Annotated in this window: 40 protein-coding genes and 3 pseudogenes; 22 read left to right on the forward strand and 21 right to left on the reverse strand. The window is 61.5% G+C overall.

What is annotated here, in order from left to right; translation table 11 throughout:
* Together sufB and FVF58_RS44875 are read right to left on the reverse strand one after the other, a co-directional pair.
* On the reverse strand, positions 1-981 hold a 981-nt coding region (gene sufB / locus FVF58_RS44870), incomplete at its 3' end, for a Fe-S cluster assembly protein SufB (protein ID WP_149676019.1).
* Positions 978-1,484: an SUF system Fe-S cluster assembly regulator gene (locus tag FVF58_RS44875; RefSeq protein ID WP_149676020.1), complete on the reverse strand. Its 507-nt coding sequence runs from the start codon at positions 1,482-1,484 to the stop codon at positions 978-980. The genes FVF58_RS44875 and sufB, both read right to left, overlap by 4 nt.
* Positions 1,485-1,901: 417 nt before the next feature.
* Between FVF58_RS44875 and FVF58_RS53730 the strand changes: the two are divergent.
* From FVF58_RS53730 to FVF58_RS44900, 5 genes and pseudogenes are all read left to right on the forward strand, one after another.
* A pseudogene (locus FVF58_RS53730) lies at positions 1,902-2,021 on the forward strand (IS110 family transposase); the annotation flags it as partial.
* A 430-nt stretch (positions 2,022-2,451) separates the two neighbouring features.
* Complete coding sequence (locus FVF58_RS54580; protein ID WP_342802445.1) at positions 2,452-3,081, forward strand: hypothetical protein; 630 nt, start codon at positions 2,452-2,454, stop codon at positions 3,079-3,081.
* Positions 3,082-3,290: 209 nt separating this feature from the next.
* A pseudogene (locus tag FVF58_RS53735) lies at positions 3,291-3,455 on the forward strand (transcriptional regulator); the annotation flags it as partial.
* A 545-nt stretch (positions 3,456-4,000) separates the two neighbouring features.
* Positions 4,001-4,219: a hypothetical protein gene (locus FVF58_RS44895; protein ID WP_188131154.1), complete on the forward strand. Its 219-nt coding sequence runs from the start codon at positions 4,001-4,003 to the stop codon at positions 4,217-4,219.
* Between the two features lie 539 nt (positions 4,220-4,758).
* Positions 4,759-5,229, forward strand: a complete 471-nt coding sequence (locus FVF58_RS44900) for a hypothetical protein (RefSeq protein ID WP_246217506.1) — start codon at positions 4,759-4,761, stop codon at positions 5,227-5,229.
* Positions 5,230-5,536: 307 nt separating this feature from the next.
* Here FVF58_RS44900 and FVF58_RS44905 read toward each other — a convergent pair whose 3' ends face one another.
* Both FVF58_RS44905 and FVF58_RS44910 read right to left on the reverse strand, forming a co-directional pair.
* Positions 5,537-6,274, reverse strand: a complete 738-nt coding sequence (locus tag FVF58_RS44905; protein WP_149676022.1) for a BON domain-containing protein — start codon at positions 6,272-6,274, stop codon at positions 5,537-5,539.
* A gap of 82 nt (positions 6,275-6,356) precedes the next feature.
* Positions 6,357-6,842, reverse strand: a complete 486-nt coding sequence (locus tag FVF58_RS44910) for an aminoacyl-tRNA deacylase (RefSeq protein ID WP_149676023.1) — start codon at positions 6,840-6,842, stop codon at positions 6,357-6,359.
* 199 nt (positions 6,843-7,041) lie between these two features.
* Here FVF58_RS44910 and fusA point away from each other — a divergent pair, with 199 nt between their 5' ends.
* From fusA to FVF58_RS44940, 6 genes are all read left to right on the forward strand, one after another.
* A complete protein-coding gene (fusA, locus tag FVF58_RS44915; protein ID WP_149676024.1) occupies positions 7,042-9,093 on the forward strand; it encodes an elongation factor G in 2,052 nt (683 codons plus the stop codon).
* Between the two features lie 461 nt (positions 9,094-9,554).
* Positions 9,555-10,907: an MFS transporter gene (locus tag FVF58_RS44920; protein WP_149676053.1), complete on the forward strand. Its 1,353-nt coding sequence runs from the start codon at positions 9,555-9,557 to the stop codon at positions 10,905-10,907.
* Positions 10,908-10,941: 34 nt separating this feature from the next.
* On the forward strand, positions 10,942-12,153 hold the full coding sequence (locus FVF58_RS44925) for an acyl-CoA dehydrogenase family protein (RefSeq protein ID WP_149676025.1): 1,212 nt from the start codon (positions 10,942-10,944) through the stop codon (positions 12,151-12,153).
* Positions 12,154-12,186: 33 nt separating this feature from the next.
* Positions 12,187-12,723 (forward strand): 4-hydroxyphenylacetate 3-monooxygenase, reductase component, encoded by a 537-nt coding sequence (gene hpaC / locus FVF58_RS44930; protein WP_149676026.1) that lies wholly within the window; start codon positions 12,187-12,189, stop codon positions 12,721-12,723.
* A gap of 2 nt (positions 12,724-12,725) precedes the next feature.
* Complete coding sequence (locus FVF58_RS44935; protein WP_149676054.1) at positions 12,726-13,433, forward strand: EthD family reductase; 708 nt, start codon at positions 12,726-12,728, stop codon at positions 13,431-13,433.
* A gap of 96 nt (positions 13,434-13,529) precedes the next feature.
* On the forward strand, positions 13,530-14,453 hold the full coding sequence (locus FVF58_RS44940; RefSeq protein WP_149676027.1) for a LysR family transcriptional regulator: 924 nt from the start codon (positions 13,530-13,532) through the stop codon (positions 14,451-14,453).
* Between the two features lie 196 nt (positions 14,454-14,649).
* Here the strand turns inward: FVF58_RS44940 and FVF58_RS44945 are convergent, their stop codons facing one another.
* Positions 14,650-15,597: a LysR family transcriptional regulator gene (locus FVF58_RS44945; RefSeq protein ID WP_149676028.1), complete on the reverse strand. Its 948-nt coding sequence runs from the start codon at positions 15,595-15,597 to the stop codon at positions 14,650-14,652.
* 122 nt (positions 15,598-15,719) lie between these two features.
* Between FVF58_RS44945 and FVF58_RS44950 the strand changes: the two genes are divergently transcribed.
* Complete coding sequence (locus FVF58_RS44950; protein ID WP_149676029.1) at positions 15,720-16,439, forward strand: SDR family oxidoreductase; 720 nt, start codon at positions 15,720-15,722, stop codon at positions 16,437-16,439.
* 320 nt (positions 16,440-16,759) lie between these two features.
* Here FVF58_RS44950 and hmpA read toward each other — a convergent pair whose 3' ends face one another.
* The 3 genes from hmpA to FVF58_RS44965 form a co-directional block, all read right to left on the reverse strand.
* On the reverse strand, positions 16,760-17,968 hold the full coding sequence (hmpA, locus tag FVF58_RS44955) for an NO-inducible flavohemoprotein (RefSeq protein ID WP_149676030.1): 1,209 nt from the start codon (positions 17,966-17,968) through the stop codon (positions 16,760-16,762).
* A gap of 423 nt (positions 17,969-18,391) precedes the next feature.
* A complete protein-coding gene (locus FVF58_RS44960) occupies positions 18,392-19,576 on the reverse strand; it encodes a multidrug effflux MFS transporter (RefSeq protein WP_246217508.1) in 1,185 nt (394 codons plus the stop codon).
* 39 nt (positions 19,577-19,615) lie between these two features.
* Positions 19,616-20,608, reverse strand: a complete 993-nt coding sequence (locus FVF58_RS44965; protein ID WP_149676032.1) for a universal stress protein — start codon at positions 20,606-20,608, stop codon at positions 19,616-19,618.
* 117 nt (positions 20,609-20,725) lie between these two features.
* Between FVF58_RS44965 and FVF58_RS44970 the strand changes: the two genes are divergently transcribed.
* The 3 genes from FVF58_RS44970 to FVF58_RS44980 all read left to right on the forward strand — a co-directional run bounded on the left by FVF58_RS44970 (position 20,726) and on the right by FVF58_RS44980 (position 25,981).
* Entirely contained in the window at positions 20,726-23,422 is a 2,697-nt protein-coding gene (locus FVF58_RS44970; RefSeq protein WP_149676033.1) for a winged helix-turn-helix domain-containing protein, read from the forward strand.
* A 501-nt stretch (positions 23,423-23,923) separates the two neighbouring features.
* On the forward strand, positions 23,924-25,111 hold the full coding sequence (locus tag FVF58_RS44975) for a porin (RefSeq protein WP_149676034.1): 1,188 nt from the start codon (positions 23,924-23,926) through the stop codon (positions 25,109-25,111).
* A gap of 420 nt (positions 25,112-25,531) precedes the next feature.
* Positions 25,532-25,981 carry a MarR family winged helix-turn-helix transcriptional regulator gene (locus FVF58_RS44980; RefSeq protein WP_149676035.1) on the forward strand — a complete coding sequence of 150 codons (450 nt, stop codon included), beginning with the start codon at positions 25,532-25,534 and terminating at the stop codon, positions 25,979-25,981.
* A gap of 288 nt (positions 25,982-26,269) precedes the next feature.
* On the opposite strand, the gene FVF58_RS44985 is transcribed toward FVF58_RS44980, so the two are convergent.
* The 8 genes from FVF58_RS44985 to FVF58_RS45025 form a co-directional block, all read right to left on the reverse strand.
* Positions 26,270-26,647, reverse strand: coding sequence for a BON domain-containing protein (locus FVF58_RS44985; protein WP_149676036.1), 378 nt, complete (start codon positions 26,645-26,647; stop codon positions 26,270-26,272).
* 35 nt (positions 26,648-26,682) lie between these two features.
* Positions 26,683-27,828 (reverse strand): porin, encoded by a 1,146-nt coding sequence (locus tag FVF58_RS44990; protein WP_149676037.1) that lies wholly within the window; start codon positions 27,826-27,828, stop codon positions 26,683-26,685.
* An 89-nt stretch (positions 27,829-27,917) separates the two neighbouring features.
* Positions 27,918-29,546 (reverse strand): 3-(methylthio)propionyl-CoA ligase, encoded by a 1,629-nt coding sequence (locus FVF58_RS44995; RefSeq protein WP_149676038.1) that lies wholly within the window; start codon positions 29,544-29,546, stop codon positions 27,918-27,920.
* Between the two features lie 255 nt (positions 29,547-29,801).
* Entirely contained in the window at positions 29,802-30,518 is a 717-nt protein-coding gene (locus FVF58_RS45005; RefSeq protein ID WP_246217509.1) for a DsbA family oxidoreductase, read from the reverse strand.
* Positions 30,505-31,065, reverse strand: coding sequence for an RBBP9/YdeN family alpha/beta hydrolase (locus tag FVF58_RS45010; RefSeq protein WP_149676039.1), 561 nt, complete (start codon positions 31,063-31,065; stop codon positions 30,505-30,507). The genes FVF58_RS45005 and FVF58_RS45010 overlap by 14 nt, the downstream gene beginning before the upstream one ends.
* An 18-nt stretch (positions 31,066-31,083) precedes the next feature.
* Complete coding sequence (locus tag FVF58_RS45015) at positions 31,084-31,932, reverse strand: TauD/TfdA dioxygenase family protein (protein ID WP_149676040.1); 849 nt, start codon at positions 31,930-31,932, stop codon at positions 31,084-31,086.
* 10 nt (positions 31,933-31,942) lie between these two features.
* Positions 31,943-32,923 carry a quinone oxidoreductase family protein gene (locus tag FVF58_RS45020; protein WP_149676041.1) on the reverse strand — a complete coding sequence of 327 codons (981 nt, stop codon included), beginning with the start codon at positions 32,921-32,923 and terminating at the stop codon, positions 31,943-31,945.
* A gap of 315 nt (positions 32,924-33,238) precedes the next feature.
* Positions 33,239-34,561 (reverse strand): MFS transporter, encoded by a 1,323-nt coding sequence (locus tag FVF58_RS45025; protein ID WP_149676042.1) that lies wholly within the window; start codon positions 34,559-34,561, stop codon positions 33,239-33,241.
* Positions 34,562-34,954: 393 nt separating this feature from the next.
* On the opposite strand from FVF58_RS45025, the gene FVF58_RS45030 reads away from it, so the two are divergent.
* The gene (locus FVF58_RS45030; protein ID WP_149676043.1) at positions 34,955-35,956 is read left to right on the forward strand and encodes an AraC family transcriptional regulator; all 1,002 of its coding nucleotides are present in this window, start codon (positions 34,955-34,957) and stop codon (positions 35,954-35,956) included.
* A gap of 204 nt (positions 35,957-36,160) precedes the next feature.
* Here the strand turns inward: FVF58_RS45030 and FVF58_RS45035 are convergent, their stop codons facing one another.
* A complete protein-coding gene (locus tag FVF58_RS45035) occupies positions 36,161-36,733 on the reverse strand; it encodes an H-NS histone family protein (protein ID WP_149676044.1) in 573 nt (190 codons plus the stop codon).
* A 616-nt stretch (positions 36,734-37,349) separates the two neighbouring features.
* Here FVF58_RS45035 and bktB point away from each other — a divergent pair.
* Together bktB and FVF58_RS45045 are read left to right on the forward strand one after the other, a co-directional pair.
* Positions 37,350-38,537 (forward strand): beta-ketothiolase BktB, encoded by a 1,188-nt coding sequence (bktB, locus tag FVF58_RS45040; RefSeq protein ID WP_149676045.1) that lies wholly within the window; start codon positions 37,350-37,352, stop codon positions 38,535-38,537.
* Between the two features lie 16 nt (positions 38,538-38,553).
* Positions 38,554-39,405 (forward strand): 3-hydroxybutyryl-CoA dehydrogenase, encoded by an 852-nt coding sequence (locus FVF58_RS45045; protein WP_149676056.1) that lies wholly within the window; start codon positions 38,554-38,556, stop codon positions 39,403-39,405.
* Between the two features lie 75 nt (positions 39,406-39,480).
* On the opposite strand, the pseudogene FVF58_RS45050 reads toward FVF58_RS45045, so the two are convergent.
* Both FVF58_RS45050 and FVF58_RS45055 read right to left on the reverse strand, forming a co-directional pair.
* Positions 39,481-39,744, reverse strand: a pseudogene (locus tag FVF58_RS45050) (hypothetical protein); the annotation flags it as partial.
* Positions 39,738-39,902 (reverse strand): biotin carboxylase N-terminal domain-containing protein, encoded by a 165-nt coding sequence (locus FVF58_RS45055; protein ID WP_149676046.1) that lies wholly within the window; start codon positions 39,900-39,902, stop codon positions 39,738-39,740. The gene FVF58_RS45055 and the pseudogene FVF58_RS45050, both read right to left, overlap by 7 nt.
* A gap of 615 nt (positions 39,903-40,517) precedes the next feature.
* Here FVF58_RS45055 and FVF58_RS45060 point away from each other — a divergent pair.
* Positions 40,518-40,718, forward strand: a complete 201-nt coding sequence (locus FVF58_RS45060; protein WP_149676047.1) for a hypothetical protein — start codon at positions 40,518-40,520, stop codon at positions 40,716-40,718.
* Between the two features lie 151 nt (positions 40,719-40,869).
* Here FVF58_RS45060 and FVF58_RS45065 read toward each other — a convergent pair whose 3' ends face one another.
* Positions 40,870-41,928, reverse strand: a complete 1,059-nt coding sequence (locus FVF58_RS45065) for a beta-keto acid cleavage family enzyme (RefSeq protein ID WP_149676048.1) — start codon at positions 41,926-41,928, stop codon at positions 40,870-40,872.
* A gap of 372 nt (positions 41,929-42,300) precedes the next feature.
* Complete coding sequence (locus FVF58_RS45070) at positions 42,301-42,636, reverse strand: carboxymuconolactone decarboxylase family protein (RefSeq protein ID WP_246217510.1); 336 nt, start codon at positions 42,634-42,636, stop codon at positions 42,301-42,303.
* Positions 42,637-42,827: 191 nt separating this feature from the next.
* Here FVF58_RS45070 and FVF58_RS45075 point away from each other — a divergent pair, with 191 nt between their 5' ends.
* The 3 genes from FVF58_RS45075 to FVF58_RS45090 all read left to right on the forward strand — a co-directional run bounded on the left by FVF58_RS45075 (position 42,828) and on the right by FVF58_RS45090 (position 45,644).
* A complete protein-coding gene (locus FVF58_RS45075; RefSeq protein WP_149676049.1) occupies positions 42,828-43,295 on the forward strand; it encodes a hypothetical protein in 468 nt (155 codons plus the stop codon).
* A gap of 11 nt (positions 43,296-43,306) precedes the next feature.
* Positions 43,307-43,558 (forward strand): hypothetical protein, encoded by a 252-nt coding sequence (locus FVF58_RS45080; RefSeq protein ID WP_149676050.1) that lies wholly within the window; start codon positions 43,307-43,309, stop codon positions 43,556-43,558.
* A gap of 1,411 nt (positions 43,559-44,969) precedes the next feature.
* The gene (locus FVF58_RS45090; protein ID WP_149676051.1) at positions 44,970-45,644 is read left to right on the forward strand and encodes a hypothetical protein; all 675 of its coding nucleotides are present in this window, start codon (positions 44,970-44,972) and stop codon (positions 45,642-45,644) included.
* The last annotated feature ends 267 nt before the right edge of the window (positions 45,645-45,911 follow it).

The following is a 45,911-nucleotide window of genomic DNA, read 5'->3' on the forward strand; positions in this document are numbered from 1 at the left end:
GACCGAGTTATCGCCCTGCAGGACCACGCTCGGGTACTTCCACGTGATCGCCGAACCGGTTTCCACCTGGGTCCACGAAATCTTCGAATTCGCCTCGCGGCAATCGCCACGCTTGGTCACGAAATTGTAGATGCCGCCCTTGCCCGACGCATCGCCCGGATACCAGTTCTGCACCGTCGAATAGCGGACCTGTGCCCCTTCCAGCGCGATCAGTTCGACCACCGCGGCATGCAGCTGATTTTCGTCGCGCATCGGTGCAGTGCAACCTTCCAGGTAGCTCACATAGGCACCCTTGTCCGCGATGATCAGTGTGCGCTCGAACTGCCCGGTATTCTGCGCGTTGATGCGGAAGTAGGTAGACAGCTCCATCGGGCAGCGCACGCCCGGCGGGATGTAGCAGAACGAGCCGTCGCTGAACACGGCTGAATTCAGCGCAGCAAAGAAATTGTCGGTATGCGGCACCACCGAGCCGAGATACTTCTGCACCAGTTCGGGATGATGCTGCACGGCATCCGAGAACGAACAGAACACAATGCCGAGTTCCGCGAGCTTTTCGCCGAACGTCGTAGCGACTGAGACGCTGTCGAATACCGCATCCACCGCGACGCCTGCCAGGAGTTCGCGTTCTTCCAGCGGCACACCCAGCTTTTCGTAAGTACGCAGCAGTTCCGGATCGACTTCATCGAGACTCTTCGGACGATTCCTCTGCGCCATCGGTGCGGAATAATAGACGATGCTCTGGTAGTCGATCGGCGGATGCCGGACCGTCGCCCAATGCGGCTCGGCCATCGTGAGCCAGTGCCGATAGGCCGCGAGCCGCCATTCGAGCATGAACGCAGGCTCGTTTTTTTTCGCGGAAATGAGCCGGATCACGTCCTCGCTCAGCCCGCTCGGCAACGTGTCGGCCTCCAGGTCAGTCACGAAACCATGCTGGTATTCGCGACTGATCAGTTCTTCGAAACCGGTTGTAGATGCGCTCATGCGCGGCCTCCGTCAGTCGTTTTGCGCGGCAGTGGCGTCGCGTCCGTGCGGCGGCTGGGAATGCTGCGCGCGCGGATCGCGCTGATATCGACCGCGCGCAAGGTCGGTCCCGCCATGTCCGCCAGCGTGACCTGCTGTAACGCCTCGTAGATCACGCGATTGACCTTCTGCCAGTTGGCGCGCACCGCGCACACCGCCTCCTGGATGCACAGGCCTGGCTGCGTGCTGCATTCGGTGATCCCGATCGGGCCGTCGACCGCGGCGATCACCTCCGCCAGCGTGATCCGCTCGGGCGGCCGCGGCAGCAGGTAACCGCCGTTCGTGCCGCGCAGCGACTCGACGACACCGCCCCGCGTCAGGACTTTCAGCATCTTTGACACGGTGGGCATCGCGACGCCGGTCGCCGCCGCGATGCTGCTCGCGCTATGGACGGCGTCCGGGTCGCGCGCCATCGCGGTCATGATCACCGTGCTGTAGTCGGCGAGTTTGCTCATGCGCAACATCGGAATACCTCCCTTCTCAACAGGACCTATTTAGTCCTGAATAGACCGCAGCGGAATCTGCACGTTTGTAGTGAAGGACACCGTCCTGCGTGGAGATTCCTGGCCACGTCGCCAACCGCTTCCCGTTTCCGGAGAAGCATTTCGATGGACGACGGGTACGTTGATTTCATTCTAGACCTGTATGCAAGACCTCGTCAGTGCATGGGTCTTCGTCACGGACGGCCCCGGAGAGACACGCCCCATCGCCCCCGAATACCCACGCGCCCCCCAGACACCAATTGTTTGACACCTTAAATATCGACCAGATTGAACGCCAGAATCCACGCGCGGAACGGGCATGCGTATCGTCTGTATCGGGGGAGGCCCAGCCCGCCTGTAGTTTGGGCTGTCGACGAACGCGTATCGTGGCTTAACCCCAAGAGCCGAGGTCATCGCCGGGCTGTGGCCGCCGTGGCTCGCAAATTTGCCGTTCTTCTGCACAAGATGTGGGTAGATGGCTCCGATTTCCGATGCGGGTCGATGGACGCGACGGCATGATGCAAACCGCTCACCGGAACTGAACCCTACTGCACGCGTACGAAGCCTGGACGATGGTCTGGAAGCAGCCGCAACTGACCGCCGCGCCCCGGGCGCGCCCTGGAGCGAGGGCTCCCCATCTCTGTCCGACCAATGCGTGCAGCGTGCCGTTGCGCCTACTAGCGGACTGCGGAAAGAAGCGTGACCCGCGCCGGAGACGTTTCCAAAGCCGACCCACCGGAGATCGACCCTTGACATCAACGCCGTAAAGGCAGCGAAAACTCCGCTGGATAACCCTTTAACCAGGCACAACGGCGGCCCAACTGCGTCGCGGGTTTACGCTGACTAGGCGACGTGCCGGGTGCGTCCGAAACTCGTGGCGTCGACCGACATCGAGCACAACCAAATAAGCCCCGATTCTGTCCCCACATAGCAGGAACCGGAGATCTCCATGCAGCGAATGGTCGAATATCGTGGATTCGAAATTCACGTTGAGTTGGTATCCACGTCGAAGGACACGTTCGACGTCTGGTTTCGTATCGAAGGCGCCACCAAACCTCCGGCCGTCGCGGCAATCGGCGAGCGCATAAAAGTTCGCGGCGGGCCGTTCTCTCGTCGCTGGGCTTATCTTGTTGCAGAGATAGTCGGACAAGCTGCTATCGATGTAGTTCTCGGTGCCACTGACGAGAGGCTGATCGCAGAGCCGCCTGATGCTCGCGGCGAACTCGTTGCGCGCCTTGCCTCTACTGCATTCGTAGCGGCCCGCGATTCGTCGAAAAAAACCTCGATGGAGATGGACATGCCGAAAGGCAAAGAAGTATTCGCGTCTCATAAGGGCTTCGTGATTCGTGTCCTTGCGGTTCCCGAATATTCTCCACACCCTCCGGGTGTGCCTTTCGGGTACGTTGGGTACGTCGCTCGTCCCGAGGCAGACATTCGCGTGGCCGGGCAAAGGATGAACTTTTCTCACCCTGTAGCCGAGTATCTGTCGGCCGAAGCGGCAGAACAGGCTGGCTTTGTTGAAGGGCGATCGATCATTGATGGCATCCATCCCGACGGACTTACGACGGACGGCCTTTAGTGAGTGGCTGGCCGGGAGCTTCGTGATAACCATGAGGCGGGTCCACGCCGGATCCCCGACGACGCTGCAAAATCTGGCCATCGCGTTCGACCATTGCAACGAGTCGCCCCCACACAGCGCAATGAAATATCATTTGCCGCGCAAGTTTCGCCAGCGACCAAATTCACCAACCTAAGCGTGACCATCCGGTCATGCAGGGGGCAAGTCCAACGACTGACCCCAAGGGTGACGAGAACGTCGGCCTGCAGGGATATGTCACCGTAACCAGACTATCAACACAAATTGTGAGGGAATATCCCCTCGGCTTTGATACCGGTTGGATCCAGCATTTCAGACAGGATCTCGAAGCTTGCGTCTTCGATAAGCCGGAATGAGATCCCGCATCTCATTGGGCTGCAAGTAAGAGTTGACCGCTCACCCGGTGCGGGTATCAGCCTGGAAGCAGGCATACACATGCCCTGCGCGTGCATCCGGAACAACAAGTCCTTCGGGCGCGTCGCCAATGTCGTCCCTACGGCTTCGCAGGCAGTTGCGAAGCCTCACTACGGTTGACGGCGGGCGATAGGCGGCAGGCGTGCGCCGACCCAAAGCTGCAACTAACGAGACCAATATGGACGTTCAGCCACCAGATCACGAACGCACGATGCGCCAGGTGGCAACAGTTACGTCTCGGGGAACAGGCCCCCCCAACAAAGGATCAGCACCCCGGCGCGATCTCACGGTACGCATGTGTTTTTCGCCCGGAGTCAGCCACTGATCGTCGGTGCGGGCTGGCGGAGCGGCCGGACTCTGCAGTTCGCCCGACGCAGCGATCCTGACTCATACTTGCGTGAAACCGCCGTCCAGGCCGCAGCGATAAAATCGACGATGCAGCAGCGATCGATTTCGCCAGATCAAGGGGGTATTAGTTATGGAGTGGATGGACGCGCGACCCGTGGTGCCGGGCTACTACTGGGTGCGATTTACGGACGACCGGACGCCGAAGCAGACCATCGGGGAAGTCGCAGAAGTACCCGGGAACGGTTTACGGCAGTTAGTCGTGATCCTTTTGGGCGACGATGAAATATTGGAACTGGACGATTCGTTCTTCGACCGCGCACTGTTTGCTGGACCAATGGAACCGCCGTCGATGGAGTGACCGCCGTAGCCGGTTGCCAAGTCTGAAGCGACGCGGGTTATCGCTCTTTGAATGGATCTCTGGATTCAGCCTTGCGCGACGTGCACTAACTTTGCGGCCGGATGGCCGCCACAAACCCGTACGACGAGCTGACGCTTAATGGCGTTGACAACGTGAAGGATGCGCGCATCGGAGAGCACTGCATCTGCGGTGCGCTGCCGTCGTCTGGAAAGCTGGATTTGACGTTGTGACGTACACAATTGGGACAGGCGGTTAGTTGTATTTCAATCTCGTAAAGCTCGCCCGATGGGTGAGCTTTTGCGGGATTGCAAAGTTGCCGCATATGCGACGGGGCTGGCCGTCAAAGTTTCTGTTCAACAAGAATCCAGTTGGGCCGGCGCCTCGTAGAGCGTATATCACTCGCGTCGGCCGCAGTCGACTCCACCATAACTCTAGCGTGGATTTCCGCGAAGGACGCGAGGGAACGAAAACGTGAGCGGCAGGATAGCGCGCTGGAAGTGGCGTTATCTCTGGAAGGCTATGCCCGGACATGCCGGACGATGATGCACAAAGCCGCCTGGGCAGCAGCGGAGCCGACTCGTTCTATAAGCCGCGAAGCCACCCACACTGTTTCCGTCCCGGCTTTCATCTATCCGGACAGTGTTCGCTGGAACGTCTTTAGCCGCAAGGTTATCTCCGAACTGCGTGAATATCCGGCTACGGTGCACGCCGCCCGCGAATATGTAGAGGCGTTCCGGGAGTTCGGTGAGCAGATCGACCTTTGCAGTCAGATTGAGTACGAATGTGCGAAGACAGCGAAGGCCGCTTTAGAGCTGGCTCGGGCCACGCGCCGCCGACACGGCGCTGCGACGTGGAGACCGGGTGTCAAGGATTCGGCGATGGAACGCGAACTGTCCGACTTCATTGCGAGCGCAGAAGAAAAGCGCAAGGTATCGCTTGATCGTCGGAAGGAGAGCATGATCGACCGGCGAGCGGACGCACGACCGTTCGAAACCCCACTGAGCGCCTAGTACCTGGACAAAGGGAGCGGAGTTCGCTCCAGACGTGCAGTCGCCGTCCACGCGTGGAGCAGGCTGAACCGGGAGCAGGTACTCAAGGCGCAGTTCGATTTCGGCTAGTACATCAGAATACGGCCGAAAAATCCCCGTGCCGAGCGCTTTGGCGTCTGTGAAATCTTTGAAGGACATCGCGGATCGTCGCTGCCAAGTTAGACAATGCGACCCAAGTTAGACAAAAGGCCCTGCGGGCAGAACCCGGAGAGCCTTATCAGTCTTGGCCGGGGCGGGAGGACTTGGACCTCCGACCACCTGCGTCAGATCAGGCGCGCACCTGGATACGATTGACGACGCCCCCGACAGCATCCAGACACCACGCGTCCTGTTCCGCCTGCCGTCTTTCGGCTTCGGTTGCAACCCACCCCGCCAGCGTGATCCTGTGGTTTTCGACGGAGATGGTGATCTGCTCGGCGCGCACGCGCGAATCGGTTTCGAGCACCAGGTGCAACACGTCCGAAATTTCTTCGTCGCCGTCCGCTTCGGCGGGCACCAGCTCCAGCAGGTTCACCACGTCGCGGCAGCCGCCGACCCACCAGGCAGTCACGCTCGCCAGGCGCCTGTGAGACAGGCTGATCACTTGCCCCGTCAAGGTCACCACACCGTCCTCGACCGTCACCTCGATGACGCCGCTGCCGACGTTACCCGCCTCGTCCATGGTGCCGCGCAGCACTTCGAACTGGCCCTTGACCCGTGCACAGATCACGCAGTTGCGGAAATCCACCGCCTGCGCCAGCCGTTCGCAGATATGTGTGCGCAATTCGCCGTCAGCGACCGGCGGGTTGGCGGTGACACGTAACTGGTCGACCAGACGCTTGCCATCCCTGTGCATCTGGGTCAACTGGAGAAGGCGCTTCTTGGATGCGACGTCCGGCACCTCGCCTGCCACGATCAAGGCATCGTCGTCGAAACTGATATGAATGGGATGATTGTGCAGCTTCAGGTGTGACTCGCGCTCGAAGGCTGCCATCACCTGCTTCAGGACCGCATCGCTGCGTTGCATGATCTGCCTCGCGCAAAGGTTGGGCGACGCAGCGCGCTTTATGCCGCGCTGCGCAAACCAGGCCGCACCAAACGTGCGCCGGTCACATTGGCAGACCCTGCATGCGACGGGCGAAACGTGCCCGCTCGGCTCGCTCCATCAGATCAAGGAATTGATCCGTGCCCATGTGAATGAGCTCTTGATGATCGCCGGCCTCGAAATAAACGTCTGGCTGCAGCGCGAGGCTCTCGTCAAGATAGGTTTGCATGCCATAGGCCGTACATACCGGCGGAAGCGCTCCCGCGTCGCAATCCTTGAACAACTCGCGCAGATCGGCCTCTTTGGCCAGGAGGAGATGGCGTCCGGTCTTTGCCCAAAGCTCGGACAGTCGCACGGCGTAGGTCGATGGCAGCACAGCCGCCACATAGCCTTGCTCGTCTTCAAAAAGCACTGTCTTGGCGAGGCGATCGCCGGGAATATGCGCCGCCGCCGCGGTTTCGACGCTGGAATGGCTATACGGGTGATGCACGATTTCGTACTGCAAGCCCTTGCTGCGCAGGCAGTCCTGGAGTGTGGCTGACATCGACATGACGCACCTCCGCTAGAAGAAAACAGGAGACTACTTCGCGAGATTCTTTAAGAATAGTTCGCTTTCGCTCGCGTGTGAAAAACATGCGGACGGCGCCGTGACTGTGGCGCCACAACGAATCGGGCGATGACCCCGTATGGCATACCAATCCGTTTTCGCCAATAATGGCCCCCAGACCCACTGCTGGAGGAGGGCAGTCATGCGTTACGGCCCCGGTTCCATACGTACTATCGGCCTGGTCGGACATGCCGGGTGCGGCAAGACGTCTCTCGTCGAAGCACTGCTGCACCAGGGCGGCGCGATACACGCGCCCGGCAGCGTCGAGCGCGGCACCACGGTCTGTGATTTCGACCCGCTCGAGCGCAAATATCATCACTCGCTGAGCTCTGCCGTCGCCCACCTGCACTACCAGGATACGCGCATCTATCTGCTGGATACGCCCGGCTACCCGGACTTTTCGGGGCTGGCGATCAGCGCGTTGCCCGCGGTGGAGACTGCTGCCATCGTCATCAATGCGCAGAGCGGCATCGAAATGACCACCCGGCGCATGATGGCATGGGCGGAAGAACGCAAGCTCTGCAGAATGATCATCGTGAACGGTATCGATGGCGAAAAGGTCGACCTCGAGGGGCTTCTGACGCAAATTCAGGAGAGCTTCGGCATGAAATGCCTGCCCATCAACCTGCCGGCTCAGAACGGCCGCCAGGTGGTGGATTGCTTTTTCGAGCCGGCCGGCGACGCCGATTTCCGGTCCGTTGCGGCTGCGCACGATGCGCTGGTCGATCAGGTAGTCGAGATCGATCCCGCCCTGATGGAGCGTTACCTGGAGCAAGGCCAGGCCATCACCCCGGAGCAGTTGCACGAACCCTTCGAGCGAGCGCTGCGCGAAGGTCATCTGGTGCCGATCTGCTTCACGTCGGCGGCCAACGGCGTCGGCATCGCGGAATTGCTGGACGTGTTCGTCCGGCTCCTGCCCAATCCCATGGAAGGCAACCCGCCGCTGTTCTACCGCGACGCCGGCGGCCGCCAGGAAGTCGTGCGCGCCGAACCGGTTCCCGACAAGCATGTATTGGCCCACGTCTTCAAGATCGTCATGGACCCTTACATCGGCAAGATGGCCGTGTTTCGCATTCATCAGGGCACGATCAGGCGCGATAGCCAACTGTATATCGGAGACGGGCGCCAGCCATTCAGGATCGCCCATCTGATGTTGCTGAAAGGCAAGGAGCACGTGGATGTCCCGCAAGCCGGTCCAGGCGATATCTGCGCCACGGCCAAAGTCGACGAGATCGGCTTCGACGCCGTGCTGCACGACGCGCCCGAGGACGGCAACATCCACCTCACGCCGCTCGACTTTCCCACGCCCATCTATGGTTTGGCGATCGAGCCCGCGCGCCGGGGCAACGAGCAGCGCCTCTGGGAGATGCTACAAAAGTTGAGTGCGGAGGACCCGTGCCTGCGCATCGAACACCCGGTCGGCACCAACGAGACGGTGGTACGCGGTCTGGGCGAGTTGCACCTACGCCTCATGCTGGAACGGCTATCCGAGCAGTACAAGCTCGAGGTCGTGACGCGGCCGCCGAAGATCGCCTATCGGGAAACCATCGGCGCCACGGCCGAGGGCCATCATCGCCACAAGAAGCAAACCGGGGGCGCCGGGCAATTCGGCGAAGTGATGCTGCGCGTGGAGCCACTGCCGCGCGGCACGGGTTTCGAGTTCGTCGACGCCGTGAAGGGCGGCGCGATTCCCGGCCAATTCATGCCCGCGGTGGAAAAGGGCATCCTCCAGGTCATCGACAGCGGGCCGCTTGCAGGCTTTCCGATGCAGGACGTGCGAGTCACCGTCTATGACGGCAAGAGCCATTCGGTCGACTCCAAGGAAGTGGCATTCGTCTCCGCCGGGCGCAAGGCCTTCATCGATGCGGTGCTGAAAGCCCGGCCCATCCTGCTGGAGCCCATCGTGAACATCGAGGTGATGACGCCGGAAGTCGCGATGGGTGACATCATCGGCGACCTGTCCGCCAAGCGCGGGCAGGTTCACGGCACACGCGTGGCCGCCGGCAACGCGGTGATCATTGCGGGGCAGGTGCCACTGTCCGAACTCAACGACTATCAGTTGCGTCTGAACGCCATTGCCGGCGGGCACGGTAACTACAGCATCCAGCTCAGCCACTATGATCCGGTGCCCCCCGCTCAGCAGGAGCGGATGGCGTCGCAGCACAAGAAACAGGGCGACGGCACGGTGACATGAGTGGCATGCCGGTCGCGTCGTCGTCACGCGACCGTTCGATGCCACGTCCACTACTGCGCAATCACGGATAGCCGAGCCGCGGCGCCGGGTTCTTCAGACCTTGTCCCGGATGCCCAATATATCGTCACCCAACTCTGCGCGTGCGCCGCACCGGCCAACGCGAGCCATGTCAATGCGGCCAACGCGGCTGCGGACTTGCGCAACCTGAGTTCGCCTTTATGCGCGGTCAAATCAGTCAAATAGAACCGTTGCGATAAGCAGGTTTTATACGACTTCTCACGCACACCATCGCAGTGCAAATCGTCATGAACGGCATTCATGTCGCGCATTTTTGGCCTGAATTTGACGGTGGATTCTCTCGCCCATATCGTTTGCCCATGTCTTCCGGATTCGCCATGTCGCCCCTGCCGGTCTACCCGATCGGGAAGCGGGATCTTCAACGTCTTGCTCTGCCCAATGCCATGAATCCTCACGCGACAGCCACCTTTGCCTCTTCGTCCCGTGCACGCACCACGAGCACGGTACGCCGTGCCGTGACGACTGCCGTACTCGGCCAGATACTCGAGTGGTACGACTTCTTTCTCTATGGAACGGCCGCCGCGCTCGTGTTCGGCAAGCTGTTCTTTCCCGTCGGCAGCGATCCATTGACGGGGACGATCGCCGCATTCGGCGGCTTCACGGTCGGCTTTATTGCGCGTCCTGTCGGCGGCGTGCTGTGCGGCCATATTGGCGACCGCTATGGGCGCAAGACGGTGATGATGCTCACGCTGTTGACAATGGGCGTTGCGACCGTTTGCATGGGCCTGCTGCCGACGTATCAGCAAATCGGCATTGCGGCCCCGATCGGTCTGGTTCTGTTGCGCATCCTTCAAGGGCTCGCGGCAGGCGGCGAATGGAGCGGCAGCATCCTGATGATTCACGAGAGCGCTCCCGCTTCGAAACGCGGCGCGCTCGCGGCATGGAGCCCTTGCGGCGCCGCATTCGGCTTCGTGCTGTCCACCGCCGCGTTTCTGCTCGCGCAGACGCTGCCGAGCGCGGACTTCCTCAGCTGGGGCTGGCGCGTGCCGTTCCTGTGCAGCGCGGTGCTCGTGGTGCTCGGACTCTGGATGCGCAGCTCCGTCCAGGAAAGCCCGGACTTCGTCGAAGTCAAAGCGACCCAGCGCGATAGCCGCATGCCGATCGTCGAAGTGCTGCGCCGCTGTCCGCGCCAGGTGCTCACCGTCTTCGGCCTGCGCTTCGGTGAAGGCGGTGCGTCATACATCTTCTTCGCGTTCTCGATTGCGTACAGTCAGTTCCTCGGCGTGAAATCAACGTGGATTCTGAGCGGGCTCACGCTGTCGATGCTATTGATGATTCCCGTAACGCTGCTGACGGGACATGTCACCGACAAGATCGGCCGCAAGCCGGTGTATCTCACAGGTGCGATCGCGATGGTGCTGGTGGCTTATCCGTACTTCGCGCTGCTCGGTTCCGGCGTGCCGTGGAAAGTCATCACGGCGCTCATTCTTGCCAACAGCATCACGCTCGGCATTCTGGAAGGCGCGCAGCCCGCCTTTATCAGCGAGTTGCTGCCCGTTCATCTGCGCTTCTCGGGTCTCGGCATTGGACGCGAAATTTCGTCGGTACTCGGCGGCGGCCTCTCGCCGATGATCGCCACCGCTTTGCTCGCCCACTACCGCAGCGCCACGCCTGTCGCCATCTATCTGGTCGCGCTTGCGCTCGTTACGGTCTTCGCTACCTGCATGGCGCCCGAGACCTTCCCCAGAGCCGCGCGTCTGCAGGCAAGACAAGCTGCCGAACCCGTGACCGCCTGACGGGCCGCTCCATTCAATCCAACACATATTCATCATGCAAAGCCTTCAAAGCATTTCGACCTACGCCTGCGAGCCGCACCTCATCGACGAGGACGCGCCGTATCCCGAGTATGCCGGTCCCATTTCGCTCGGTGTACTGATCGAAGAAATCGAGCGCCGCAGAGACGAATTCGATCAACTGTCGCACGTGCCGCGCGACATGATCGCGAAGATGAAACGCGCGGGCATCTATCGCGCCAGCACGCCGCGCCGTTTCGGCGGTGACGCACTTCCGCCGCCGCAGTTTCTGGCAATACTCGAACGCATTGCGATCGCGGATGGATCGACTGCGTGGGTCGCCGCGTTCGGATCGGCGAATACCTACCTCGCGTCGCTGCCCGTCGAAACGCAGCAGCAGATCTACGCGAAGGGCCCGGATCAGGTTTTTGCAGGCGGTCTATATCCGCTGCAACCGGCCGTCAAAGTGCCGGACGGCTACAAGGTGAGCGGCCAGTGGCGCTTCGCGAGCGGCTGCAAGGGTGCGGACTGGATCGGCGTCGGCATCGGCGGCACGCCGGCAGGTTCAGGCGACGCGGGCGCGGGCAAGCCCTTCACCGCCGTGTTTCCCGCAAGCGAAGTGGAGATCGTCGACAACTGGAAAGTCGTCGGCATGCAAGGCACGGGCAGTCACGATCTGCGCCTGCGCGACAAATTCGTGGATGCGCAGTGGACTTTCGTGCGAGGCGGCAATGCGCTGATCGACGAACCGCTGTATCGCTACCCTGCTGTCGCATACCAGGCCCAGGTGCACGCGGCCGTGAACGTCGGTCTCGCGCGCGCCGCGCTCGACCTGCTCACGGACATGTCCGGCGTGACGAAGACCACGACCGGCGCGCCGCGTCTCGCTGACCGCGGCTACTACCGTTCGGGGCTCGCGAAAGCCGAAGCGCAGTGGCGCAGCGCGCGTGCGTTCTTCTACGAATCCGCGCAGGCCGCGTGGGACACCATCATCGCCGGCGATCCCGTCACGCCCAGCCAGGCGAATCTGATGCGGCTCAGCGCAACGCATGCGGCCCAGGTGTGCGCCGAAGTCGTGATGCAGGCATACCAGATGGCGGGCGTCTCAGCGATCTATCGTGAAAGCCGGCTGCAGCGTCTGGTGCGCGATTCGATCGTCGTGACACAGCATGCGTTTCTCGGCGAAGGCACGTATGACGCGTCGGGCGCACTGTTCGTCGGCGTTCCGCCCGTCACGCCGTATCCGTGATGCAACGCGCGAATCGAACACGAGGAACTTGCAATGACGAACGAAGAGATGAAGCGACGCTTCCGCGACGCGATGGCGTGCCTGCCTGCCGCCGTCAATGTCATTACCACCGACGGACCGAGCGGACGCTGCGGACTCACTGCGAGCGCCGTCTGCTCGGTGACGGACTCGCCACCAACGATGCTCGTCTGTATCAACCAGGCCAGTTATGTGCACGACATCCTGCGCGAGAACCGTAACGTATGCATCAACGTGCTCGCCGGCGAGTATCAGGATCTCGCGCGCGACTTCGCCGGCATGACATCGTGTTCGATGGACGAGCGGTTCGCGCGCCATGCGTGGAAACCGGGGCGTTCGGCTGTGCCTGTTCTCTCGCACGCCATTACGAATCTTGAAGGGACGATCGTCGAACTCAAGAGCGTCGGGTCGCACTCGGTCATGTTCGTGCGGATCGACGACATCTCCGTGCGTTCGGATGGCGACGGACTCATCTATTTCGCGCGGCAGTTTCACCGCCTTGCGCGGCCGGTCGCCGCGGGCGCTTCCCCGGCCACTCAATGCGCGAGGTGAAGATGGAACTCTGCTTCTTTCTGATCGGCGAAGGCGGTCACAGCCGCGATGCGTTCGATCGATCCGACATCTCGCGCCTGCAGTCCGCCGCGTGCGACGTAGCGGGACTGTGTCGCTTCGTGCTGCATCTGCCTGCCGTGCAGGACGAGCGCACAAAGGGCGCGCATGCGTCGGCGCCGTTCTGCGTCACGCAATGGTATTTCGACGATCTCGAACTGCTCGAGACAGCGCTGCAACGAGGCGGCGCGATACAGGCGGTCGCCGACAGCATTGCCGAACGCGCGGGCCATTGCACGCTGCGCCAGCAGGCAATGGCCGTGCGCAAATTTTCCACGCCGCATCAGCAGGCGTCCCGCGTTTCCGACGAACGTTGCACGTACCTCGTCAGCTACGAAGGCGAGGCGGACGATTTCAATGCGTGGCTCACGCACTATATGACGCATCATCCGCCGTTGATGATGCAGTTGCCCGGCATCCGCGAACTGGAAATCTATACGCGTATCGACTACCGCTCCGGCCTGGCTCATGCACCCGCGACGGCCATGCAACGCAACAAGGTCGTGTTCGACGATGTCGATGCACTGAATGCCGCGCTCGCGTCGCCCGTGCGCGCGCGAATGAAGCAGGACTTCGATTCGTTTCCGCCATATAGCGGGGCGGCTCCGCATTACCCGATGCGCAGCATTTACGGTAACCTGACGCCCAGGTGAGAGAGCCGAACACGGGCGTGCCCGTTCGGTCCAACAGCGAGGTGCGTCCGACACCGCAGGTTAGCCGGACGCCGACACGGCCGTGATCCGAACGACATGACAAAGACGCTCCCAGGCATAACGGATTTGAACCTTCTGCGCGTGTTCCTGGCGATTTCGGATCTGCGCAGCCTGACGGCGGCGGGCGAGCGCCTCGGGCTCACGCAACCCGCCGTCAGTCACGCGCTGCGCCGCTTGCGTACGCTGTTCGACGATCCGCTCTTCGTTCGTACGCCCGCGGGCATGGTACCGACCGATGCCGCTATCCGGTTGCACACGCCCCTCGCGCAGGCCCTCGGCATCATCAACGTCGCGGTTCAGCAGCTGGCGAAATTCGACCCCGCAACGGCGCATCGCGTCTTCCGCATCTCGATGTCGGATATGTCGGAGTTCTATTTTCTTCCACCGCTGCTCGCAATGATCGACCGCACGGCTCCCGGCATACGGATCGAGGTCGCCAACTTCTCCGTCGATTCCGTGAGCACCGCGATGCGCAGCGGAGAAATCGATCTCGCGCTCGGCTATGTGCCGGGACTGGACCCGGCATGCGTGAGCAAGACCTTATTCGTGGACGAGCATGTGTGCGTGGTGCGCGCGGGGCATCCGCTGCGTAAGCGGAACCCGACCAAAGAGGATCTTGCCGCGTTGCGTTACGTGTACGCGAGCACGAATGCCACGGGGCACCGGATGGTCGAACAATGGCTGGAGGAATTGAATCTGCGTCGCGATATTGTGGTGCGGCTGCCTCATTTCGTGGTTGCGCCGGAGATCGTTCAGAACACCGACCTCGCAGTCATCTTCCCGAAAAGCATTGCGCTGCGGTTCAATAGAAACAAAGCTTTTCGAATCCTGCCATTGCCTTTTTCATTGCCGCCTATAGAAATTCAGGTCCACACACATGCGCAGTTTTCCGCCGATCCCGGCATTGCCTGGTTGCGCGATGCGATCTGCGATATGTTCGCGACTCAGGCGTCGGGATAACGCTTCACGCTCTCGTGGGTTCCGGCAAGCGCGCCCAGCGCCGATTTCAGGTCGAGCTGACTGTCCCGCGCGGGACACCGTCATATTGAAACCTCGTCCGTTGACTCCGACGACGAGTTCAACCAGGCAATCCGAGTTCGTCAGCGGGACATCGACCGGCTAGGCGCCAATGTGCCAGGCGACAGACCCAACGTGGTCAGTGATTGGCGTGCCCGCCTACGGCCGCACCGAACGCGTCCGCGAATTCGGCCATCAACCATGCGAGCCCCGCGTCCTGGTCGTGGGCGGCAGCCCACATCAGGGAAACTTCATAGCCCGGCACGTCGAATGGCAGGGGACTCAATGCCAGATCCAGCGTGTCGCGCCACATACGGCCGATGAAGTCGGGAATCGTTGCAATCGCCGGCATGCGCTGCACGATAAACGGACTGGTGGCGAAATTCGCGCTGGAGAACACGACGTCGCGCTTGAGCCCCTGCATTTCCAGTCGCTCGTCAATAAAGCCTTGCAGGCCCCCACTGAACGAGGTCAGTATGTGCCGGTTGCGCAGGAACTCTTCCATCGACAGACGCTTGCGGCGCGTCTTGATGAGGCGCGGATTGTAGACGCTCACGAAGCGCCATTGGAAAAGCGGCGTACGCCGCTGCCACGCCACGCATTCGCCAAATACGCCGACCGCAAGCTCGATGACGCCTTCGTCGAGCATCGCCGCCGCGCGCGTCGAGTCGGTGGGAAGCGAGATCAGCTTGACGCCAGGCGCTTTGGCGGCCAGACGGCCCATGATTTCCGGCGTCAACACAACTTCGAGAGAGTCACTCAAACCAATGCGAAACACCCTCTGCGCGCTCGCCGGATCGAATACGGAAGGCTGCGTGAGCACCTGATGCAGCGACTGAAGGAACGGTTCGATTTGTCGCGCCAGTTCGAGCGCGCGTGGCGTCGGCATCATGCCATGCGGAGTACGCACGAAGAGTTCGTCGCTGAAAGTCTCGCGCAACCGCTTGAGCGCCCCGCTCACGGCCGGCTGGCCGAGAAAAAGCCGCTGTGCGGCTCGCGTGACACTGCGCTCCTCGAATAGCGCGCGGAAGCTCAAAAGCAGGTTCAGGTCGAAACGCCGAAAATCATTCTCAATGATGTTGCTCATGGCATCAAACGATTTGAGTGATATGAACCGAACGCGCATTCTACCGCCGTGGGTGCGATGCGAAGCGTGACAAACAGCACGTTGGCGAGCGCTCTCTTCCGTTCGTCCACAGGAGCAATGACATGAATTCGCAAAATCAGAAAGTCGTGGTGCTAGGTGGTTCGTCAGGTATCGGGCTGGCGACGGTGGCGCGACTGGCGTCAGCCGGCGCGAACGTCGTGGCGGTCGGCCGCGACGAGGGAAGACTGGAGCGGGCGCTCGCCGGGCTCGACGGGCACGTCGCGGGCGAAGCGCTCGACTGCTCCGACCGCGCCGCGCTCGAGCACTTCTTCGGTCGCCTAGGCGGCATCGACCACCTGGTGCTGACGCTCTCCGGCGGCGAAGGCGGCGGCAAATTCGCCGAGCTCGATCTGGCCGCGCTGCGTCGCGGCTTCGAGGCCAAGTTCTGGCCGCAACTCGAAGCGGCGCAAGCCGCGCTGCCTCACCTGCGCCGTGATGGCAGCCTGACGTTTCTCACTGCGATATCCGCGCGCATCGCCAATCCCGGTACAGCGGGTTTGGGCGCGATCAATGGCGCGCTCGAGAGCATGATCGGCACGCTCGCGCGCGAACTGGCGCCGCTGCGCGTCAACGCCGTCTCGCCCGGTGTGGTCGATACGCCGTGGTGGGACAGGTTCCCCGCTAGCGTGAAGGCGGAGCTGTTCCAGCAGCAGGCTGAAACCTTGCCGGTGCAACGTGTGGGGCAAGCAACGGATGTTGCACACGCGCTCCAGTTTTTGATGGAGAACGCTTTCATGACGGGCGCGGTGATCGAGTGCGACGGGGGGTTGCGGCTGCTGTGATGAAACGTGTTTGACGCCATGTATCTCGCCGACGGCGGGCGTGTGATGACGCTGCGTGCTCGATGAGCAACCCCGTTCATTTGAAGGGTTTGCGCGCGGTAATGCTCTATCGCCGACATTGGTCCGCTCGTCGGCGAGGTCGTGGCGTTCCGGCGCGGTTACGATCGATCATGTCAACCCGGCTGGCCGGAAAGCCGGGTTCGGGCATGAACATGACGACGATGACGAGTGGCCAATGCCGGCGCGCGACATCGCCGTGGCACGCTCAGCCTGGCGCAAACGCCATCTTCATGCACAAGCCGATCGGAAACTGAAGCGCGTCATTCGAGCGCGCCGGAACCGAAGATTTCCGTATGCACACGCTCCGGCGCTACGCCCAGCGCGATAAGCGAATCGCGCTGCGCTTTCATGAACGCAATCGGGCCGCAGATGTAGTAGTCCGCATCCGGCACGAAGGCGTAGCACTCGATGTGCGCCGGTGTCAGTCGCCCTTCGAGATCGTGGTCGACACCTGGGCGGTCGTTCAAACCGACCCGTTCGTACAGCACCGTGCGCGTCACGTTCGCATTCCGATGTGCGACGTCGTTGATCCAGTCACGGAACGCATGCACCGCGCCCTCCCGGCATGCGTGCACGAAGCGCACTTCGCGTTTGCTGCCGTCGGCAATCAGCGCCGAGGCCATCGACACCATCGGCGTAAGGCCAACGCCGCCTGATAGCAACACGACCGGCGTCTCGACGCCGCGCTTCAACGAGAAGTCGCCCATCGGCGCTGTCACCTCGACGATCGCGCCCTCCTCGACGCCGTCATGCATCAGCGTTGAGACCTTGCCAGCCGGGATCACCTCGGGCTTGCCGGCCTCGCGCTTCACCGAAATGCGCAGCCACTTGCCGTGAGGTGCGTCGGACAGGCTGTACTGGCGCGGCTGATCGACGCCGAGATCGCCGACGAAGCGCTTCACCGTCACGTACTGACCCGGCTCGAACGACGGCGCGGCGCCGCCGTCCGCAGGCGTCAGATAGAACGACGTGATTTCGTCGCTCTCACGCACCTTGCGCGTAACCTTGAACGGACGGAAGCCGGTCCAGGCCGCGCCCACGTACAGGTTCGCCTCGACGCCAATCAGGATCTGCGCAAGCTGGCCGTATGCGGCGCGCCATGCTTCCAGCGTGTCTGCATCGACCGCGTCGCCGAGTACCTCGACGATCGACGCGAGCAGGTTCTCGCCGACGATCGGGTAATGCTCGGGGCGAATGTTCAGGCTCGCATGCTTGTGCGCGATCCGCGACACCGCGCCGCCGAGCGCGCCGAGATTGTCGATGTTTGCCGCGTAGGCGTAGACCGCGCGCGCAAGCGTCTCGGGCTGGCTGCCGGTCGTCTGGTGGGTCTGGTTGAACAGGTTCTTCAGTTCGGGGTGGCGCGCGAACATGCGCCTGTAGAAATGCCTCGTGATCGTTGGGCCATGCTCAGCCAGGACGGGGGCGGTGGCCTTCACGCGGGCCATTTGTTCGGCGTTGATCTGCGACATGTTTGTTCTCCGTTAAACATGCCAACACAATACATCTTCAAGATCAGACGTTGACTCTGGCAAATTGTCGCGGCGCGATAAGTCGGGATTCGATGCATTCGAGGCTTGAGGTCGACGCAGCAAAGCCGGTGAGGGGTTTGAAGTTGTGCGGCTAACTCCCGTCGCGCGTCAGTTAGCCGGTGGCATCCGAGAATGGATTCTCCGATTCCGACAAGAGCCATCGCTTTTGAGTACGGAGAGCGCGTTGCGCTGCCTCCGGGCAGTGAAGGTGGCGGCATGCTCATCCGATGCCCGGAAGGCAAAGACGGCGGCCTTGGATTCAGGTATTGCCGGTTCCACTGCCTGAAGCGATAACCCCGCCCAAGTGCGCGCGCCCTGTTTCACGCCGGGATCAACCTGTTCGCGACCGATTTTGGCTCGCGCCTAGTCCGATCCCCCACTGCGCATCGCGATGCAGAAGACCAGCAGTCCGAGGCATTGCAGGATTGCCATGCCGAAGGCCATGTTGAGCGTATTGCCGAGCAGGAGTGGCACCAGCAATGCGGAGGACAGGAAGTTGCCGAATTGCTGGACGGTGACGTAGCAACTGGATGCCAGCCCGCGCCGCTCCGGAAAACAGTCAAGGGCCATCACTTGGAGACTGGGCTGCGTCATCATCATGCCGAGCGCGAAGATGGGCAGCGCCACCAGATCCCATGGCATCGGAGTTGCGTGCATGGCGTTGATGCCGATATTGATCACGCCGGCCACGATCATTACCAGATGGCCGAGGATCACACTGCGCGCTGGACTGCCTCGACCGGCCGCGCGATGTGCGACTGCCGCGCCGGCGATCAGGCCCACCACGATCGGCACAAAAAGGTAGCCGAATGATTGCTCGCCGAGGCCAAGATGCTTCACGACGAAGCTTGGCGCGGCCAGAACATAGAGGTAGATGCCCAGATTGACGGCCGCGTTGGCGAGCGCGAGCGCCAGGAAACGCGGCTTCGTGAACAGGGCGGCATAGGCGCGCGCGAGCGCAACCGGATGCAGCGTATGCCGGCTGGACGGCGGCAGGGTCTCGGGCACGAAGATCCAGGTGATCACCACCAGCGCAACTGAAAGGACCGCAAGGAAGATGAAGATGCTGCGCCATCCGGCCCACAGAAGCAGCCAGCCGCCACAGACGGGCGCAAGCGCGGGCGACAGCGCAAAGATCATCGCTACCAGCGCCATGATTTTCTGTGCGTCCGAGCCATGAAAAACGTCGCGCACCATCGCCCGACCGATAATGACGCCAGCCCCGGCGCTCATGCCTTGTATTGCCCGTCCGGCGTAGAGCAGCGTCATGCTGGGCGCCATCGCGCACATCAGCGACCCGACCGCGAACAGCGCATTACCGGCGAGGATCATCCGGCGGCGGCCGATCGCGTCGGAGATCGCCCCATGCCACGGGATCATCAATGCGAACGGGAGCAGGTAGGCTGATAGCGACTGCTGGACCTGCGTTGGGCTGGCATCCAGCGCCTGCGTCATGACCGTAAATGCGGGCAGGTACGTGGCGATCGCGAACTGTCCAAGCATGGAGAGCCCAGCCACGAGTATGACGATCGTCGGCGTGTTGAACACCTGGTCTGCCGACTCTGCTGTCGGGTTCCTCGTTGACATTTACATTCCTCGCGTAGCGCCGTCACTTGTGTGCAGCGCAATGATGAATCTGGCATGCAGCCGATCCCAGTCGAGCGTCGTCAGATGGCGCCGCGCCGCCGGCAGGACGATCCCTTCTTCCCGTCCGCGGGCGGTCCAGACAAGGTGCGCGTAACTCCTTAGCGCCGACGACAGATCGACCACAGTGGATTCGGTACCCAGCGGGTGGGCCAACTTCAACTCGATCTCGACCAGCAGTTCGCGTTCGCGTTGACCGAGAAGGAGCAGTTCATCGATTTCGGCGCGCAGACTGTCTACGCGACGGCGAAGCGGGCCGCACAGTGAGATTTCCTTGCAGCGTTGCAGCGGATGTACGGTGCGGCGGATATGTGCGACTGCCGCCAGCATGCTCACGCGATGCGCCCTCAGGTTTGGTTCTCCTCGCGCACGCGAACGGCTCAGGGACAGCCACTGTTGCAACAGGTCCGCGAGTCGCCGATATTCGGCCCGTAGCAGGTCCAGAGCGGCGATGCGTGCCGGGCGTCCGGGAGTCAATACCGGAACTTGTGCGAGCGAGAGCAGATTGCTTGCCACAGACCCCCGGATAGCAAGCTCGCCCGGGTCATGAGCCATCACGACGACGTCGCACCCGCTGCTCTTTGCTGCATCCAGTATTCCCCGCGCAGGCTGCTCGGCAAAGAGTGCCGCCGCCCTGCACGGTACCCCCATTGCCTGCGCGGCAGCCTCGGCCCGGGTTAGCGCTTCGCTCGCCCTGTGATCGCAATACGCCTTGACGAGCGGATCATCCGGCACGGGTTGCCCATACCAGAGGCTGACGCGCGCGCCATTTCCTACAGCAAATTCAAGTGCCCGTATGGCCGCATCCGAGCAGTGGTCGCTCGAATCAATGGATACACCGAGATGACGAAACATGAAGATGGGTGATTGCCGGGCAGGCCACCATGGTAGGAAGAAACGCTGGTCAAATCTCCCCCCAACTTCAGGGGGGCGCAACGCGGTTGCCGGTCAAAGTGTCGAAAAATGCGGAACAGGGTCCGTTATACTTCGAACATCCCTTCCAGCGCTGCCCTATGCACGGCAGTCGCGACACAGCCATTCGGTGCCAATCCGATGACAAATCAACAATCTGTCTCGCAGCCCGAAACTACGCTGAAAATCAGCCCGCCCCGCGCGCCGCGGCATATGCTTGCCCGCGCGCGCCTGAGTTCGGATTGCGAGCGCTTCCGCGATCGTGTCGTGACCATCGTGCAGGCGCCGTCGGGGTTCGGCAAGACATCTCTTTTGATCCAGTGGCGCCAGGAATATCTGATGCGCGGGAGCGCGGTCGCATGGCTTACCCTCGACGGACACGACGACCCGCGGCGCCTGCTCACGGGCCTGACGCTCGCGGTCCGTGCGGGGTCCGGGCAGGCAACCTTCGGCAAGCGCCTGCTGGAGGGGGGAGCCTTCCCAGACTCACCACTTGACGGGGTTACAGCATGGCTGGCCGAAGTCGCTCGCGCAGCACTCGATGTCGTGGTGATACTCGACGAGGCGGAGCAGTTGCCTCAGGCAAGTCTGGAAGCGCTCATCTATCTGCTTGAGAACCCCCCGTCCAACCTGCGCATCGTGATTGCCTCGCGCACGGGCTTCGACAGGGTTATCGCGCGCCTAGGCTCGTATGGCCAGTGCGCAACCGTGGATGCTGCGGCGCTTCGATTTCGCCTGGATGAGACAGTCGGATTGATTGGCAGCCGTTTGGACGCCCGGGTCGATGCCGATGCGAGCGCCCGATTGCACGACATCACGGAAGGCTGGCCGCTCGGCTTGCAGGTTGCGCTGGCTGCGGTCGCGGACAGCGATGATCCGGTCGCGAGCATCGACGCCTTTGCCAGCAGCACCGCCGGCATTCGTGAACAGTTCGTCACGGCGCTGCTTGAACGGCTAAGCAGCGAGGACACCGAGTACCTTACCCGTATTTCGATTGTCGACGTGCTGCACGAAGATCTGTGCGAAGCGCTCACCCGCGCCCACGATGCGAAACAGCGGCTCATGCGCCTCGCACGCGAAACACCCCTCTTTTTCGGTGCCCAGGGACGTGGGAAGTGGTTCCGCATGCACTCGATGGCACGCGACGCACTTCGGGAGCGTCTGGCGCTTATGCCGGCGTCGGCGCAGCGGGAGTTGCACAACCGCGCCATGCACTGGCTGGCCGACCATGGCATGACCGAGCTCGCCGCGCGCCACGCGCTGGCCTGCGGGCAGGAGGAAACCGCCTACACGCTCGCGCAGAAGTCTTTGCACGAAGCGGTCACGCAAGGCCACCTCGTCGCTGTACTGGAATGGCTCGAATGGCTACCGGAAGCCGTGCTGGACCGCCACCCACGCTTGCGGCTCGCCATGGCGTGGGCGCTTGCGCTGAGCGAGCGCCAGCAGCTGGCCGAGGTGCAGGCGGACGCGATTTTGCGCAGCGCCGAACCCGACGAGGCGATGCGCTATGAGATCGACCTGATTATGAGCGCCGCGGCCTATTTCGCGGATGAGCCTGATCGTGCCGCGCAATTGCTCGATCGTTGGGGCGATACGTCGCCAGTCAGTGAACCGTGGCTTCAGCAGGTACATGCCAACCGGCTCGCCGCACGCGCCCTCATGGATGGCGAGTACGCGACAGCCCGCCAGTTCGGGCGCCACACGCCGCGCGGGGTCGCCAGTGCTGCCTACACGTACGTGGTTCGCTGGCGCGCCTACATGATCGGCCTGAGCTACCTGCTTCAAGGGCAAATGTTGCTGGCCGAGCGCACGCTGCGCCCGGCGCTGGTGCAGGCGGATGACAGTCTGGGCCGCCGACACCCGTTTTCCTGCATGCTCGCCGCGCTGCTTGCTACGACCCGGTTCAAACGCGGCGATTTCGACGAAGCGGCCGCTTTGCTGGCAAACCGGCTGGATGTGCTCGAACGCACCGGGACACCCGACGTGGTGATTTTCGCCTATCGTACGGCCGCGCGGGTCGCCGCCGCCTCCGGCGCGGAGCACCGGGCTTTCGACCTGCTTGAGAATCTCCATGCGATCGGCGCCGCCCGCCGCATGCCGAGGTTGTGCGTCGCGAGCCTGACCGAGCAGATCAGACTTCACAGTGGCCGCTTCCGTTCGGCGTCCTGCCGCACGCTCGTCCGCCGACTGGATCAGATTGTCGCTGAGCACGCGACGCCAAATTCTCCCCTCAAGCGTCGAACGCTGCTGCTGCATCAGCACATTGCGCAGGCGTTCGTGGCAATTGCCGAGCAGGACTGGCGTGCGGCCAACCATGCCCTCGCGTTCGCCCAGCAAGGCACCGAGGTGATGAAATTCGGCGCTGTGGGCGTCGATCTGATGGCGTTGCGCGCGTTCGTGCAAGACCGCCTGGGCGAAAACAGCACCGCCCTGCTTCGCGAGGCGGTGGATCTGAGCGCGACATATGGGATGAGTCTCACCGCGCCCGACCTTCATCCTGCGTTCGCAGAATGGTTGCATGAGCGCGGGGCGGACGGCGCGCCGCGCGTCGCCGCTAGCGCCAAACAGCCGCCGGCGACCGGTGCCGGTTCACCAGGGTCCGGCCCGGATGCCGGTCCGCGTGTGATCTCCAGTGCGGTGCTGACACCGAAGGAGCGCTTCGTGCTGGAGTTAGCCAGTCGGAATCTCACCAACAAGGAGATCGCGCTCGCGATGGGGGTTGGCCAGGAGACGGTGAAGTGGCATATGAAAAACCTGTTCACCAAACTTGACGCGTCTTCGCGCCGGCAGATCGTGCGCCGTGCGCAGCTCATGGGACTGCTGCAGGAAGCCGTCTGAACGTGGGCGGCAAGCTGGCGCGCGCCGCGTAGGGCAATTACGGCGTCGGCATCCCGGTTGGTCCTCCAGACTACCTGAGCGCGAGAGGGGCATGGATCCGACCGGGCAGTCGAATTTCCGATCGGCGGGCAACCCGGACGTTTCGCGTGGGGTGTTCGCAATCTCAAGTCGATTTTTATCGGTGCAAAATCAACTATTCATAGATGACATATCAACTATCGAATTAGAAACTTCGCGGTAATTTGTTATCAGTTTGCAACAGAGCAGGCATTGTCACGCCTCCCGCGGAGTGTGAGATCGCCTTGTCCTTCGCTTGAAAGCCTTGCCGTATAAGGCTGGATGGCATTCGCTGCGGCCTGATATTACGGATAACCCGCCCCCCGCGATTGGGGGGGAGTGGATTGAGGCAACTATAAGTATTCTCCAGCAAGGATACAGAGCTCCTGCGGCGCACGAGGACTCTGCACCCAAGTGCTAAACAATCGTCACGCTGGAGACCACATGAAGTTGAGGACTACGGGAGCCGCAGCGCTTCTCGCATTCGCAGTATCCGCACACGCGCAGTCGTCGGTAACCCTTTATGGCGCGGTGGATTCGGGCCTGCTGTGGCAAAACACCGCAGCCGCGAATTTTCTGCCGATCGCATCGAGGAACCCCAATCTCGGACACGTCTTCCGCTTCAAGGACGGCGGCGTCTACTCGAGCATCTTCGGGATGAAGGGCACTGAGGACATCGGCGGCGGCTACAAGATCAACTTCCGGCTCCAGGGCTCATTCGACAGCGGCACGGGCAAGTTCGGGTTGAGCGACACGCCGAATACAGCGGCCCTGTTCAACCAGATCGCGACGGTCGGCGTGTCGGGAGCGTTCGGCAAATTCGACGCTGGTCGACAGCTTGCGCCGATGGCCTACGCACTTGCAGACACGGACGTGCGCAACGCGTGGTTCTTCGGTAGTGTGCTGACCGCATGGCTCACGATGAACCAGCAATCGGGCTGGACGGGCAGCAGCACGAACGGCAGCATCGGTGCACTCTATGACAGCAATGCGCTGGTCTACAACTCACCGTCCTTCTATGGCGTATCGGTCGCGCTGGAATATGCGCCGGGCGGCGTGGCAGGCCACTTCCAGGGCGGTACGCGCGAATCGGCGGTGCTCAAGTATTCGAACTACGGCCTGAATCTCGCCGCCGTCTACTACAACGGGCACGACGCGAGCCCGTACCCGTACCCCAGCGCCGCAAACCCGACTGCAACGCCCATCCCGGCGACCGGTCTGAACAACAACCGTTTCGTCTACTTCGGCGGCAAATACACGTGGCGCGGCCTCTCGGTCTCCGGTTCGTTCAGCAACGGGCGCAACCCGGCGAACCCGAACGGGAACCTCGCCGCGGGCATCGCCTCGGGTGATTTCGACATGTGGACGGGTGGCCTCGGCTATCGCTTCTCGCCGGCATTCGAAGTTACGTCGGGCGTCTACTACGTGAAGGACGAGAAGCACAATCAGAACCAGTCGACCTCCTATGTGCTGGGTGCCGATTACAACCTGTCCAAGGCCACAACGCTGTATGCTCAGGGCGGGTATGTCTCGAACCGTGGCACGATGAACCAGACACTCGTGTACGGCCAGCCGGTCGCGGTGGGCAAGAATACCGCCGCAGGCATGGTGGGCATCCGCCACTCATTCTGATATTGGAAGGGGTTAGCCAGTGCAGTTGGCTAAGCTCGGTGCAGTTTCTCGCTTCAACCGGAAGCCGCCTGTTTCGCCCGAGGCGGCTTTCTTCTTTCTGGACCGTCCGCGTCTGTCGCCGGGGGGTGGTTCCACGCCGCCGGTCCGGCGCCCGGTTTTCTTCCCTCGCCTGTCGCAATGCAAAGCCGACGCACGTGACTCGGGGTGCGACTGATTGAACACGCAACTGCATGGGCCTGCGAAGTACTGCGGATAAAAACGCCCAACATCGCGCCCACTGCCCGAAATCGCGAACAATTCACGGTTTGCTGGTGCAGTCAAGGTGCGTATCCTTATGCGGAAAAGTTGACCACCCCACTCTGGCCGGGCAACATATGCGGGCTATACCTGTAATTTCGAATTGCATTTCCGAGTGACACTATGTCGACCATCGAGTCCAGACCTGACGAATCGCTGACCTATCGGCTGAAGGCGTTGACCAAAATCGCTGACCGCATGAGCGCCGAGCTATCCCGAGAGAAACTTGGGCTGCCTTATCCGGAAGCAAGCATTATCGGAGTAATTGGCACTTTCGGACCGCAGACCATCATGGACATTTCCCGCCGCGCCAATCTCGACAAGAGTCAGGCGAGTCGCACTGTGGATGCCTTGCTCGCCAAGGGGATCCTCGGGCGCACGGGCAATGAGCAGGATGGGCGCAGCGTGATCATTTCGCTGTCAGCCGAAGGACGCAAGATTTTCAGGAAGGTTGGTCCGACGATGGACCGGCGAGACAGGGAGCTTTACGAGTGTCTTAGTGAGCCGGAAAGCGAAGCGCTTCGTTACCTGCTGGACAAGATTCTCGCGTCCCACGGTTGGGAGGCCACCTGAGCATTGAACGGCGCGCCGTTTGTGCGCACTCGCTCCGGTGTGCTTTATCAATCAACAAATCACCGACCCCAGCGATCTGATCGGGGCCGGTCGCCCCGTTCATCCAAATCCGCGCGCAGGACCTCGAGGACCGGCAGGGATTCAAGCGCGGGGCGCCAACAGCTGCGCGAGTTCAAGGAGCAGGTCACGGATGACCTGTTGCCCCGGGCAAGCCGATACTGCCGGCGGAAGCCGACGGGACCGATGCATTGGTCGGCCCCGCCGCGCTACCGTGCCGGGTACGGCACCTTACATACCGCCAAACGGTTTTTGTACGGTAAGCTTATTGGTAACCGACGTTACTCCCGGAACGCCCTTCGCGATTTCCGCGACCTTGCCCACCTGGGAACTGTCCGTGACGGTGCCATTGAGCGTGACCGCGCCGTCCCTTGCGATGACGCTGATATTTCCGGCACTGATGTCCTTCTGCTTCGCGATGGCGTTATAGACCTGCCGGCGCAGCGCACGATTCGCCTTTCTTCCTGTGGCCGGTGCCGCCGAACCCGACGCCGCCATCGCGGATGCGCCCGGTACACTGGCCGCTTCGCGGGTCTGCGACCATGCGGTCATGGAAGTTGCAACGATTGCGGCTACGACAGCCAGCCTGATTGTCCCGATGTTATTCATTCAATACTCCGGTTGGCAGTTAAGGGGTTGCGAAATCAGAACGTATGGCGGATGCCGATCATTGCCGCCGTGGTGGACACTCCCGGCGCAACCGGGGCTCCATAGATGATCGTCTGGTTCATGGTCCCCTTGTTGTCGACATAGCCGACTTGCGCGTACGCCTTGGTTCTCTGAGACAGGTTGTATTCAGCACCCACGGCGAATTCGCTCGAGTGGTTTGCTGAATGGTTCCGGTCCCGCAGGTAGTAGTAGCCCGACGTGATCTTGAAGCGCGGGTTGAACTGGTAGCCGAGGCCACCCGATGCCATTTCGAAGTCCGCCGTGTTGCTGTTCGCGGGGTTCTTGCCGACGCCATACGAGCCGGATATCGAAAATCCGGCGATCGTATACATCGCACCGAAATAGTAGAAGCGGTTGTTCGCCAGCCCCGTCGCGGGCACAGCCGGCGCTGCCGGATAGGTCAGCGGGAACGGATTGGTGTCGTGTCCGTTGTAGTACACGGCGGACAGATTCAGACCGTAGTTCGAATACTTGAGCACCGCCGACTCGCGCGTGCCGCCCTGGAAATGGCCGGCAACACCGCCCGGCGCGTATTCGAGCGCGAGTGACGCGCCATAGAATTTCGGCGAATTGTAGACCAACGCGTTACTGTCATACAGGGCGCCGATCGGGGCGTTCGTGCTCGTGCCAGGCCAGCCGGCCGCCTGATTCACACCTAGCCACGCAGTCAGGATACTGCCGAAATACTGTGCGCCGCGGACGTCGGTTTCCGCCATCGCGTAGATCATCGGGATGATCTGCCGGCCGGCGTCGATCGTACCGAACGGGCCGGATGCTCCGATCGTCGCGAACTGGTTGAAGATCGCGGTCGTGCCCGGTGTGTCGGACAGGCCGAACTTGCCGTTCGCGGTATTGAATGTACCCTGCAGCTTGAAGTTGATCTTGTAGCCACCGCCGATGTCTTCGCTTCCCTTCAGGCCCCAGTAGCTGGCATAGATGCCGCCGTCCTTGAGCTGATAGAGGTGCCCGAGGTTAGGCGCGTGCGGCTGGAACGTTGCCGCCGAGGTGCTTTGATACAGCAGTCCAGTGTCGAGCACGCCGTAGAGCGTGACCGACGATTGCGCATGGGCGGCGGTGGCGAACACGACCAGTGCCGCAGCGCTGCTCAGCTTTGATTTCATTGTGTCTCCTCCATTTGGGGATGCCGGGTGGACCCCGGCGGTTTTTTGTTGTTGATCGAATAGAACTGCAATGTAGCCGCTTAGGCGTATCAGGCCGACAAATAGTGGTCTGCGTACTGTTCCCTCAACTGGTGCTTGAGCACCTTGCCGGTCGCGCCCAGTGGAACCGATTCGACGAAGACCACGGCGTCGGGCTTCCACCACTTCGCAACCCGGCCGTCAAAGAAGGCCAGCAGTTCGTCCTCGGTGAGTGCGCTGTCCGGCTTTTTGACGATCAACAGTAGCGGCCGTTCGTCCCACTTCGGATGCCGCGCGGCAATGCAGACCGCACTAGCCACGTCGGCGTGCAGGTACGCGACGTTTTCGATGTCGGCCGAACTGATCCATTCGCCGCCGGACTTGATGACGTCCTTGCTGCGATCTGTAATCTGCATAAAGCCATCGCGATCGATCTTTGCCACGTCGCCGGTCGGGAACCAGCCGTCGCGCAGCGGCGATGCGTCGTCATTGCCAAAGTATTGCCGCGTGACCCACGGCCCCCGCACAAGCAGGTCGCCGGCAGCGTTGCCGTCCCACGGCAACTCTGCGCCGTCGGGGCCAACGATCTTCATGTCGATGCCGAATACGGACCGCCCCTGCTTCGCCTGCACCGCATAACGCTCGTCCACGGGCAGAGAAAGCTGATGTGTTTTGAAACTGCATACCGTGCCGACCGGACTGAGTTCGGTCATTCCCCAGGCGTGCAGTACGTCGACGCGATGGCGATTCTGGAACGCGGCCGTCATCGCCGTCGGACAGGGAGCGCCGCCGATAATCGTGCGCCTCATTGTCGAGAACGAACCCTCGATCGCGTCGGCATGCGCTAGCAGTCCTTGCCAGACAGTCGGCACGCCGGCCGACAGCGTGACCTGTTCTGCCTCGATCAACTCGTAGAGCGACTTGCCGTCGAGTGCCGGACCCGGAAACACCAGCTTCGCACCGACCATGCAGGCGATGTACGGCAGTCCCCACGCGTTGACATGAAACATCGGCACGACGGGCAGGATCGCATCGCGCGCCGAGCAGTTCAGCGAATCCGGCAGCGCCGCGGCGTAGGTGTGCAGCAGGGTCGAGCGGTGGCTGTACAGTACGCCCTTCGGATTGCCCGTGGTGCCTGACGTGTAGCACAGCGACGATGCACTGTTCTCGTCCAGCAGCGGCCACTCGTACGCGTCGCTGTGAAGGTCGATGAGGTCCTCGTAGCACATCAGCATGCTCGACAGGCCATGCGCCTGCGGCATGTGCGCGCGGTCGGTCATCGCCACGAAGACCTTCGGGCTTTTTACGCGCGGCGCGACGCTCTCGATCAGAGGCAGAAACGTCAGGTCGAAGAACACGACGCGATCCTGCGCGTGCTCAATGATGTACGCCAGCTGGTCGACGTGAAGCCGCGGATTGAGCGTGTGCAACACGGATCCGGACCCCGACGCTGCGAAGTACAACTCCATATGCCGGTAGCCATTCCACGCAAGCGTTCCTACCCGCTCCCCCGCTTGGATGCCAAGGCCTGCCAGGGCGTTTGCCATGCGCCGCGCACGCTGCGCGAGATCCCGATACGAATAGCGGTGAATGTCCCCTTCGACCCGTCGCGACACGATTTCCTGCGTGCCATGATGGCGTTCGGCGTGCATGAGCAGCGAAGCCACCAGCAGCGGTTGCTGCATCATCAAACCTTGCATCCTTGCTTCTCCTGAATGTTTGTAGAATCCCGCGCCCTGAATCACGTCGTCGCACTACCCGCTGGCGCATGCAAGGCAGTCGAACTGGGTCCATCGAGACCGGCGAACAGCTTCCCGTCGACGGTCTGGACCGGGAAAGTCGTCAGACTTAACCCGCCTGCTCCGGGCGTGAGCCCGGTACGCGGGTCGAAGCGCACGCCGTGCGCCGGGCAGGTGCGAGTTCATCGACCGTGCCAACCGGCTTCTGGCGTGACGTCATCGGTTCTCCTGATCGCCAGCCGAGCGCAACATGGCATCCACGATTGCGCCGGGCGAGTACGCCCCGGACAGCGACAGGGCCGAATCGATCACAAAATGCGGCACGCCTCTGACGCCCTCGGCCTGAGGCGAAAGCGGGATGGCCACGTTGTGATCGCGCCGCGACGCCGCCAGATGTTCAGCGAGGGCCGCCGCGTCGAGACCGCACGCGAGGCCGATTCGCTGGAGCACATCCGGGTCGCCAATGTCTTCGCCGTCCATGAAATAGCCGGTGAACAGCCGGTCGATCAGCGAAGCAGGCTGGAACCCCGCACTTGTGGTTACGGCCCACGAAACGAGGCTATGCGCTGCTCGCGTGTTCGGCATCACCTCGATCCTGTCGAACGCCAGTTGGACGCCGGCTGCGCGAGCGGCCTCCTGGACCTGTGCGCGCCGTGCGGCGACCGCGTTTGCACTGCCCAAACGAGCCACATAGAACGCCTGATAAGGGACGCCGCCGACGGGAATGTCGGGCAATAACTGATGCGAGTGCCACCGCACCTTGACGCTGACATCCGGACGCAAGCTGGCGAGACGATTGACGGCTGCATCGAGATTGCGCTTGCCGATCAGGCACCACGGGCAGACGAAGTCGAAGTGGACATCGACCGTCACGGACGCCTTTTCTACTGCGGTGCCCTGCTTCGTTGCGCCGGCCATGTCAGAGAAGCTCACGGATCAGGGTCTCCGCCTGCGCCCACTCGCCATAGCCGGCTGCGGGGTTCAGGTGCCCAACTTCGCCGAGATCGACGAGACGACTGCCCCAGTCCGCAGCCATTACCGCAGCGCGATCAAACATTGCCAGCGGATCGTTGCGGCTGGCGCCGAGAATACTCGGGAACGGTAACGGCTTACGCGGGCACGGCAGCCATCCATTCTGCTCGAGCGCATCGAGCGTTGGATAACCGTCGGGCATCGGTGCCTCCAGATCCGCCGGCGTGGCAAGCAGCGCACCCTGAATCGGCCGATGGTGGCGCTGCGCCCAGTGCACGGTAATCATCACGCCGGCGCTGTGAGCCACCAGTACGATCGGGCCAGCGATTTTGGCGATCGTCTCGTCCAGCGCCGCGACGCGCGCCGCGCAGCTGAGCTTGTCGTGCTCCAGCGGCGGCACCGAAGCCGCTTTGGGGAGGCGAGCCTGCAGCAGCGTCTGCCAGTGCTCGGCCACATGATCACGCAGGCCGGGCACGATAAGTATCGTAGGTGCTGTATCGAGAGTCACTATGCTGATTCCTTCCGATTAGTACGGCCTGTCGCCGATAATCCCGGCGCGTTCCATCTTCCGATGGCACGGCGCGTAGTCCATCACCGCATAGTGCTGTGTGCTGCGGTTGTCCCAGATCGCGATGCTGTTCGGCGTCCAGCGCCAGCGCACCTGATACTCCGGGATGTAGGCCTGGCTGATGAGATAGCGCAGCAGGTCGCCCGCGCCCGGATTGGCGTCCTGTCCGAAGCGCACCCGTGCCGGCGTGTGATAGTTGGTGAAATGGGTGGTGAAGGCACTCACGAACAGCACCTTTTCGCCGGTCTCCGGATGCGTGCGCACCACAGGGTGCTCCGCATCCGGATACTGGGCCTTGAGCGCGAGGCGTTTTTCGATCGGCATCACGGCGCCGAAGCTCGCCTCGATGCTGTGGCGGGCGCGCAGGTCCGCAATCTGCAACTTGATGTGGTCCGGCAGGTTCTCGTACGCGAGGACCATATTGGCCCACATCGTGTCGCCTCCAACCGGCGGGCACTGTACGCAACGCAGGACCGCGCCGAACTGCGGCGCTTCGCGCCAGGTGGCGTCAGCGTGCCACGCGTTTTCGTACCGGTCGTTGGGATTTTCCGGGGTCTTGTAGATGCGCACGAGGCCCGGATAGTCCGGATCACTGCCGGCGACGGGATGATCTTCCAGCTCGCCAAAGCGGCGCGCAAACGCCACATGCTCGGCGCGCGAGATGTCCTGATCGCGCAGGAACAGCACCCGATGCTTCAGCAGCGCCGTCCGGATCTCGGCAAACAGACTGTCATCGTGAATGGCATCGGCCAGATTCACGCCGACCAGCTCGGCACCGATTGCACAGGTCAATTGTTCGACTCGCATGGTTTCTCCCTCAGATAACAAAGACCGACGAGCCGGTCGTCTTGCGCGATTCCAGGTCCCGGTGGGCTTGCGCGGCATCCTCAAGCGCGTAACGCTGATTGAGTTCGATCTTGATGCGGCCCGCGGCAATATGCCCGAAGATTTCGCCGGCCAGTTCGTTCTTCTCGGCGGGGTCGGCGATATAGTCGGCAAGCGCCGGGCGGGTCAGGTAGAGCGAGCCCTTCATTGCGAGAATCTGCGGATTGAACGGCGGGATCGGGCCGGATGCCGTGCCGACGCAGACCATCAGGCCGCGGCGCTTGAGCGAGTCCAGCGAGGCCTCGAAGGTATCCTTGCCGACGCTGTCGAAGACCACGTTTACGCCGACGCCGTTGGTCAGTTCGCGCACGCGCTTCGCCACGTCTTCCCGGCTGTAGTAGATGATGTGGTCGCAACCATGCGCGCGGGCCACCTCAGCCTTGGCCTCCGTCGAAACCGTGCCGATCACGTTAAGACCCAGCAGCTTCGCCCATTGCGACACGATCAGGCCGACACCGCCGGCCGCCGCGTGCAGCAGGATGGTGTCGCCGGCCTTGAAGTCGTGGATGCGGCGCATCAGGTAGGACGAGGTCAGACCGCGCATGGTCATACCGGCAGCCGTTTCGCAGGCAATCCCATCCGGCAGTTTGATGAGCGGTGCGGCCGGGATCAGGCGTTCGGTGCTGTAGGCACCGAGCGTGTTGATAAAACCGGTGTAGGTCACACGATCGCCGACCGCGACGTTTGTCACATCGGGACCGACGGCCTCGACCACGCCCGCGGCCTCGACGCCCATACCAGCAGGCATCGGAACCGGGTACAGACCGCTGCGAAAGTATGTGTCGGCGAAATTCAGACCGACAGCCTCATGGCGCAGGCGGACCTGCCCGGGGCCCGGTTCGCCCACTTCAACGTCCTCGTAACGCAAGACTTCGGGACCACCGGTTTCATGAAAGCGGATTGCTTTCGCCATGTTCAATCTCCTATCCGTTACTCAAACTGCAAATAGATCTCTGCCTGCGGCGGAACTGCTCGTCTTACCCCAGCCGTCTATTGTCAGATCGGTGTTGTGTTGCGGCGGTGAGTGCCGCGAAGCTCGCGCATACCGCGAGGATGTAGTTCAAAAGCATTCAAAGCGCTTTTGTCAGTTGCTATGTAATCTAAACTAGATGCTAATTCAAGCATATATCAATGAACGGCCGCCACATCGCGACGCATCGTCGCATTCCGAACGTCTACTCTAGTTGCGTGCGGAAAGCCGTATAAATCCGTCACGCCAGTGTCCCGTTCAGCGGACAGCATGCTCGCGCAGGGCGTCCAGGCGGTCCAGATCGTCGGAGTAGTTGCGTTTTCCAATGAAGAATGCGATCGCCCCGATAAGTGCCGCGAAAGGAACGAGTTGCAGCGCACCGAGCAGACCGATGCGGTCGGCGACGAGACCTGTGAGTACCGCAGCGGGCGCCAGCCCCAGCAGATTGTTCGCCAGCGTCAGTGTTGCGAACGCCGATGCATGAATGGACGACGGGGTGAGGTTCGCCACCATCGCACCCGAGGGGCCGCTCGCGCCTGCGCAGAAGAACATCCCGACGCCGATCACAACGAGCTGCAACGGACCCGCAGGCATGCGGAAGCCGATCGCGAGCAGAATGAAGGACGTCAGGCAGAACGCAATCGCGGCGACCCACTTCTTTTCGCGTGCATTCTTGCTGAGCCGGTCGGCCAGATTGCCGCACACCACCATGCCAAGGCCCGTCACCAGCACGAACACCGCTGCGCTCATTGCAGCCTTGCCCGTAGCCATTCCGTAGTAGCGGTTCAGGAAGCTCGGCATCCACGCCCAGATGGCGGCGGGAACCATCAGATGGATGCCGCTGCCGACATAGGCACACACGACGGACTTCGTCGAGAAGAGACCCTTCATCAGCGCGCGGAAGCTCATGCGCACGCCGAGCCCTGCCGCCTGCCGGGTGAGGCTTGCCGGCTGCAGTGGCGCGAGACGCTTTTCGGTGACGACAAACCAGTAGAAAATGACCAGCACGATGCCCACGGCCGCCATCGCGCCGAACGCCATGCGCCAGCCCATATGAGCTGCAACCGCACCGCCGAGCGCCATTCCGAGCACCGAGCCAAACGCCCCGCCCGCCATGAACGCGCCGGTGAGCGTGGCGCGCAGTCGCGCCGGAAAGATGCTCAGAACAACCGCAATACCCACGCTGCCGTAGGCGGCCTCGCCGATGCCGACGAAGGCTCGTGCGATCAGCATTTCGCCATAGGTTGTCGAGATCGCGCAGCCCAGTGTCGCGAGACTCCACATTGCCGCCATCAGGACGATGCTCTTCACGCGGCCCCACCGGTCGGCGAGCACCGACAGCGGAAAAGTGAGTACACCAACCATCAATGCGACCACACTGCTGAGCGAGCCCAGCTGTGTGTCGGAAAGATTCCACGTTGCCTTAAGCAGCGGGAAAACCGCGTTCAACACCTGCCGCGACATGTAGTCGGAGAGCAGCAATCCGACCGTCAAGGCAAATACCACCCAGGCATAAGCGCGCACGTCCGTTCGTGTTGTCGAAACATCGCCCGTGTTGGGCTCCGCGTGCTGCATGAGCATGGTTTGTCTCCTTCGCATCTAGTTCGTTAGCGACAGCATTTGCCATTCAGGACAAACACGGCCGATTATGGATATTCGTTACACCCTCCCCGGCATGCGCCGGGGTGTCCTATCCTTGAAACCCGACATCAATTAACGCGTCGAGCGGGCTGCGCCCCTTATGCCGAGCGCAGCGGCAGGTTCCTGACGCCTGCGCCCTGGCAGTTCGGCGCCATCCCGTGGGAATAGAACCTAGTGTTCGCACAATAGGGCAATCGCGCGTTACACTTTTATGTATAGGCGCCATCCTTTTAGCGATTGATGCCAGTGCGCGTAAACACCGGTATGCGGGCCAGCAAGCACTTCATTGCTGCAGACTGGCGCAGCCCGTACGGAGCCTGCGGAGAGACAGAGATGGAAACGATGCTACGCTCGGTTGCCATGAGCGGGTATTTCGATGTGACGCGGCGGTTGGGACTGAATCCTGTCGAGCTCGCGCAGCAGGCCGGTATCGACCCGGCGGCGCTGGCGAATCCGGATGACCGGATTTCGGCCGCCGCCTGCAGCCGGTTACTGGAGCTCACGGCTGAAAAGGCGTCGTGTCCGACTTTCGCGCTGCAGATGGCTGAAACCCGGCAGAAATTCGGGACCGGCGTGGTCAATGTCCTGCTCGCGCACAAACGCACGCTACGCGAGGTTTTGCTGGCCGCAGCCGAATTCCGGCATCTGCTCAACGAAGCCTTGGCCGTCTACGTCGAGGACGCAGGAGAAACGGTCACCATCCGGGAGGAACTCGTCCTCGATCCGGGTACGCCGACCAGGCAGGCGATCGAGCTTGCAGTCGGTGTCCTCGCGCGCCACTCCAGTGCGCTGCTCGGCAACCACTGGAAACCGCGCGCCGTCCATTTCGCTCACCGAGGGCCCGCTGACCAGACGTTTCATCGACGCTTCTTTGGCTGTCCGCTGGAGTTCGGCAGCGACTTCAACGGGGTCGTTTGCGCAGCTGCCGACCTCGACTACCCGAATCCAGCCGCTGATCCAGAACTGGTCCGATATGCGGAAAGCCTCGCCACTCCGCTCAACGTAACGGGCGCAGATTCGATCGCGCTGGAAGTGCGCAAGGCGATCTACCTGTTGCTACCCGTCGAGCAGGCTACAGTCGATCTGGTTGCCCGTCATTTACGTCTGAGCGTACGCACCATGCAGCGGCAGCTTGGATCGGCCGACACCAGCTTTTCGGCACTGATCGAAGAAGTCCGGCGCGAACTTGCCGTGCGCTATATGAGCAACCCGCGCTATCCGATCGGTAGAGTCGCGCTACTGCTCGGCTATAACCAGCAGGGCTCCTTTACGAACTGGTTCGCGTCACGGTTTGGCATGACGCCGCGTGATTGGCGCAACGGCAAATTGAAATGAAGAATGCCTGTTGCACCGCTTAGGCGTGCTTGAGCGATGCCTGTTGGTCTGCGGCGGCATCAGGCGAATGCGCTGACCCGGGAACACCGGAATCGGATCTCACACGGCTGCGTCCGTTGTGCGTGGCGAGATACATCGCTCGATCGGCCGAATCGAGCAGCGCCTGCGCCGCAATGGCGCTGCGGCGCGGGAATGCGTCGCGACCTAGCGGGAAGCTGAATCCTTCTTGTTGCTGCCCCTGGCAGCAACCTTTGGCAACGGGGCCTTTTTGACAGCCGAGCGAGCGATCCTGGTCGCGGCCTTCTTCGCGGGCTTTGTTGCAGGGGCCGCGCTCCTTTCGATCAGAAATACCGAACGATCCTTGGCCTCCCTGATCCAGGCCGGAGGGCGCGCATGGCCGCTCCAGGTAGCGCCGGTCTTGGGATCACGGTACTTAGGCGCGAGCTTTGCGGGTGCTGGCGACGCTGTGGGTGCCGGGGCCTTGCGCCGGAAATCGATACCGGCATCCTCCAGCAGTCTGACTGCCGGAGACTCGTCGGACGCGCCCATGACTGCCGTAGTCGCCTTTGGGGCTGTTGCCGCCGCACGATTCTTTGCCCGAACACCGCCGCGCCCAACTGGCGGAGATCCTCGCAACTCGTCGGCAGTAATGCCAAATTGCGCCATCTCCGCGCGAATCCGCCTGATGGCTTGATTGCGCGCATCACTCAGGGCTTCTTCTGCTTCCCGCTGCAGTTTCAGGATCTCCGCCTGAATCACACCATAAGACCTTGCCATCGCACTACTCCTCGTTGCTTTTATGTGGCCGAATTATAAGCCTCAGGTGCGGGAGTTCCGCGAGGTGTGGGCTTCTAAAAAGGGCTGACTGACCAGCCCAGCCCAGCCGGCACCCATACCCAAAAACGCAACGGATCTCCCGCTAGCGGGATTTCCCTGCCTAGCGGCAGATTCTCCGACAATCTGGAGTACGGTCGGCTTCAAGATGACTTTCTTTCACTTTGCTATCACAACCTTATTCATTGAATTTGCAACTTTATAGAAAAAATTCCAGCTAAATTTCATAACAGACACCGCACTTTGCCTTTTTAGGCATTCATCGACCTGACACGGCGACTAAGCTGTTGCATAATCATCCCAAGCCCGCTGGTTTGCGGCCACTCCCACCTGCGTTGGCGCCCACGCCTCTATTCGGATGAACGCGCCGCCGTAGCAGCGGAGATCCCACTGATAGCTTTTTACATAGTTGTGGTATCAACTGGCCTGCAGAATCCAGTCGGCGGGTAATTTTTAGTCTGAGATCCCGTTTGTCTGGATCAAACAGTGGACGGCATTGCCCATCGGTCAGCCGATCCCCTTACGGTTCCGTAGGCACCGAGCCAAGGAGTTTTCGCAAATGCAAAGAGAAGTAGTGGTTGTCAGCGGTGTGCGCACTGCCATCGGTAAATTTGGCGGCAGCCTGAAAGACGTCCCGACTACTGAACTCGGCGCGCTCGTCGTGCGAGAGGTGCTCGCGCGTGCTGGTGTTGCCGGCGACCAGGTTGGCCACGTTGTGTTCGGCAATGTGATCCCGACCGAACCCAAGGATCTCTATCTCTCGCGCGTCGCAGCCATGAACGGTGGCATTGCCGAATCGGCCCCTGCCTTCACCGTCAATCGCCTGTGCGGGTCTGGCCTGCAGGCGATCATCTCCGCGGCACAAACCATCCTGCTCGGCGATGCTGAAGTCGCCATCGGCGGCGGCGCCGAGAACATGAGCCGTGCACCCTATATATCAACCGACGCACGCTTTGGCTCCCGCATGGGTGACAGCCGGCTGATCGACATGATGCTTGGCGCACTGAACGATCCATTCGAAACGGTGCCGATGGGCGTCACTGCCGAAAACGTCGCGCAGAAATTTGGCATCACACGCGAGCAGCAAGACGAACTGGCAGTCGAATCCCATCGCCGGGCGGCGCTGGCGATCGCCGAGGGCCGTTTCAAGGAACAGATCCTCCCGATCAAGCGCAAGGTCAAGGGCAAGGAAGTGGTGTTCGATACCGATGAGCACGTGCGCACGGAAATCGATGCCGCTGAACTCGCCGCCATGCGTCCGGTTTTCAAAAAGGAAAATGGAACGGTTACCGCGGGCAACGCATCCGGCATCAACGACGCCGCAGCCGCAGTCCTGATGATGGACCGGCAAGCCGCCGAGCGCCAAGGCATCAAGCCGATGGCTCGCCTCGTGTCATACGCGCACGCTGGTGTCGATCCGCGCTACATGGGTATTGGTCCGGTGCCGGCTACCCGAATCGCGCTCGAGCGTGCGGGCTTGCGCATTGGCGATATCGACGTCGTCGAGGCAAACGAGGCATTTGCCGCGCAGGCGTGCGCCGTCACGCAAGAGCTGCAACTCGACCCCGCCAAGGTCAACCCCAATGGCTCCGGGATCTCCCTCGGGCACCCAATCGGTGCGACGGGCGCACTGATCACCGTCAAGGCTCTGTACGAGCTGGAGCGAACGGGTGGCCGTTACGCACTGGTCACGATGTGCATTGGCGGCGGCCAAGGCATCGCGGCCATCTTCGAAAACCTCCGGTAAGCGAATTCGCACCCAAATGGAAATTGAAACTGTAGGTATTGTCGGCGCAGGCACGATGGGCGCCGGCATCGCCCAGACCGCCGCTGTGGCCGGCCTGAAGGTCGTCATGATCGATGTTACGGATGCTGCCCTGTCCAAGGGTCTGGCAGCCCTGAGCAGCAGCCTCGAACGTCTGGTCTCGAAGGGCAAGCTGGACGCCGACGCTCGCGCGGCCGCCCTCGCCCGGATCGAGACTTCGACCGACTACCAGCGGCTGCGCGACGCCAACATCGTGATCGAGGCCGCCACCGAAAACAACGACCTGAAGGTCCGAATTCTCAAACAGATCGAGTCCGTGGCACGCGCCGACGCCATCATCGCCTCGAATACTTCGTCGATCTCCATCACGGCGTTGGGCGCCGCGCTCGCTGATCCGTCACGCTTTATCGGCATGCACTTCTTCAATCCGGTGCCGATGATGCCGCTCGTCGAGATCATTCGCGGTGTGCGCACGAGCCCGCAGACGGCAGACGCGGTCCGCGAGCTGACGACGCGCTTCGACAAGTCGCCCGTCGGCGTCAAGAACTCGCCGGGATTCGTGGTCAACCGTATCCTCGTGCCGATGATCAATGAAGCCTTCTTCGTGCTGGCCGAAGGCATCGCCACCCCCGACGAAATCGACGCCGGCATGAAGCTTGGAGCCAATCACCCGATCGGCCCGCTCGCACTGGCCGACCTCGTTGGTCTCGATGTCGTCCTGTCGGTGCTCGAAGTGTTTCAGAAGGATTTCGGTGACCCGAAATACCGGCCCTGTCCGCTGTTACGCGAGCTGGTAGCGGCCGGCCACCTCGGCCGCAAGACCGGTCACGGCGTCTACAACTACGCATAAGCGATCACGGCGAATCACCGGCTTGCGCACCCGCTCCTGCTCGATGGAGGAGTGCGGAACGAGCGCGGCTTAGCGGCGACGCACGCCTTCCCAGTACATCGACGCCTCGTACAGCCATTCGAGACTGAGCCCGGTATCGCGCTCGCTGCTCGCCAGTGCAGCGGCAATGCTTGACGGGTTCGGCTGCGACGTAAGGCCGCTCATCGCATCGAGCGCACCGTCGACGGCATCGCAGCCGGCATTGATCGCGGCGAGTGCCGAAGCGGCCGGAATACCGCTGGTCTCGTGCGTATGGAAGTGAATGGGCAAGCCCGTCTCTTCCTTGAGCGCCTTCACGAGCAGCTCCTAGCTACCTTGAAGCGATGCAGCGCGAGCCGGTCTTCGTTTGAATAGATAGCCACCGTGCGAATGTCCAACTCGGCGGCGGCGCGCATCACGCGAATCGCGATCTCGGAGCGGTTAGCAATCAGCAGCGATCTGATCGGGGCGTAGTTCATGATAGGCAGGGACTCGTACGTGAGCGGGACGCGCTGGCAAACCAGCACAACGCAAATCGACAGAAGCTCGTAAGTTCAGACGCGCCGGCGCAATCCGCTTCGCGGTACTCATTGAAAGCCCCACCCGTGGCGTACGAGCGATTGATGTGAACTCCGACGCAGAGCGCGGCTTCCAGCAACGATTCGTTGCCGGGATCAGACACTAGTCAATGTGGGAAAACGGCGCGTGCGAATCCATCCAGTCATAGTGACCCCGTGCACTCGCCCAAGCCCATTGGGACACGGCATGTGTGGCCTCCTTGCGACTCTCGGCGCACGATGGGTCTTCTTTCAAATGTTCTTCAAATCGTGAGGGGCGTGTTGCGGTTGATTTACCGTTTTTTTCAGCGGTCATTCTGGTTTGTCCTGTGTAAGATGATGTGCTGCCCGCCCGGTCATCTCCACAAACGGGCTGTGGCGCAAAATTCAAACGCACGCCACTATGCGAGCGAGAATCCTTGGTATGCGCAAGAATTGGTTCAAGTTTGGTTCAAGTCACTATGTCGTTGATCAATCAACATTAGTCAAACGCGGGAACGAACGCTGCGTTTCAAAACTGAATTCTGGAGTTCAGTTTTGGCTTTACTCGAAAGCCGCAAGACTATGAGTATCGGTTTTCCGGCGCAGTCGAGTTTGCACTGGATTGAAAGGCTGATGCGCGTCGGCATGCGACAAACGCACCTTCAATCCCGTCTTTGGTCGCATGGCGGCTATTTCCCAGCGCGCATTGTCCCGCCAATGGCAACGCCGCGCGAATTGCAAATGGCGCGGTATTAGCAGCTATCGCGAGCGGGGGCTGATCGGATCTTCCTGCCCGATCAGCACCGCACCAGCCGGGTCGGCACACTGAAATTGCCTCCCCGGAGATTCCCTCGACGGACAACCGACACAGAAATAGAGCCGTTGCCGCAGTCGCTTCCGGTGCCGTTTAGACGGCCTTGCGCAGGAAGCCCTGCGTAGCGCCCTTGCGGTTAGGGGCGAAGCCGTTGGCCAGCAGCGTCTCTTCCACCGTGTCGTAGAACACACCGATCTTGCTGATCTCGCGCGCCTCCTGGGCGGTCGCGACCTTGCGGCCGAACTCGCGTGAGATGCGCACCAGTTGCTCGATCTGCTCGACAGTGCTCATCTTCTTCGTGCGCGACTGGTTCCAAAGGTTGTCCTCGATGCCGCAGCGCACGTGCAGGCCCATCGCAATGCCCATCATGTTGACTGGCAGCACGTTGCGCATCGAGCTCTCCACCGTCAGCACCGCGCCATCCGGCGTGGCACGCACGAAATTGGCCAGGTTATAGATGTTCGGTGCGTCCATGCCGCCGCCGATTGCCACCCAGTTCATGACCAGCGGGCCTTTATAGACGCCGCGTCGAATCAACCGCTCAACCGACTCGAAGCTGTTGATGTTGTAGCACTGGAAGGCGCTTTGGATGCCGGCTTCGTTCAGGCGGCGGATGTGCTCCTCGGCCCAACCGGGCTGCGCCGGCACCGTCATCTCTTTGTAGGCGTTGTAGACCTCGGGGTCCGCCATCGAGGTTCCCTTGACGTCGTCATCCTCCCAGTGTTCCACGACGTTCATCTGCGAGGTGTTGATCGTCACCGTGACCTGGTCGGGCTTGGGATCGAGCTCGGCCAGCATGTGGCGTGTATCGTCGCTCAGCCATTTGGCCGCGGCACCTTCGGACTCGGGCGCGAAGCTGATCGAGCCGCCCACCTGGATAATCATCTCGGGCACCGCATTGCGCACGCCGGCGATCAGCTCGTTGAATTTCGACAGGCGCTTGCTGCCTTTGCCGTCGAGTTCGCGGACGTGCAGGTGAAGCACAGTCGCGCCAGCGTTGTAGCAATCCACCGCCTTCTGGATCTGCTGCTCCATCGTGACAGGGATGTCTTCGGGAAAGTCGGACGGCACCCACGACGGCGCATAGGGCGCGGCCGTGATGATGAGGGGCTGCTGGTTCTCGGTATAGAGAGAGCCGTCGAGAAAGTTCATTGTATGTCTCCAGAGGCAGGTTAAGGGGAACGAAGGAAATCGCGGGGTGTAACTGATGAACCCGGCGTTCAGCGCTTGTCGTCGAAAATTCCGGCGCGTTAAAAGCGTCGCGGCTACAAAAAATGTAATGCGTCTGCAGTTGACGACAACCGCGTGATGCCCCCTGCGGGTCAGGCCGAGGTAGACGCGACGGGCGATGAAACACTGCAGCGACGATACGGCAATCCGACAATGCGGTTTACGTTTTTGGTGACATTGTTTTATGAATTGGCGCCACTAAGCGTTAACACTGGCTGCGTGCAATGGGCTGCGCACCGGAAAAAAGGAGGGTCGAATACAACCCGCGGGTCTCGCGCATGCGCCGCACGAAATTCAGGTAGCAACGCCAACCGGTATTGTTGATTTCTCCACCAAGCTTCGCTCGTGCACTGCCCCCTCTTCAAGCAGGATGGGAGCCGCAAGACTCATCGCATGAATGCCGAGCACAGAAACGCACTGCAGTACCGCTGTGATCTCTTCCTGGGTCGCGCCCATTTCGAACGCCTTCCGTATATGGCATCGCACACCGGGTCCATACATGTGTGTGCAGGAAGCGTCGACGGCAATGGTGAGGAATTCGACCGTTTTCGGATCCAGCACACCCGAAGTCATCGGGGCCATCGCCATGGCCATGAATTGTTCAGTCCAATCGGGATCAAGTTCCGCAATGGGCTACCATTGCGCGTTCCAGTGCCGGTTGCGGCCGGCGCGCTTCGCTGTGCAGTGTTTGCATCCGGCAAACGGTGGCGCAAGACGGTCGTCTAATTTGCCGCATCTTGTCCAGCCTCGCGCCATACCGCCGGGTGGACGGCTGCGCCGGCTGGTGGGTCTAACCCGACATCCGCACGGGAACCGAACACATGATCAAGCTTCTCGCGGCGCTTTTCGTCGTTGCGGTGGCCTTGACTTCGGCGGTTCAGTCCGCCGAGTTGCGTGGACGATGGGTCACCACCACAGCCCTAAAGATTGTCGTAAAGGCGCACGACACCTGTATCTGCCACGAGCGGGCAAGCGCCTTACGTGATTGCCTCGACCGCGTGGTAAACGCGGCCGCGCATACCGCCGCAACGGCGTCATCCGCCCCGCGCCCGATTGGGACGAGCGTCCTGGATCTGGGCACGATGATCCACGAAAAGCCATCGGCTACGCCCATACCTACAAAGGCGTCGACTGACGTAACAACGGAAACACCCAAATTTCCGCTGCCCGCCCTCCCTGAACACTCGGAACCCGGGTTTGCTCTAGTTGAAGTATCAACCACTTCAATTGATAATTCATCTTTCTACGTTCGATGGTTTCGCGTACGCGCTGCGTTGAAATCGCATTGAGAGAACGAAAAATGATTTTTATCCTGCTGATTGTCGCAACATTGACAACCAGTATCGCGGGTTATCGGTACGTCGCGTATCCCAACCGCGATACGGCGATTCAGGCCGCCTACTACCTTGGCCAGGAGGTCGGCATGGGCAGCGCAGATGCGCGCACCACGTTCGAACAACGCTTCCACGACGACGAGGACGCACGTCTCGCATACGAGCACGGGATAATGAGTGTCGAGCCTGCGAGCATGGACCACACCGCTATTCGGTGAAGCGGGCGCACGGGACAACTTCGGCGCAAGGCCGCGATGCAGTGTCCACTTTGCGCAAACACTCTGCACTGGGTCGTGCGACATGCAGTCAAACTCCACTACAGTGCAAGACGCGTTACCTATGCGTGAATCGCAGCGGGATTCAGCGCTCGATGTGCGAGATCACCAGCCAACGCTTTGGACAATCCCCGTCTGTCTGCAGATCCTGCTTCCTGTCCCCGGCCGCCTCCGCGAAGAAGCCCTTTTCACGTGCAAAGCCGAACGCGCGCCGCGCATCGGATTGCAGCCGCAACGCGTCAGCAGCCCGCACGCCACGCAACTGAAAAGCCAGATCGTTTCAGGAGGCAACGCTGCATCGAGGTACATAAAATAGTCGTGAGAATCTGATCGGCGACGAAGGCGATGCCGACGAGTCTCGGCTTCCGCCAGTTCCAATGCCTCCCCGGAGCCCTGCATCGGCCTGCTGCAGGTGTGCGCTGTAGCTCGCTGAATCTGCCTGTCGTGGTGCGTCGTCGTCACGCGCGTCCGCACCACTGCTCGCCCCTTTAAGCGCCACGGCGGGACCTGTCCTTGGTCGTCGTGTGGTGGACGCCCCATCTTTGGCGGCATGGACATCAGGACCAGGTTTGGTTGGTTGCGACGAACAACAGCAGCTTTACGACTGCAGAAGCGCTTCGGTTCAGCCGCGCTGGTGGACCATTTGGTATCGCCCGGCCATCGCCTAGCCGACTCGACGCTTTGCTTTTAGCGTCCTGAGCGGTCCGGTGTGGTTTTTATGCGACTGCCCCACCAAGGAGGTACGGCAACAGGTTGATCCTGAAAGCTTTGGCGCGGGGTCGGAAATCATCATACGGAACACCTGGGTTTTCATCCGAAACGAGCCTGGATAGCATGATGAAACACGTCAGCGTCCCCAACGATTGGCGTGTGTGTTTGTTAGCCGCAGCATTGCCTGCGGCTTTTTTTTGCCGACGTATTCGTCCTGCTCGCTGGTGTGGGCGCCCTCCAGCAAGCCTCGCGGTTACCCGTCCAATTTTCCAACGCTCTAGCAGCTGCCGGAGTGCCGAGGCCGGTCACCCGGCAGCGCCGGGCGACCGTCTCTTCGTGCTCAAACCTTGCCGATCGTCCAGCGACTGAACGATGCTTGTCATAGCCGGCAGCACGCGGACCCATTGCGCCTCCCGGACCAACGTCGCCACCCTATCCGCTTAAGAAGCGAAGCGGCCTCAAACTTTTCACGCCCCTCCCTTTGGGCCGGGCGAAGGAGAGCCACGGTTCGACCCGGTCTGTCAAGATGCACCTCGCCCGATCGAAGCGCTTGTGGCAAAAACGCACAATGCATTTTTTGAGCTGACTATTCCGCGCAAACGATTGCTTATACTCTACGCACCTCTACTTCGAGGCGCTTCGTATGCCGCAGGAATGGCTTGAATATCTCCAGCGACTTAGCTGGAACACTCCGATGACTTTGGCGCTGGCGTCAGGGGCAATCGGCTCTGTCATAACGCTCGCGTGGATCTCGGCAAGGGATGCCAGGGAGCGCAGGCGTCAGCGACGCGAAACCGCGTTGGAACTCGCGCTATCGCTGGAAGGCTACGCTCGAACCTGTCGGACGATGATGCACAAGGCCGCCTGGGCAGCCGCGGAGCCGGTCGGCCCCATCCGCTGCGAAGCCAGCAAGGGCGTGTCCATCCCCGCCTTTGCCTATCCGGACAAACTGCATTGGCGCGTCCTGAGCCGCAGAGTTATCTCCGATCTGCGCGAATACCCCGCTACAGTGCACTCGGCCCGCGAGTATGTGGACGCATTTCGGGAGTTCGGTGAGCCAATAGACCTTTGCGGTCAGGTCGAATACGAATGTGCGAAGGCTGCGAAGTGTGCATTGCAGCTGGCTCGGGCCACGCGCCGCCGGCACGGAGCCGCGACGTGGAAACCGGGCGCGAAAGATTCATCGATGGAGCGCGAACTGTCCGACTTCATCAAAATCGCCGAAGAAAAGCGCAAAGCGTCTCTCGATCTGCTAACGGAGTCCACGGTTGGTCGGCGAACGGACGCGCAGCCGTTCACACAACCGTTAAGCGCCTGAAATCTGGACGAAACAGGTGATAACGACCTGTCAGGCGCCCAGCAACCCGAAACGGCCTATCGACTTCCATCGTTGAGCGGCAGCGCTTTGCCGTCCAATAGCGGGCGGTTGCAGCCGTGCACACCCTAACTACACCGTTGATCAAATGTATGCGGTCCTTTACGGACGCCCTAGCAATGAACGAGTGATTCTCTGATGCTACCTGTCCACGTGGACAGCTGGGATGAGAGTACATGTCAGAAGATCGAGATTTGCGTAGCCGCCTGG

Origin of the sequence: Paraburkholderia panacisoli (assembly GCF_008369935.1) — a bacterium.
GTDB classification, from domain to species: domain Bacteria; phylum Pseudomonadota; class Gammaproteobacteria; order Burkholderiales; family Burkholderiaceae; genus Paraburkholderia; species Paraburkholderia panacisoli.

Bases quoted from the DNA above. Each gene is read 5' to 3' on its own strand.
- FVF58_RS44950 (WP_149676029.1), top strand. From the start codon at position 15,720: ATGAATTCGCAAAATCAGAAAGTCGTGGTGCTAGGTGGTTCGTCAGGT.
- FVF58_RS44990 (WP_149676037.1), bottom strand. From the start codon at position 27,828: ATGAAATCAAAGCTGAGCAGCGCTGCGGCACTGGTCGTGTTCGCCACC.
- FVF58_RS45025 (WP_149676042.1), bottom strand. From the start codon at position 34,561: ATGCTCATGCAGCACGCGGAGCCCAACACGGGCGATGTTTCGACAACA.
- FVF58_RS54580 (WP_342802445.1), top strand. From the start codon at position 2,452: ATGCAGCGAATGGTCGAATATCGTGGATTCGAAATTCACGTTGAGTTG.
- FVF58_RS45020 (WP_149676041.1), bottom strand. From the start codon at position 32,923: ATGGCGAAAGCAATCCGCTTTCATGAAACCGGTGGTCCCGAAGTCTTG.
- FVF58_RS44995 (WP_149676038.1), bottom strand. From the start codon at position 29,546: ATGCAAGGTTTGATGATGCAGCAACCGCTGCTGGTGGCTTCGCTGCTC.
- FVF58_RS44905 (WP_149676022.1), bottom strand. From the start codon at position 6,274: ATGCAACGCAGCGATGCGGTCCTGAAGCAGGTGATGGCAGCCTTCGAG.
- FVF58_RS44925 (WP_149676025.1), top strand. From the start codon at position 10,942: ATGCAAAGCCTTCAAAGCATTTCGACCTACGCCTGCGAGCCGCACCTC.
- hpaC (WP_149676026.1), top strand. From the start codon at position 12,187: ATGACGAACGAAGAGATGAAGCGACGCTTCCGCGACGCGATGGCGTGC.
- FVF58_RS45055 (WP_149676046.1), bottom strand. From the start codon at position 39,902: ATGAACTACGCCCCGATCAGATCGCTGCTGATTGCTAACCGCTCCGAG.
- FVF58_RS44980 (WP_149676035.1), top strand. From the start codon at position 25,532: ATGTCGACCATCGAGTCCAGACCTGACGAATCGCTGACCTATCGGCTG.
- FVF58_RS44900 (WP_246217506.1), top strand. From the start codon at position 4,759: ATGATGCACAAAGCCGCCTGGGCAGCAGCGGAGCCGACTCGTTCTATA.
- fusA (WP_149676024.1), top strand. From the start codon at position 7,042: ATGCGTTACGGCCCCGGTTCCATACGTACTATCGGCCTGGTCGGACAT.
- hmpA (WP_149676030.1), bottom strand. From the start codon at position 17,968: ATGTCGCAGATCAACGCCGAACAAATGGCCCGCGTGAAGGCCACCGCC.
- bktB (WP_149676045.1), top strand. From the start codon at position 37,350: ATGCAAAGAGAAGTAGTGGTTGTCAGCGGTGTGCGCACTGCCATCGGT.
- FVF58_RS45015 (WP_149676040.1), bottom strand. From the start codon at position 31,932: ATGCGAGTCGAACAATTGACCTGTGCAATCGGTGCCGAGCTGGTCGGC.
- FVF58_RS44920 (WP_149676053.1), top strand. From the start codon at position 9,555: ATGAATCCTCACGCGACAGCCACCTTTGCCTCTTCGTCCCGTGCACGC.
- FVF58_RS45065 (WP_149676048.1), bottom strand. From the start codon at position 41,928: ATGAACTTTCTCGACGGCTCTCTCTATACCGAGAACCAGCAGCCCCTC.
- FVF58_RS45080 (WP_149676050.1), top strand. From the start codon at position 43,307: ATGATTTTTATCCTGCTGATTGTCGCAACATTGACAACCAGTATCGCG.
- FVF58_RS45075 (WP_149676049.1), top strand. From the start codon at position 42,828: ATGATCAAGCTTCTCGCGGCGCTTTTCGTCGTTGCGGTGGCCTTGACT.
- FVF58_RS44945 (WP_149676028.1), bottom strand. From the start codon at position 15,597: ATGAGCAACATCATTGAGAATGATTTTCGGCGTTTCGACCTGAACCTG.
- FVF58_RS45045 (WP_149676056.1), top strand. From the start codon at position 38,554: ATGGAAATTGAAACTGTAGGTATTGTCGGCGCAGGCACGATGGGCGCC.
- FVF58_RS44875 (WP_149676020.1), bottom strand. From the start codon at position 1,484: ATGTTGCGCATGAGCAAACTCGCCGACTACAGCACGGTGATCATGACC.
- FVF58_RS44970 (WP_149676033.1), top strand. From the start codon at position 20,726: ATGACAAATCAACAATCTGTCTCGCAGCCCGAAACTACGCTGAAAATC.
- FVF58_RS45030 (WP_149676043.1), top strand. From the start codon at position 34,955: ATGGAAACGATGCTACGCTCGGTTGCCATGAGCGGGTATTTCGATGTG.
- FVF58_RS45090 (WP_149676051.1), top strand. From the start codon at position 44,970: ATGCCGCAGGAATGGCTTGAATATCTCCAGCGACTTAGCTGGAACACT.
- FVF58_RS44940 (WP_149676027.1), top strand. From the start codon at position 13,530: ATGACAAAGACGCTCCCAGGCATAACGGATTTGAACCTTCTGCGCGTG.
- FVF58_RS44935 (WP_149676054.1), top strand. From the start codon at position 12,726: ATGGAACTCTGCTTCTTTCTGATCGGCGAAGGCGGTCACAGCCGCGAT.
- FVF58_RS44910 (WP_149676023.1), bottom strand. From the start codon at position 6,842: ATGTCGATGTCAGCCACACTCCAGGACTGCCTGCGCAGCAAGGGCTTG.
- FVF58_RS44985 (WP_149676036.1), bottom strand. From the start codon at position 26,647: ATGAATAACATCGGGACAATCAGGCTGGCTGTCGTAGCCGCAATCGTT.
- FVF58_RS44975 (WP_149676034.1), top strand. From the start codon at position 23,924: ATGAAGTTGAGGACTACGGGAGCCGCAGCGCTTCTCGCATTCGCAGTA.
- FVF58_RS45035 (WP_149676044.1), bottom strand. From the start codon at position 36,733: ATGGCAAGGTCTTATGGTGTGATTCAGGCGGAGATCCTGAAACTGCAG.
- FVF58_RS44895 (WP_188131154.1), top strand. From the start codon at position 4,001: ATGGACGCGCGACCCGTGGTGCCGGGCTACTACTGGGTGCGATTTACG.